The sequence below is a fragment of the Pseudodesulfovibrio sediminis genome, from assembly GCF_020886695.1.
Lineage (GTDB): Bacteria > Desulfobacterota > Desulfovibrionia > Desulfovibrionales > Desulfovibrionaceae > Pseudodesulfovibrio > Pseudodesulfovibrio sediminis.
Map to the genome: position 1 here is coordinate 3,255,544 of NZ_AP024485.1, position 57,671 is coordinate 3,313,214.

Consider the following 57,671-nt stretch of genomic DNA (forward strand, 5'->3'; position numbering starts at 1 on the left):
GCTGAGGATGGTATTCTTTCCCATGTTTTCCCCCGCCATCTGCAACTGGATGGTCAGCCATCCCATCTCCGTGATCAGGGCGGCCTGGCTGACGACCATTTCGTGGAGCCGTTTACTCTGTTCCCCGAGTGCGGTCTTGTACAGGAAATATGAACTGAATGCTGAAACCGCGCCCATCAGGAGGACCATCAGCGAAGCAAGTATGAGGAGGCGGCGTTTTCTTCCGAGCATTGTATTGTCACTTCATTAGGTTAGTACTGTTGTGGTTCTGATGGCAGGCTTCATATCTCATTCATTGTGGCCGGTGTACTGACGCCTGCGAGTTGAAAATGCGGTCAAGACACATGAATCGTATTGGGCCAGGCCTGCAAAACAGGCACATCCATATTGTACGGCTTGCTTTGCTTCCATGACGAATCATTGATGATGCGTATCCTGAAAGAATGTCTCCATGTGTGTTTTTGTGTCAGGAATAGAGGCCGATCCTGGCTGTTGTTTACCCAAAAGTGTCCTTGTTGCACGTTGTGAGCACCGGCGATTAGTACCAGTGAGCATACCTGAATGAGCGCAAAAAAAAAGTATTTTGTTACAGTCTGCACTGTGTCGTGCTTCACCGGGGTGGGGTGAGGGGCGTATCAAAGCCATGCGGCAGCCAGCCGATCATGAACTGAGGTGCGGGGCGATTGCAGAATGCGTCTTGATTACTGCTGGCCGCAGCCGATCAGTGCGGCACCCAGCGCGCCGGCCATGTCGGGAGTTGCGGGGATGAGCAGATCGGTTGGCTTCGTGATTTTGAGGGCGGATGCCAGCAGCTCGCGCACACAGGGATTGTTGGCGACGCCGCCGGTGAAGACGAGGGGGAAGGTGAGGCCTACCCGATTGAGCATGCTCACGGTCCGCTTGATGATGGTTTTATGCAGTCCCAGTGCAATGTTTTCCGGTCTCTCTCCCCGGGCCATGAGGGAGGTGGCTTCTGTTTCCGCAAAGACCGTGCAGATGGAGCTGATTTCCGGTGGGTTTTCGCCTTTGAGGGCGTAGTGACCGAATTCTTCGATGGGAATTTGAAAGACGCTTGCCGTGTATTCCAGAAACTTGCCTGTGCCCGCGGCGCAGCGATCGTTCATTTCGAATTTCATGACCTTGCCCTTGGCGAGAGCGATGGCTTTGGTGTCCTGGCCACCGATGTCGAGCACGGTTCTGGCCTCCGGGAACAGGTGCGCCGCTCCAAAGGCGTGTGCCTTGATTTCCGTGATGGTGGAGCATGGACAGCCGAGGTCCAGTTGCTGGATGAGGTTGCGCCCATAACCGGTCCCGACCAAGGAGGCGGGACGCAACCCATCCAACAATTCTGAACATTGAAATAATGGATCGAAAGTGGTGGGCACCTGCTTGGTGTGCACCACTTCCCTGTCAACGATCCCGACCAGTTCGATGGACCGGGACCCGATATCAAGGCCTATGATCACGCAAGGGTCTCCACAAAGGCTTCGACTCGTGTTTTGAGCTGCTCGACATCTTCCATGGAATAGTCGGTCTCGATGGAGAGCATGGGGATGCCTTCGCTCTGCAACGCCTTGTCCACCTTGAGGGTCTCGTGGGCATAGGGCTGACAGAAGAGCAGGCTGTAGTGGATGACGCCGTCTGCGTTCAGCTCCTTGGCAAGGGACGTGACATTGTCCAGCCGTTCGGTGTTCGGCGTGAAGCAGGCACAGTCGATCTTCATGTAGCGATCCACGAGCGCGTCGATCATGGCGTCCAGGGTGTCGCCGGATTCATCCACGAGATCCCGGGAGTTGCGGGTGCCGATGCAGGACTCTTCGCCCACGATGACCGCGCCGGAGCCTTCGACGATGTACGGCAGCTTCCAGTTGGGCACAGCCATGGGACAGCCGGACAGCAGCAGACGGGGTGTCGTGCCCGGGGTCACGCCTTCCTTCGCCTGAATGCGGCTTTCCAGTTCGTCGCAGAGTTCGTTGATCTTGGTGGTGAACCGGATCGGCTCATCATAAAAACTGATTTGGTTGACGAGCAGGGCATCCCGACCTGAAATGGGCGCGGGGTTAGCCGCACGCAGGGCGGTCAGGCGCTGAAGCGCCCGGCGTTTGTCATTGGCAACCTGTATGCCGCGCTTCAGTCGTTCGGGGGTGATGGTCACGCCTGTGAGCTGTTCCACTTCTGCCAGATAGCGGAGCACTTCGGTCTTCCAGAGCGCTTTGGCCGCGGCCGTCTTGGTCTGCGGCACTTCCATCACATAGGTGGGCGCGATCTCGTTGAATGCCTCATACGCCTTTTTCTTGCCATCGCAGGTGGTCTCTCCCACGATCATGTCGCTGGATTCAGTGAAAGGACAGATCTTCGCCATCTTGAAACCGATGAAGGATTTGATGAGCGCGCAGGTGTTGCGGGGGACCAGCTGTTCGGCCAGTTCTGTCCCGGCTTCGGCGCCGGCGCACAGTCCCACATGCACGGCATCGGCGGCCAGGGCTATTTCTTCGGGCACGAAGACACAGAATGAGCCGATGACCTTGCGCCCTTCCGCCTTGGCCTGCTCCAACTCCTTGATACGGAGTCCGTGGACCTCGGAGAGTACGAAATCAAGATACTCGGCCCCCTTGAGCCTGTTCTCCTGCGAGAGATATATGTCACCATAAAAGGTGCCCAGCACAGCCAAAAGCGCATCGTGCGCTTCCAGATCCATATCCAGTTTTTCCCACATTTCGCGGTGTGCCGAGTCTGACATCTGTCTCTCCGATGAGCTGAGGTGAATACGCGACTATTGAAGCCTTCTATTTGTAGCTGTGGTGAATGTCTATGAATAAGTGCGCATCCGGTAAACAAGCGTTCTCTTGTCCACGATTCGGCACTGGAAAATACACAAATATGTATTTTTATTCCATCTCCGCAGGATTGTTTGGAAATTATGCGATTCGCAATTCTTCGCTCTCTTTATGACGTTAAATAGTAGCCTCGGTGAATGCTGTAATAGACTGAAAAGAATGTGTATTTAGAACGCATGGTGTCAAACCTTGAGTAAGTCTGTATTGTGTTGTGTAACCGGGTGTCTCTTCTTAGGGGTTGTTATGCCCAAAAAGACATAATAACATTTGGTGGATTGACTATGCATTTACAGACACGCGATTGTCCCTCGGTTGCTCCCGCTCAAGAAGACGTTTTTTCCTTTGACGGTTTCGTGGATTTGGCCACCTGGTTTCACAACTATCCTGCGCCGGGGTTGTTGCTTGGTGGCTATATGGTGGAAGAGGCGAAGCGACACATCCCCGAAGGCGTGCTGTATGACGCGGTCTGTGAAACCAGCTGGTGTCTGCCTGATGCCGTTCAGCTGTTGACCCCCTGCACCATTGGCAACGGATGGCTGCGCGTCAGGAATACCGGCGTCTATGCCGTTTCCCTGTTCGATAAATTTTCCGGTGAAGGGGTCAGGGTTCGGCTCGACCCTGCCAAGCTGGGGCCGTATCCGCACACGCTGTGCTGGCTGATGAAGTCCAGGCCTAAAAAAGAGCAGGATTCCGCCGCCCTTCGCCAGGAGATTCGCGACCACGGTCTGGAAATGCTCACCGTGAAAGCGGTCATGGTCAAACCCGAAGTGGTCAGTAAACGGAGCAAGGGCACCATCGTGCTGTGTCCTATCTGCGGTGACGCCTATCCAGCCTTTCATGGTTCAATCTGTCGGGGGTGCAGCGGTGATTCGCCGTATATGGATAGAGCGATGGCCGAGATCGCCGTTCCCATCGAGACTGCCATCCGGTCCACTCCGATTGCAGAGACTGTAGGTAAGCCCATTCTCCACGACATGACCCGCATTGTTCCCGGTAAGTCAAAAGGGGTCGAGTTTTCCAGAGGGCATGTGGTCACGGCAGGCGATGTCTGCCGACTCCAGCAGATGGGCCGCTTCAATGTCTATGTCGACCAGCCCGCTCCTGAAGGATATATCCATGAGGATGACGCTGCCGCGGCCTTTGCCTCGGCCATGTGCGGCCCAGGGGTTGTTGTCGAGGGAGCGCCGCGTGAAGGCCGTGTGAACATGATTTCCAAAGAGAGCGGCATCATCGTGGTCAACGAGCCGGTATTGGAAGCGTTCAACTCCCTACCCAATGTCATGGCGACCTGCCGCCACAGCTACAGCCTGATCAGAAAGGACAGGCGCGTTGCCGCAACCAGGGCCATCCCGCTTTTCCTCGACAGGCCGACCTTTGATCGCGCCCTTTCCCTCCTGGAGCACAATCCGATCTTTACTGTGGCCCCGTTGCGCAAGGCCAAGGTCGGCCTGCTCATCACGGGCAATGAGGTGTTCAAGGGACTGATCGAAGACCGCTTTGCCGAGGTCATCGAAGCAAAGGTCGCCCATTTCGGCAGTACCATCGCTGAAACGCTCGTCAGGCCTGATGATGCCGGAAGGATTGCCGCCGCTGTTCGCATGCTGGAAAAGCTCGGATGCGACCTGATCATCACCACGGCCGGACTCTCGGTTGATCCCGACGACGTGACGCGTCATGGGTTGATCAAAGCCGGGTTGACCGATGCCCTGCACGGCATGCCTGTGCTGCCCGGAGCCATGACTCTGGTTGGCCGCATCAACAACACCCGGGTCCTCGGAGTTCCGGCGTGTGCATTGTTCCATAAAATTACCAGCCTTGACCTCATGTTGCCGAGGCTGTTGGCGGATCTGCCCATCACTCGTTCCGATCTTGCAAAGATGGGGAACGGCGGGATGTGTATGGAGTGTACCTCCTGCACGTTCCCCAAATGTCCCCTCGGGAGGTAATCCATGTACAAGGAAAACGGTGAGGCAAATGGTGTTTCGACAAAACAGGTGTCACCGATCATGCGGATGCATCTCTGGTTCGAAACCGAGGAAGGTGTGCTCTTTGGACTGGGGCGGTTGCAGTTGCTGATGCAGGTGGAGAGGTGCGGCTCCCTGAAGGCGGCTGCCGAGTCGCTTGGGATGTCATACCGGGGCGCGTGGGGAAAGATTAAAACCACCGAAGAGCTGATGGGCAAAAAACTCATCGAAAGAGCCAAATGTCGGCGCGCCGGATACCACCTTACTCCCTTTGGAAGCGGCATCGCGAAGAGCTATGATGAATGGTATCAGGAGGTGGAACTCTTTGCCTTGTCAAAGAGCCGGGAATTGCTGCCTTTTTATCTTGAAAAGTATGAATGAAACGTCGCTCGTGTCTGTTAATGCATTTATTGACCAATAGCGCTGCTCTGACATCCGGTTTGAAAAGTAACTACAGCCGGGTGTTGAGCAGTACGGCTCAGATCAAGAAGGCCTGGAGTATTGAATGACTACAGCATCTGTCCGCAAAGCGGTTGAGGCGACTCTTGAATCCATTTGTAACCGGACCCCCGCTTATGGTGAACTCACCAAGCGGTTCGGGCCTGTCTTTTTCTCCATCGCCCGGATGCGTGACGCGTTGCTTAAGCAGGGCGTGCGAGTTCCCGAGATTGAATCGGCGCGATTCGCTGCCGGGACTCCCGTTCTTGTGGGGCGTGATCTTTCTCCATGGGTCGAGGATTTCATTCTATCGGCCAAGACGCTTTTTCCGGTACTGAGTGAAGTACTTGATCTGGAGACTGACGTTTCGGATTGCCTGCTTGATCATTTCGAAAATCCGGATTCGGTTTTGGGGCTTGTCCAGGCTCGAATAGAAGGCGACTGGAAGCACTTTGAGAACACCTCCGTAAGACCAGATACAGTATTGCCGACAACGCTATTGTATATTTCAGAGATTGTTTCCGTTCCCGTTCTGAGTGCTATAGTCGAAACCCTGGGCAAGCCCCTTTCCTCGCTTACCTGGGAGCATGGACACTGTCCCGTGTGCGGTTCCTCTCCGACCATCTCCCTGCTGTCGCCCAAAGAGGTCACGGATCTTGACAGTCTGGTGGGTGGCGGCGGCAAGAAATTCCTTCACTGCTCCCAGTGTGGGCATGACTGGCGTTTCAAGCGCAACGTCTGTGCCGCCTGCGGAAATGACGACAGTGAGACGCGCGAAATACTCTACGACGAGGAGACCAGGTCTGAACGGGTGGAGGCATGCCATAAGTGTGGCAAGTACTGTCTGAATATCGATCTCAGGGAGTGTGATCCGCAGACACATCTGGATGCTGTGCAGATCGGCCTCATTCATCTTGATATCCATGCGCACGATAAGAAGTTGACGCCCATGGTCTCAACCCTGTGGAACAACTTTGAGTAAACCCATTGAGGTCGTGTTATGATTTCTTCCCGATTACAGGTCGTCAAGCCGGTCGCAAAGACGTACGTCCCGGATACCCCTGAGGCTGTCCGAGCGGTTCAGTTGGCCTGCCCAGTAACGGTGCAGCGGTACGACAAGGGGGCGTTCTTCTTGAAAAAGGGCATGATCGCGGTGGAATCCGATCTGCGGGTTCGGGTCAACGGTCGGGAGTTTTCGATCCTGACACGAACGCCGGGAGACGACCTGTCCCTGATCGTGGGGCATCTGTTCACGCGGTCGGCGATCTGCGAAAGCGGGGATATGGTCGATTGTTCCTTCAGTTATCACACTACCGCCCGCGCAGAGGTCACACTTCGGACGCAGAGCGGCATCCGGCGAATATACCCTTCCCCCAGACCTGTGCACGTGCCTGCGGAGCGGCTGTTTGCCTTCAAGGAAACCTTTGAGCGGAGACAGAACCTGTACAAGAACACGCGCTCCACACATGCCGCGGCCCTGTTTTCACTGGACGGCGAGATGCTCGCCTTTGGTGAGGATGTCGGGCGGCATAACGCGTTTGACAAGGCCATCGGCAGGGCGCTGCTGGAAAGCTCGCTGGATCGGGTTGCCATCGCCATGCTCTCCTCCCGGCTGGCCCTGGAGTTGACGGTCAAGGCGATCTCCGCGAATATTCCCATCCTGTGCGGGTTTTCCGCCGCGACAAGTTCCGGGGTAACCTACGCCGAAGAGAACAACCTGACCCTGGTGGGGAGCCTGCGCGAGGCTTCCTTCAACGTTTATTCCAATGGCTGGCGCATTCGTGCAGGCAGGCCCGCAGGGTAACGCTGCGCCGGATCAAACCTCGTAGTCCGGCATCATCCCTGTTTCATGAAATGGGGATGATGGTCCGTCATGCGGCTGTCCGCATCGGTTGCTTGCTGTTTTCGGGAACAGTGTCAGGCGCAAACAGAGTGTCGATCCTGTCTGCTATTCTGTGCAGCAGGTGCCGGTCATGGCTTATGGCGAGTATGCCCACGTTCCGGCTGCGCGCCCAGCCGAGTACGGTATCCCATATCAGGGCCTGCGTGTTCGGATCGAGCATGGCGGTCATTTCGTCGGCGATGAGATAGCAGGTGTCGGGCGTCATGGCTCTGGCAAGGGCGAGCCGCTGCAATTCCCCGCCGGAGAGTTCGTGGGGATATCTGGAGAGCCAGCGCTGGTCGATGTTGAGCGTGTCCAGTGTGTCCGCGTCCGGCGTGTGTCCTTCGGCAATGACCTGCCGCAGTTTCCATCGGGGGTTGATGGCCAGCTCCGGGTGCTGAAACAGGAGCTGCACCGGGTTGAATACATTGGTAGGCAGGGCGCGATGGTTATAGGTCACCTTTCCATTTTGCGGGTACAGGTATCCGGCGAGCAGTTTTGCCAGCGTGGATTTGCCCTGACCGCTCGGGCCGGGCAGGCCGACCACCTCTCCCGGATTGATGGTGAAGTTGATACCGTCCAGTATCAGCGGTCCGTTGTCATATCCAAAGGAAACATTCTCTGCCTTAAGCATGGCAGCACCTCACCTGGTTGGCGTTGATGGTCCTGAGTGGCTGTTTCGAGGCCCGGCAGGTTGCATCTCCGAGCGGACAGCGGGAATGGAAAACGCATCCCTCAATGGGTTCATCGTCCTTGGGCTGATTCCCTTTCAGGAAGCTGAATGACTGCTGCGGGAGCGCATTCCACAATGCCTGGGAATACGGGTGCATTGGGCCGGAGCCTTCCCTGAAGCTGGCAGCCGGAGCGAATTCGACCGTGGTGCCAGCATAGATGACGGCCACGTAGTCCGCGATGTCCACCGCGGCATCGAGGTCATGGGTGATGAGCATGACGGACTTCCCGGCGTCCGCCAGCTCCCTGAGATGGGCCAGGGATTTCTTTGCCACCAGCGGGTCAAGCCCGGACGTGGGTTCATCGGCGATGAACAGGCTGGCGTCACCGGCTGTGGCCGTGGCGGTCAGCACCCGCCGGGCCATGCCCCCGGAGACCTGAAAGGGGAAGAACGATTTGACGGTGTCGTGGAGTTTGTACCGGGAAAAGGCCGAGTCCGTGCTGCGGGCGGCGGTGGTGCAGCATTTCCCGCTTAATCTGGCTGCACGGAACACCTGATTACCGACCCGGGCCAGCGGGTTGAGCGAGGTCACTGATTGCGGGATGAGGGCTATCTCACGGCCCCGCAGTTGACGGATGCGCCGGGGATCAAGCTGTGTGTCCTTGAACAGGATGTCACCGGTTGCTTTCGCATTGTGCGGGAGCAGCCCGAGGATGGCGTGTGCCAGGAGGCTCTTGCCGGAACCGCTGGAGCCGACAACGGCGACGATGCTGCCGCCGGGGATGTTCAGGGACAGGTCGCGGACCGGGTGGACCGTTTTCTTCTGCCATCCCTTGGCATACCGGTTGAACTCTATGGACAGGTTGTTGACGGTCAGCATGGGTTACTCCTGACTGGTTCTAGGGTCGGTAATAATGCGCAGGTTGTTGCCGAGGATGTCGAACAGTTTCACCGTGACGACAAGGGACAGGCCGGGGAGAATGGCCAGCCACCAGTAGCCCGTGGACAGGTGACGCATGGATTCTGCCAGCAGGATGCCGATGGACGGATTATGCGGCGAGAGTCCGAAGCCGAGGAAGGTTAGCCCGGCGGCATGGAGGATGGCGTGGGGAAAGAGCAGGATCAGCCCGATGATGAACTGGGGCATGATGTGCGGGAGCATGTGTTTTCTGGCGATCCACCATGCGGAACACCCCATTTTGCGGGAGACATGAATGAATTCCGCGCTTCTCAGTTGCAGGACTTCGGCGCGGATGATGCGGGCGAGGCGGGGCCAATGGGATACGGCCACCGCGATGATAACGCCGGTCGCGCCTCCGCCGCAGGCGAATGAGACAAGGATGAGCAGGACCAGATGCGGCGTGCCCATGATCAGATCGACAAAGGTCGAGACCACGGCATCGGTTTTGGGCCCCAGTGTGGCTGCCGCGATACCGAGGGACACGGAAATGATGGAGCTGATGGTTGCCGCGAGCAGACCGATGGAGAGGCTTCTGCACAACCCCTTTATGGTCCGCACCAGCATGTCGCGGCCCAGCCAGTCTGTCCCGAAGGGGTACTCCAGACATGGCGCCAGCTTGCGGTGCAGGAAGTCGGTGCCAAGGCCGGAGTCATCCATCCAGAGCGCGGCGAAAATCAGTGCCGTGAAATAGGCGGTGCAGAAGCCGAGGGCCCAGAGTGCCCGCCCCCGTCCATCCCAGAGACGCAGCCTGCCGAGAAACAGGGGCATATTCATGGAAAGAGTCGTGTCGTGACTGTTCATCGGGCTTCCTCCGAACCGATACGGATTCTGGGGTCAAACACGCCATACAGGACATCCGCGATGAGGTTGCCGCAAAAGACGAACAGGGCGCTGAAGATGGCGATGCCGAGGAGGAGGGGGACATCCCCGCGAATTCCGGCTTCAACCGTGGCCTTGCCCAGTCCGGGATAGGAGAAGACCTGCTCCGCCAGTACGGAACCGCCGAACAGCTCGCCAAGGGAGGCAAATTGCAGGGTGACGGCAGGCAGGGCCACATTGCGCAGGGCATGCCGCCAGGCCACGCCTCTGCGGGTTTCGCCCTGGGCAAAGGCAAAGAGCGCGTAATCGCTGTTCATGGCGTCGATCATTTTTTCGCGGGTATGCAGGGCTATCTGTGCCACGCCGATGACCGAAAGGGTGGCGGCCGGGAGAATCAGGTGATGCAGTTTTTGCCAGAGGGTGGCGTCTGCCGGGGAAATGCCGGTGGGCGTGGCCCCGCAGATGGGGGTGATGCCCAGCGTCACGGAGAAGATCGAGAGAAGCACCAGTCCAAGCCAGAAAGAGGGCGTCGAGGCCAATGTGTAGGCGTAGAACCGGATGCTCCTGTCAAGGAGTGAGTTGCGGTTCGTGCCCGCCAGCACGCCGAAAATAAAGCCGAGTATGCCTGAGATGGTCCATGCGGACGCCATGAGCCACAGTGACGTGGTGAAGCGTTTGCCTATGACCTTGGTGACAGGCTCGTTAAAGATCATGGATTGGCCCAGATCGCCTGAAAGGGCGTGCTTCGCCCATTTGATGAAGCGTTCCGGGGCCGGTTTGTCCAGCCCCCACCGCTCGATGATTTTCTGTTCCTGTTCCGTGCTTATCTGCATCCTGTCCATGCCGATATACGCCGTGACAGGGTCAATGGGCGAGAGCGAGACAAGGGTGAAGGCAAGGACGGATACCATAGTCAGAATCAGGACCAGTTTGCCTGCTTTTCTGAGCCAGAAAGATGTTGTCGTGTTCATGAAGTAATCCTGAAGGGCGGCGTGACCGGAGCCACGCCGCCGTTACATGCGAAGGTTAGTCGATCCAGGTCCACTTCTCGATGTTGGCCGTGATGGGCCAGCCGTGTCCATGGGGCTCAACCTGGGACGTGCCCACATTGAGATGGTCGCTTATGAAGTAGGTGTGATCGAGGTTGACCAGCCACGCCCAGGGCGCATCGCCGAGAGCGCTGGTCCCTGTTTCGCCATCCCACTGTGATTTCATCCAGTATTCAAGAGAGGCCTCGTAGTTGGGGGCGGCCAGGGCCTTGTCGAGGTATTCGTCCACCTTGGGATTGGTGTATAAGCCGGGGTTGTTGTACCCGTCACCGGCATGGTGGCTGCTGTAGAGATGGTAGATCTCGATGGGGTCGTGGCTGCCCCAGCCAAAGACGATGACGTTGGAATGCATGAGCTGTTTGATTTCATCCCAGCTGCGCTTGCCTTCAACCTTGGCGTTGATGCCGATCTTCTTGATCATGTCAGCGGAGGCCAGAGCCAGGTACTGGCGGATGCTGCGTTCTGCCGGGTAGATGATGGTGAACTCGGCTTTCAGGCCGTTCTTTTCGACAATGCCGTCACCGTCACTGTCCTTCCAGCCTGCGTCGGCCAGAATCTTTCTGGCGGCGTCGGCATCGTTGTCGGCAAAGGTGTTGGCAGGGTTGAACCAGGGCAGGCCGTCGCACACGCTGTAGGCCGGGCTTCCGTATCCTTCCAATATGCCTGCGACCAGTGCCTTTCTGTCGATAACCTTGTTGATGGCTTGTCTGATCGCCTTGTCGGCGGTCACGTCGTTGCCGATGGGAGCGCCTTTGTCGGTGGTTTTGCCTGTGGCGGGTACTGTCGGGAACATGAGGCCGCGGTTGTCCACACTGTGCACGGCGTGCATCGTCATGCCGGGGATGGTTTGGACAGCCAGAGCCTGCGGAACGACGACGATATCAACCTGTCCGGCCTTGGCCGCGGCAAAGGACGTGTCCTCGTCCGTGAACAGGAATACCAGCCGTTTGAAATAGGGCGCGTCGCCGTAGTAATAGGGGTTGGCTTCGGCGATCATCTGCTGCCCTTCGTTCCACTCGACCATCCGGTAGGGGCCGGATCCGATGGGCATGCGCGCGTATCCCGGGCCATGGGAAGCCTTGGGGACAATACCCAGGCTGATGAAGCGGTTGACGAAAGTGGAGTCGGTTTTCTTGAGGGTGAAGAGGATGGTGGTCGCGTCTTTTGCCTCGGCCTTGTTCAGGCTCATGAGGTCGACCTTGCCCCCGGCCTGGGCTGCCGTGTTGAAGGTGTACTCGACATCTTTGGCGGTCAGGGGCGTTCCATCGGAAAATTTGGCGTCCTCACGTATGGTGACAGTCCACAGCAGCCCATCCTTGGACAGCGAATAGCTTGTCGCCAGGTCTGTGACTATTTTCATGTTCTCATTACGCTTGAGCAAAGTGCTTTGAAAAAGAGGACTGCCGTATCGGCCCCACCCCAGGGTGGGGTCATAGCCCTCGGCGGGTTCGCCCTTGATGGCCAGAGTCAACGTGTCCTTGGCCATCGCGATGGATGGACAAAGCATGAGAAGTCCGAGCAGAATCATGAATACGAGATTCATATGCCGACTGTTCGGGGAGGATTTAACATAATGCATACCGACTCCTTTGAATACGAATTTGATAAAAGACTGTTTTTGGTAACACCCATTGTAAAATCGTGTCAATAAATAGGTATCAATATTGAATACGTAAACTGGTGTAGTTGCGGGATATCTGGAGGCGCTTATGATCGAGTTCTGCTCATTTTGCCTAAAAAAAAGCCCTGCACTGATGTACGTCAGTGCAGGGCTGGTATCCTATGAGGAAGTCAGTGTGGGGACTGCTTATCCCCCGTGGGTATGCTTTGCTCCGGTCGCGATTCCGCAGATGTCATCAAGAGCCTTGCCTCTGGCCTGGGCCAGCTTCTTCCATTTCCGCTTTTCCTTTTTCAGGGTCTCGATGGTGTGCAGCAGATTCTGCACGGTCTGTGCGGGGTAACCGTGTGTCGCACGGCTGCCTCTGCGCAGTTCTTCATCGTTGTGCTGCCTGATGGAAGCGATCTGGTTGGCATCAAGGATCATGCGTCAGTGCTCCTGAACTAGGCGGTCTGGCAGAATGTCTGCTCAGTGTATTCGATGCGATCCTTGTATTCTTCCTGCTTGCCCTTGTTCCAGCGGCCCACGGGGCGGTAGTACCCGACCACGCGGGTGTAGACCTCGGTTTCCTTGTTGCAGGTCGGGCAGTCGAAGTGCTCGCCGTACAGGTAGCCGTGATCCTCGCATATGGAGAAGGTCGGAGTGACCGAGATATAGGGTATCTTGGTCTTGCTCATGGCCTTGAGCAGGTAGTTCTTCACGCTCTCTTCATTCGGGGCCGCTTCGCCCAGGAACGTATGGAAGACCGTGCCGCCGTTATAGAGGGTCTGCAGTTTGTCCTGATGCTCAAGGGCAAAGAAGACATCTGAGCTTGCGCCCACGGGCAGCAGGGTGGAATTGGTGTAATACGGGGTCTCGTCGCCGGACGTGTAGATATCCGAATAAAGCTCCTTGTCGATCTTTGCCAGACGGTAGCAGGTGCCTTCGCCCGGAGTGGCCTCAAGGTTGTACAGGTTGCCGGTCTCTTCCTGAAAACGGACGACCAGACGGCGGAGGTGATTGAGCACACGCTGCATGAGGCGGGAGCCGGACGCCGAGTCCACGCCCTTGCCGAGCAGGTTCACGCATGCCTCGTGTCCACCGATGAGGCCGATGGTCGAAAAGTGGCCTTTCAAACCGTTTTTGAGGTAGCGGCGGGAGAACGGGAACATGCCCGCTTCCAGATTCTTCTCAACGACCTTGCGCTTGAATTCCAGGGATTCGCTGGCAAGCTGTGCGTACTCGGAGACCAGATCGATGAAGTCGTCTTCATTGTGAGCCAGATAGGCCAGCTTGGGCAGGTTCAGGGTCACCACGCCGATGGAGCCGGTCAGGTCGCCCGCACCGAACAGGCCGCCGGTCTTCTTGCGGATTTCCCGCAGGTCCATCTGCAGACGGCAGCACATGGAACGCACATCTTCCGGGTTGAGGTCCGAGTTGATGAAGTTCTGGAAGTAGGGTGCGCCGTATTTGGCGGTCATCTGCAGGAGCATCTTGCCTTCCCTGGAATCCCAGGGGAAGTCCTTTGTCACGTTGTACGTGGGGATGGGGAAGGAGAAAATGCGTCCGTTGGCGTCGCCTTCAAGCATGACTTCGAGGAAGGCCCGGTTGATCATGGCCATTTCCTCAGCGAAATCGCCGTAGGTGTAATCCTGCAACTCGCCGCCGAGAATGACGGCTTCGTCCGCGATGTGCGACGGCGGGACAAAGTCGAAGGTGAAGTTGGTGAACGGGCTCTGGCCTCCCCAGCGGGAGGTGGCGTTCAGGTTGTGGAGCATCTTCTGGATCTGCTGCTTCACGGTGGCATAGTCCAGCCCGTCATTGCGGATGAAAGGAGCCAGGTAGGTGTCGATGTTGTTGAACGCCTGTGCCCCGGCCCACTCATTTTGCAGGGTGCCGAGGAAATTGACGATCTGACCGCAGGCCGCATCAAAGTGCTTGGCCGGAGTGGACGAGCAGCGGTCGCGCAGGTTGAACCCTTCCAGAAGCAGGTCGCGCAGGCTCCAGCCGGAGCAGTATCCGGCCAGGCCGAATGAAAGGTCATGGATATGGAAATATCCGTGGGTGTGGGCCATGCGCACTTCTTCGGGGTACTTTTCCAGCATGTAGCGTGCCTGGACAGAACCGGCCATGTGGAGAATCAACCCCTGAAAGGAGTGGACCATGTTCGAGTTTTCGTTGACCCGCCAGTCTACGTTGTCCAGATAGCTTTCGGTGACACCGGCGATATCCAGAAACGCGTCGTTCTGGGAGCGCAGCTCACGTCGTTTTTCACGATAGATGATGTATCGCTCGGCAACCTTGTACAGACGCGCTTCCATGAGCACCTGCTGCACGGTGTCCTGTACCTGTTCCTGTTCGGGAACGTCTATGTCGAGGAGCTTTTTTTCCACTTTTCCGGCCAGCCTGTCGGCAAGGAGCGGGTCTTTGATGCCGCTGCCCTTGAGGGCTTTGAAGATGGCGTTGCCGATCCTCTTGGTTGACCAGGTCTCAATGCATCCGTCGCGTTTTTGAATTTGAATAGGCATAATCGAATCTCGTAGTGCAGGCAGATGAATACGGATATCTCCAGACATCGGTTCGGCGTCGGGAGAAAGCTGCTTGCGCGGCTGTCATAGGCAAAACCAGAGGCAGAACCTGAGGCTCGCTGACAACAATTGGATGGTGAACGTGTTCATGTCCGTGTGCGGGCTCCGCGGACCGCATTCGGCAGAAACTCTTCAGGTAGGTCTTCTGGCTTTCCTCGTCCGCTCCGCCTTCCCGCCTTGCGACAGTGGCTGATGGATCGGACCGTTGCAGAGGATTACAGCGGCGGGACCACTCCGGATTTGCACCGGATTCCCTGTTATGGCCTTGCGGCCACCTGAAGGACATCGTGATACAAATTCGATTATCTTATGCACGGCGAGAGTGCAAGCACGTTGTCTGAAAAAGGCATCAGATTCTTCCAATACCCAGAGCTGGCATGGGCTACCCGTCCAACTCCGGGAGATCGGTGAGAATGTCCAGGCACAGGTCGGCATTGTTGAGCGTATAGAGGTGAATGCCCGGCGCGCCCATGGCAAGCAGTTCCCGAATCTGCCGTCGGGCGATCTCCACCCCTTTTTCTCTTACGGCCATGTCGCCTCCTTGCTCATGGGCTTTTTGCAGCTCAAGGTAGAGCTTCAGTGGGATATTGGCCCCGCAAAGAGCGAGGATGCGGTTGAGCGATTGCAGGCTGAGGACCGGAAGAACGCCCGGCACGATGGGCTTGGTGATACCCCTGTTGCGCAGGCGGGTCACGATGTCCTGATATCGGCGGACGTCAAAGAACAACTGGGTGATGGCAAAGTCTGAACCGGCTTCGAATTTGTGACAGGTCCACTTGAGGTCGTCCTCGATGGAGCCGGACTCCGGGTGTGCGTCAGGGTAGCACGCTGTCCCTGCGCAGATTTCGGGCCAGCCCTCCCTGACGAACTCCACCAGATCCGAGGCATAGGCAAAGTCCTTCCAGGCGTCTCCCGGATAATCGGTGGGCAGGTCGCCGCGCAAGGCAAGGACGTTGTTGATCCCGGCATCCAGCAGATGATCGAGATAGCGGGCAATGCTGTCTCTCTCGGCTCCCACGCAGGTCAGGTGCGACATGGTCGTGAGTCCGAAGCGTTCATTGACCGCCGAAGCGATTTCAAGGGTGTTGTCCTGAAGTTTGCCTCCGGCACCATAGGTGATGGAAACAAACAACGGGTCGAGACCGGCCAACTGATTGACCTGGTCGAAAAATTGCGGCCAGCCCTCCTGCCCCTTGGGCGGGAAAAATTCAAGGGACAGGAAGCGGTCGGAGCGGGGGATGAGATCGGAGATTTTCATGGTGTATCCTCATGTGGCCAGGGCAGGCAGCCAGGCTGCCCGCCCGTTTGGTTTACTCTGAACGTGTCGAGTGGTTATGCGTGTCCCTTGCGCAGTGTGGCCGCCGCTTGGACCATATTCTCCAATGAGGCCATGGTCTCGGGCCAGGCACGGGTCTTCAGTCCGCAATCGGGATTGACCCAGAGGCGCTGGGCCGGGATGACCTTGACCGCCTTGTGCAGGAGCGAGACAATCTCGTCTTTGCCGGGCACCCTTGGGCTGTGGATGTCATAGACTCCCGGGCCTATCTCCGCAGGATATTGGTAGGTGTTGAAGGCGTCGAGCAGCTCCATGCCGCTGCGGCTCGCTTCGATGCTGATGACGTCCGCGTCCATTTCGGCGATGGACTGCATGATGACGTTGAACTCGCTGTAGCACATATGGGAGTGAATCTGCGTGATATCCTTGACGCCTCCCGCTGTCAGGCGAAAGCAGTCAACGGCCCAGCGCAGGTATGCCTCCTGCTGGTCCTTGCGGATGGGCATGCCTTCACGCAGCGCCGCCTCGTCGATCTGAATGATGGAAATTCCGGCCTCTTCAAGATCAACGACCTCGTCGCGGATGGCCAGGGCGATCTGACGGCAGACTGCGTCTCGCGGGATATCGTTGCGGACAAAACTCCAGCACAGGATGGTGACCGGTCCGGTCAGCATGCCTTTCATGGGTTTGTCTGTCAGGCTCTGGGCATACAGCGCCCAGTCCACGGTCATCTTTTCCGGTCGTGAGACATCGCCATAAATAATGGGCGGCTTGACGCAGCGGCTGCCGTAGCTTTGTACCCAGCCGTTCGAGGTGAAGCAGAAGCCGTTGAGCTGCTGGCCGAAGTATTCGACCATGTCGTTGCGTTCGGGTTCTCCATGGACAAGGACATCCAACCCCAGCGCTTCCTGGCGATCAACCACGTCGGCGATGTGACCCTGCATCTTTTCGATGTATTCCGCTTCGGATATCTGGCCTTTCTTGAACTGGAGTCGGGCCTGCCGAATCTCTGCGGTCTGAGGAAACGAGCCGATGGTCGTGGTGGGAAAAAGCGGCAGGTTGAGCCGTTTCCGCTGCTGTCGGGCGCGTTCTTCAAACGGAGAAGTCCGGTCGTACATTTTCGGCGTGATGCTTTTGACTCTGCTTCGGGTTGTCTGGTCCACGACATCGGCGTGAGTGGCTCGGGCGAGCAGTGCGTCAGTATTTTCGTGGAACAGTGCAGGCGCCTTTCCGGTGAGGGCGGCCTGTTTCAGGGCGGCGATTTCATCGCATTTCTGCACGGCAAAGGCCATCCACTGCTTCAACTCGGGGGCGAGCTGCGTTTCGGAAGCGAGGTCCACCGGAGCGTGGAGGAGTGAACAACTGGAGGCGACCATGATCCGGTTTCTCTTGACCTGCTGGCGGGTGATATTCAGTTGCGTGAAGGCCGCGGCCAGGTCGGTCTTCCAGACATTCCTTCCGTCCACCAGTCCGAGGGACAGGGTGAAGTTTGACGGCAGGGCACCGACGACTTCACTGAGCTGGGCCTGTCCGCGCACCAGGTCTACATGGAGACCGTCCACCGGCAGGGACGTGGCAAGTTCAAGGTTGTCGCCCAGATCGCCGAAGTACGTGGTCAGGAGCAACCGCGCGCTGTTGGCAGCGGCTTTGAGCTTGGGGTAGGCGTACTGAAATGCCTGCTTCGCTTCTTCGGGCAGGTCTGTGCACAAGATCGGTTCGTCGATCTGAATCCAGGCGCTGTGCGGAGCGATTTCAGCGATGATTTCGCCATAGATTTCAGTCATGCGCTCAAGATGGTCCCACCTGTTGCATCCGCCGAATTCCTTGGCGAGCATGAGGAAGGTGACCGGTCCGACGATGACTGGCTTGGGGGAATAACCGAGTGCTTTGACTGCCAGCGCATCGTCCAGCAGGGCGGAGGTGTTTTTTTTGAAAGGCGTGTCCGGGGTCAGTTCCGGGACGATAAAGTGGTAATTGGAATCAAACCACTTGGTCATCTCCATGGCCGGGATGCCTTTCTCGGCATCGCCTCGGGCCAGATGAAAGTATGTCTCCAGGGGCACCTGGGCGTCGGTCCGTTCAAACCGATCAGGCACTGCGCCAAGCATGACAAGCGTGTCGAGAATGTGATCGTAGAGTGAGAAATCGCCAACCGGCAGCAGGTCCATTCCTGCCTTGGCCTGTATTTCCCACTGTTGTTTCTTCAGGGCTGCGGCTGTTGTCACGAGCTCTGTCTCGGTGATTTCACCGCGCCAGAACTGTTCAAGTGCCCACTTCAATTCACGGTTGGCCCCCATTCTGGGAAAACCCAATACGTGCGCGTTCATGTCTACTCCATAGTTATGGGTGAAAGACGAAGAGCGCTTTCCTCTCAACGCAGGCACAAGCAGCGATATGCCGGGGTAACGGCCCTGTATGCATACCATTTATCTGCACTGTCACCATGGTCGCGAGGCAGTGTGCTCTTTGGCAAGACGTCTTCTGGCTTCCGGCCCCATGGTGTTGAATCCCTTCCCGATTACGGTGGTCATCAACGGGTTTCACCGGTTACAGCGGCGCGTCCGCAGCGGTTTTTCACCGCTTTCCGTTTCTTGCCAAATTCCTATATCTGGATGTATTGATATAATGATTTGAAAAAAATGGCAAGCGGGGTTTTGCAATCGTTTTTTGAAGATGGAGACTTGTGGTGAATGTAGTGCGCTTCGCAATGAAGAAACAGACCTGTTGATTAAATCAGCAGGTCGGTTTCTTCATTTATGTCAGATGTCTTGATTCGTTTTCAAGATCTTGTTGATGTCTACTGTCTGCCTCTATCTAGCCGCCGATGGAAATCTGGTCGACAAACTGTTCCACTATTTCGGCACACTCCAGTACTGCTTCACGGTCGTGCGGGGAGACTCCTGACATGGTGTACTCCTTGCCGAGTTGGTGCCATTTCGGCTCGCCAAGGCGGTGGTAGGGGAGGATGTCCAAGCCGTGGGCCGTTGGCAGAGTCGCCACGAACCGGGCGGTTGCCTCAAGGTTGGCCGCGTCGTCATTAGAGCCGGGAATCAGGGGCAGGCGCACCTTGAGAGGGATGCCTGCCTGGCTCAACCGGGAGATGTTGTTCAGAATGGTTTCGTTGGGGAGACCGGTCAGCTCTTTGTGGCGGTCGGAATCCATGTGCTTGATATCGCAGAGTACGAGATCGAGATGATCCAGCAGCGACTCATAGGTCTTCCATGGTGCCTGACCACAGGTCTCGATGGCCGTGTGCAGCCCACGTTCCTTGGACGCTTTCAGACATTCCAGCAGGAACTCGCCCTGCATGGTCGGCTCTCCACCGGAGAATGTCACGCCGCCACCCGAAACGGAATAGAACTTCTGGTCCCGGTCCACTTCGGTCATCACTTCGTCCACGGTCAGATACCGACCGACGATGGTCATGGAACCGGCGTAGCAGATGTTCACGCATTCGCCGCACATGGTGCAGTTGTTCCTGTCCAGAACCACCTCACCTGTATCACCGAATTTGATGACGTTTTCCGGGCAGTTGGCCATGCATTTCACGCACGCAATGCAGGAATGCGGGATGCGCATGAGTTCCGGCTTCGGGTTCATGGATTCCGGATTCTGGCACCATTTGCAGCTCAGGGGGCAGCCCTTGAGAAAGACCAGGGTGCGGATGCCGCCACCGTCGTGGACGGCGAACCGTTGTATGTCGAAGACAAGGCCGACGGTTTCGTCGCGGTCCCTGTCAGAGAGATTGAATGAATGCTGTCGCTGTTTCCAATTCATTATATGACCTTGGCCGGAGGAGGGAGAAGGGACCCTCCTCCGGCTGATTATGGGGTTTAGGCAAGGGTATGTGTGTTAGAAGGTCTGTTCTGTACGGGCGATGATGTCGTCCTGCAGGGTCTTGTCCAGCGCGGTGAAGAAGGCGCTGTAACCGGCTACGCGGACTACCAGTCCTTTGTACTCGTCAGGATTGTTCTGCGCGTCTTCAAGGGTTTCGCGGCTGATGACATTGTACTGTACATGGGTGCCGCCGTTCTTGAAGTAGGTCTCGGTAACGGACTTGAGATTTTCCAGTCCCTGATCGCCGGCAATGGCGGTGGGGTGGAACTTCTGGTTGAGCAGGGTGCCGTTGGACGCGATATGGTGGTCCAGCTTGGCAACCGAGTTCACTGCGGCGGTGGGGCCGCTGTCGTCGAAACCGGAGATGGGGGACACGCCGTCAGCCAGGGGACTCCAGGCCTTGCGTCCGTCAGGTGTGGCGGACACGATGGACCCCAGGGGGACGTTGGCGGATGCCGGGTACAGGCCGGGCTGGAACTTGCCGCCGCGCGGGTTGGTGTACTTGTTGACTTCACGGCAGTAAATCAGTGCGGCTTCACGGGCGATGTCATCGGCAAAGGCGTCGTCATTGCCGTATTTGGGCGCGCGGTTGATCAGCATCTGGCGCAGGGATTCATTCTCTTCGAAGTCGGTGGCGAGGGCGTTCTTCAGTTCCTCAATGGTGAGCGCCTTGTCATCAAAGACGAGCTTCTTGACCGCAGCCAGGGAGTCTCCGGCGTTGGCAACACCGACGCCCTGAGGGCCGGTAAAGTTGTAATGGGCGCCACCTTCCTGCACGGATTTGCCTTTGGCGATGCAGTCATCGACCAGCGAGGACAGGAACGGCAGTGGGCAGCGTTCGGCGTGGGCCATGTCCACGGCGTTGTCGGCAGAGGCCATCAGCTTGACGAAGTGCGCGGTCTGCTCGGTGTAGGCTGCGAGCATCTCATCGAAGTTCTTGAAGGTGTCGAGGCCGCCGGACCTGGGACCGATCTGTTTGCCGGTGCGGGTGTCCACACCATTGTTCAGGGTCAGCTCGATGATTTTGCCCATGTTGAAGAAGGCCGCGTCGTGCCAGCCTTCGGTCTTGCCGCCCACCTGAGGCTCGACGCAGCCGATGATGCCGTAGTCGCGAGCGTCTTCGGTGGTCAGGCCTCGGTCAACGAGGGCCGGGATGATGGCGCGGTCGTTGTAGTAAGCGGGGTAGCCCATGCCCTGACGGCTGATCTCGGCAGCCTTGCGGTACAGGGAATCAGGGGTGCCGTCGTGGATGCGGATGGACAGGGACGGGGCGTAGAGTTTGGTGTTGGCGGTTGCCTGCAGGCACATGAAGGAGAGGTCGTTGGTGGCATCGGAACCGTCGCGATTCTGGCCGCCCACGATGAGGTTCATGAACATGGGGTATCCGGCAAAGGCCATGGTGGAGTTCTCGTCGCGGACCTTGTTCAGCTCGGCGAATTTGATCCACAGCAGGTCCAGCAGTTCCTGAGATTTCTCGGGCAGCATGGTTGCCTTGCTCATCTCGTAATAGGGGGCCATGTATTGGTCGAAGCGCATGGGAGAGATGGAGTGGCCGTTGGACTCAAGCTGGATGACCAGATGGGTGAACCAGAACGCCTGCACTGCCTCATGGAAGGATTCGGCGGGTTGGGCCGGAACCTTGCGGCAGATACGGGCGATCTCCAGCAGCTCGTCCTTGCGCAGTGCGTCGGTGCAGTCGGCGGCCATGGATTCGGCCCTGTCGGCAAAGCGTGCGGCAAAGGCTATGACAGCCTTGTTGGCGATGATGGTGGCGTCCAGGAAGTGGCGTTTCTTCAATTGGGTGGCATCTGCGTAGTCGAGCTTGGCCAGCTCTGCTTCGGCGCGTGCGATGACGGAGTTCAGGCCCTTGCCGATGACTTCGGCGTAATCGACGGAGATGTGACCGACACCATTATAGAAGTAGTTGCCCACGGTGTAGACGACGTCGTTGTGTGCTTCCAGAGCCTCGGGAGGCATGAGCGCGGCGGCGTATTCGTTGGTGGTCTTGCCGTCCCAGTAGGTGAAGGCCGAACGCAGTTTGTCTTTGGTGTCTTCGGTGATCATGAATTTGTCGGCCGTGCGCAGCTCCAGACGGTCCAGCTCTTCTTCCACCCACTGGCAGGAAAATTCCGGGAAGATGGGGGCGCTGCGGGGATTGCTGGCCTGGTTGCCGACAACGAGTTCGCCGTCAGCGATGAAGATGGACATGCCGTTCAAGATCTTTTCCAGAGCCTTGGCACGGCGAATGACCATGGGCAGCGCCTCGGTCTCTTTGTAGGATTTAGTGATCAATTCGGCGCGTTCCGGGCAGATGCCGGGGGCGGTGTTCACGAAACGGTCCAGAATCTTTTCGGTACGCTCGGTGGCGTCGTGTAGGCCGGGCAGTATTACGGGATTGTTGGTCATGAGTTCCTCCGAAATGGTTGTTGTGTTTGATCGTTGATCTTGTATTACAGGGCGTTGAGTCCTGCGGTGGCGCAGGCGACGTCTTCTTCCACGCTGCCGCCGCTGACCCCGATGCCGCCGATGATCGTGCCGTCTTCGGCGATGGGCAGGCCGCCGCCAAAGGTGATGATCCGGCCACCGTTTGCCCGCCCTAAACCGAAGAGCGGTGCTCCCGGCTGGGCGAGATCGCCGATGGTCGCGGTGTCGGCCTTGACGGCCACAGCGGAATACGCCTTGTCGCGGGACAGCTCGATGCTGACGATGAGCGCGTCATCCTGGCGCTCCTGAGCCATGAGGTTACCGCCGCCGTCAACCACGGCGATGACCATGGGGACGCCGAGTTCATCGGCTTTGACCTTGGCGGCTTCAATCATGCGTTTTGCGTCTTTAAGAGTGATGGGCATGGTGTTCTTCTCTATTTGAGGAAGTTGAGGACAAGGGTGCCAAAGGCAATGGTGCAGGCCGGAGGGTCAATGTGATTGGATCCGTGGGACCAGAAAATCTTGGCCATGAGATCCTGAAGCAGGGTGGCCACAACTGCGACGACAGCGGCCAGCGCGATGGAGCCGAAGAGCAGATATGCCATGGCTGCCAGGATAGCCTGTGCGTGCCAGACCGGGACCTGTTGAATGGTGTCATTGCCGAGTTGCAGGGCAATGAGACTGACTGCGGCCATGCCCCAACCAAGAATCAGGGGAACCACGAAAGCGCCTGTGGCTGAGACAACGCCTTTTTCAAGCAGGGGGGCCATCGCGGTGTGGGCCGCAGCGGCCATGGAGGCGGACAGCAGACCGGCGCCGAGGCCGAAGACGACCATCTTGGGCAGGGATTGTCCCCAGGGAATCCAGGCAAGAGAGGCGTCGTTGGTAAGGAAGCCGTTCTTTTTGATGGACTCGGCATTGCCCCAGGGCATTTCCCGCAGGAACAGGACGCGGGCAATGATCGCGGTGGTGACAACGCTCAGTGCCAGCACGTCGGTCTGGTTGATGACCGGGATCATGGCAAACAGCTGAACCAGCAGATGGCCGAACAGGGCAAAGACACCGCCCACCAGCAGGACGTCCCAGGATGTGTTCATGAGGGCGGACAGGATATCCTTGGCCGCGCCGCCCGGGTGATTCTTGCGGACTCCCGCTGCATAGGTGGAGGCAGCCACTCCGGCTGCAAACCCGCCCACATGCGGGCCGAAGATGGGACCGAGGCCCACCTGCATCAACAGAAATTCAGAGCCGCCCATCAGGACGACCAGACACCCGGAGAGTACCAGGAGTCCACAGATGACAAATGAAAACAGACCACCCATTGCTGCGCCGACAATGCCGCCGCCAAAGCAAATCAGGAGTGTGTCCAGGCTAAAAGGATCCATACTTTCTCCTCATAAAAAATTACTCCCCCAGGTCATTGGCACGACTTTCGTGTCAGCGGCCCCGCTGAGTGCGTTCCCCATAATCGCAAGGAGCGTTCCAAAGAGATGAAAGTCTGTGATTTTGGGCGATTGCCAGATTTTGTCGGCAATCGAGCCGTTACACGGGGCGTGCGGTGGCAACTTTGGTTGACGTGGAATTGAAGCGGGTATTGTTCGTAATTTGAAAATTCAATGAAACCAATATGTTGAAGATGTCAACTTTGGTTGTCAACCGGGTTGACATGGTGATTTCCAGTGAGAATACGTCGTGCAATATGATTTGTTAACTGTTTGGTATTAATGAGTTTGTTTTTTCTTGCAGAAACAATATCCAGATGGAATGATATTTGTATTAATGGGTTCAAATACCTATTACTGGAGCGATGATGCACAACACCGATACAGACCCATCACATCAGCCAGTCCTGCAACGGGAAGTGGAGGCGCTGCGCGAACGGGTGCGCGAGCTTGAATCGAACAACAAGCTGTGCGTGCGTCACACCTGTTCCCTTTCCGATACCCATTGGCCAGAGCTGTACAAGAACGACGACAACGCATTGGATTTCAAGGATGTCTTCAATGTCGACGCCTTGCAGTCCATTCAGGACGCCTTTGCCGCGGCCACCAATGTGGCCTCGATCATCACGGATGTGAAAGGGCGTCCCATCACGCGGCCCAGCGGGTTCTGTCGATTGTGCAGAGACGTGGTCCGGCGGTCGCCCAAGGGGTTGGCCAACTGCATTCGTTCCGACGCCTCGTTCGGGTCCGACAATCCGCTCACTCCGCTCATGCGTCCCTGTCTGAGCAGCGGCCTGTGGGACGGCGGGACGAGCATCTATGTGGGGGAACGGCATGTGGCCAACTGGGTTGTTGGGCAGGTCCGCATCGAGGACGACGACATCGAAACCCTGCGTGACTATGCCCGAGAGATAGATGTCGATGAAGCGCTGTATGCCGAGGCCCTGGCCGAGGTGCCCAGTATGCCGCGTGAACAGTTCATGAATGTGTGCAAGGCGCTCTGCCTTATCGCCAACCAGATTTCCACACTGGCCCAGCAGAACTATCTCCAGGCCCGGGCCATCGAGATGCGTCGTCAGGCAGAAACCGCACTCAGGGAGAGCGAAACCCGGTTCCGTCAGTTTTCCAAGGCAACGTTCGAGGGCATCTTTGTTCACAAGGGCGGGGTTATCCTTGATGTCAATAAGGCGGGGTGTGAGCTTGTCGGGCTGGAGCAGGAAACCCTTATCGGGCACAGCATGAACGCCCTGATGCCTTCGCTTGCCGGTCTCAACAAGGATGAGGGCGTGCAGGATGTCCGTGTGGCCGAGCTGGTTCGGCCCGATGGCGAGACCCGCATTTGCGAACTGCGTGAACGGGATACTTTTTTCAAGGGAGGGCAGGTGCAGGTGCTGGTCGTGCGCGACATCACCAAGCGGATTCAGTCGCAGCGTGAAGCCAAGGAAAAGCAGCAACAGCTCATTCAGGCTGACAAGATGGTTTCCCTTGGCATTCTGGTGGCGGGCATGGCACATGAGATCAATAATCCCAATAGTTTCATGACACTCAATCTGCCGCTTGTCCTTGACGTGTGGGAGGACATCACGCCGATTCTGGAAGAATATTACAGAGAGAACGGCGATTTCATTGCCGGAGGGCTGGAGTATACCGAACTGCGGGAGACCATCCCGGAGCTGCTCTCCCGAATGCATGAAGGCGCATCCCGCATTCGAGGCATTGTGGGGAGTCTCAAGGACTTTTCGCGGAACTCGCCTGATGAGTTCCGGTGGGATATCGACATCAACGAGGTTGTGCGCGGCTCTCTGGAGCTGGTGGGCAGTCTGGTGGTAAAAAGCACCAGCCGGTTTCAGGATATGCTGGCGCCGGAGTTGCCGGCCGTGACCGCCAATCCGCAAAAGATCTCACAGGTGTTGATCAATCTTCTGGTCAATGCCTGCGAGGCCCTGACCGGTCGGGAGCAGGCGATCACGCTGCATACCGCCTATGATGTGGGCAAGGACGAGGTTGTTATCCGGGTCCGGGATGAGGGCGCGGGGATTCCGGAGGAGCTGATGACAAAGATCATGGACCCGTTTTTCACCACCAAGCGGGAAGACGGCGGTACCGGTCTCGGGCTTTCCGTTTCTTCGGCCATTGTCGAGGAGCATGGCGGGGCGTTGATGTTTACCTCGAAACCGGGGCAGGGCACGACCGCCGAACTCCGGCTGCCCGCGTCGGACCAGATAAGTGACAAAGATGCATATACTACGAGGAATCGTCCGTCAGGTTCCTCCATAGGAGGCTCCAATGCCCGGTGAGAACGGTGCTGAACCAAAGCGGACATCCCCACGGTATCCGGTCCTGTTGGTCGATGACGAGGAGTCCTGGCTGAGGAGTTTCCAGAGCGCGTTGCGGGCTTCGGGTGTGAACAATGTCGTGACCCTGTCCGACAGCCGGCTGGTGCTCGAAACCCTGGAGCGGGAATCCTTTTGTGCTGTGGCCGTGGATCTGATGATGCCCCATATCAGCGGCGAGGAGCTTATACCGAAGATCCTGTCGGAATATCCAGAGCTGCCTCTGCTCGTCATATCGGGGCTGGACCAGGTGAAGACCGCGGTCAAGTGCATCCGCATGGGCGCGTTCGATTTCATCGTCAAGACCGAATCGAGAAACACGCTCATTGCCGGTATCAAGCACGCCATCGAAATTTTCGAGCTTCGTCAGGAGAACTCCAGCCTGCGTGAACGGTTGTTCAGCGATGATCTGCTTCACCCAGAGTACTTTGAGGAGATCATCACGACTGACAAGACCATGCGCACCATCTTTCAATATGTGGAGGCCATTGCCGAGTCCTCTCGGTCCGTGCTCGTGACCGGGGAGAGCGGCGTGGGCAAGGAAGTCATTGCCCGGGCCATCCACAGGGCCAGTGAACGGTCCGGGGAATTCGTGGCCGTGAATATGGCCGGGTTGGACGACAATATGGTCGCTGACACACTTTTCGGCCACAAGAAAGGCGCCTACACCGGGGCAACTCACGCCCGTGCCGGACTTGTTGAAACCGCCAGTGACGGCACGCTGTTTCTCGATGAAATCGGTGACCTCAGCCTTGAATCCCAGAAAAAACTCCTCCGGCTGCTTCAGGAGAACGAATACACCCCGCTTGGTTCGGATATCTCGCGCAAGTGTACCGCCCGTGTGGTGGCCGCCACCCACCGCGACCTGAATGCCTTGCAGGAGCAGGGGAAGTTTCGTCGTGATCTCTTTTATCGACTCCGTGGCCATATGCTGACGCTCCCACCCCTGCGGGAGCGGCTTGCCGACCTGCCGTTATTGATCAGATATTTTGCGCAGGAGGCGGCGGTTGAATTCGACAAACCGCTCAAAACCGATATCCCGGGCATAGTGCGCCTGCTCCACGGGTATGATTTTCCCGGCAATATTCGGGAGCTGCGGCTGTTCATTCACGATGCGGCCAGGATGGCCACAGGGGGGCGGTTGACCCCGGAGACATTTGAGAAACTCTTGCACTTCGATGCGCAGATACGTGTGGGAGTCGGCAGGGATGTGCCGCCGAGCGAGACGCTCACCTTTGGGGCGCAGCTTCCCTCTCTGAAAGACGCCCGCACCATGCTCATTCAGGAAGCCCTTAAACGGACAGCCAACAACCAGTCCATGGCCGCCCAGCTGTTGGGGGTTTCCAGGCAGGCCATTAACAAGTATCTTCAGTCCGCATCAGACAAGAACTCGTAATGGTACGGGCGCTCCTTTCTGCTGCGGCACAGGCTCGGTAGAGCGTGAAGCATTATGAGTACACGGAAAATCATCACCAGCTGCACCAGAGATTGTCCCAACTCCTGTGGTCTTGTGGCCACGGTCAGGGACGGTCGTCTGGTCAAGCTCCTGGGTGACCCGAACCACCCGTTGACACAAGGCGTGGCCTGCCACAAGGCTTCCAAATATATCAAGCGGGTCTACAGCCCGGAGCGTATCACGCACCCCATGATCCGCAAGGATGGACAATGGACGCGTGCATCGTGGGATGCAGTGCTTAATCTTATCGCCGAACGCATGCAGACCTTCAGCGCCGAGTCGGGCAACGAGTCCATACTGTATTATCAGGGCTATGGTGAGCGCACTGCCCTCAAGTTACTTAATAAATATTTTTTCAATCTGTTCGGCGGGGTCACCACCATGCGTGGCTCTTTGTGCGGGGGGGCCGGGCAGGGGGCCCAGAATCTTGATTTTGGCGAGCGCGTTTCCCACGATCCGCTGGATCATGTGAACAGCAATTCCATGATTCTCTGGGCCCGGAATCCGGTTTCGACCAACATTAGTCTGGTACCCCTCATCAAGGGCATCAGGGAGCGAGGCGGCACAATCGTGGTTGTCGATCCGGCCCGGAGCAAATCCGTGGCCCTGGCGGATCATCATATTTCCCCTCGACCGGGTGGCGATGGGTATCTTGCCATGGCGGTCGCAAAGCTGGTGCTCGCTGCCGGTGCGCAAGACCGGGAATTCCTTGAAAAGCATGCCGTTGGTTTCCGAGATTATAAGGATATTCTGGATCGTTACTCCGTGGAGGAGTTATGTGACCTTGCCGGTGTGCCGTCCACGGACGCCGAAACTCTGGCCGACATGCTCATGGACCAGAAGCCTACTTCCATTCTCCTGGGCTGGGGGCTGCATAGATACGAATACGCTCATCACATGATCCGGGCCATTGACGCACTGGGTGCCATCAGTGGCATTATCGGCATACCCGGTGGAGGTGTCAGCCAGGGGTTTGAGGAATATGGCCCTTATGATCAGCAGTACTGGGGCGATGATCTTAATCCACCGCGCAGGACGCTGCTTATCCCTCGCGTGGGAGAGGAAATCCTCAACGCGGTGGACCCGGAAATTCGCATGATTTATGTGACTGCGGGAAACCCCGTATGCATGGCTCCCAACTCGAACACGGTGGCAGAAGCGTTTGGGAAGGCCGAGTTCGTCGTGTATTCAGGGCATTTCATGGACGACACAGCGGAGTCTGCGGATGTCTTTCTTCCGGCCACTACTTTCTTGGAAGACGACGACATTATGGCGAGTTATGGGCATAATTATGTTGGCCCGGTGAACAAAGCCATCGAACCGGTGGGCGAATGCAAGTCGGAATTTCATATGTTTCATGAGTTGGCTGCACGCTTTCCCTTTGCCGATCAGTATCGGCGTACGGTGGATGAGTGGTTGCAGGATATCTGTGCTCCCATATGGGAGCAGGGCGGCACTCTGGAGATGTTGAAGGAGGGGGCGTTCAGATTGGATGCGCCCATGGTTCCTTACGCCGACAAAGTGTTTCCCACCGAGACAGGCAAGTTCCAGTTCATGACGGAATTCAACCCCCTGGAAGGCGCGTCCACTGATGAGCGATATCCCTATAGACTACTGACCGTAGCGCCGCATGGGTATATCTGTTCCGAGCGGACCATGGCAGAGCATGAACCGTTGCCTGTCATTCAGCTCAACGCACAGGAAGCCGAAGTCAGAGGGGTGCGCGACGGGGAGCCGGTTCTGGTTTCCAGCCCGGTGGGACAGGTCAGAGCCATGCTCAAGGTCGATACAGGTCTGCGTCGCGATGTCGCCCTTGCTGAACGGGGCGGGTGGATCAAGGCAGGGCATGGCCTCAATCAGTTGACCAGGGATGTGTCCAGCAAGATCGGGCAGGGGACGCCGTTCTACGAGACGCTGGTCACGGTCGAACCGTGTGCGTGATCTTCAGCGATCACGCCCCTCTCCGTACGTACAGCAACAATCGTACATTCTTATGATGACCTCGACAGGCCGGGTGTTGTTTCCGGCTTACTCCTCTGTTTTCAATCGCCCGGCTATCTGAGTGAGCTGGGCGGAGATCGCTGTCCGTTCCTGCGGGGTGAGCCGTTCAAGGTCAATGGACAATTCAAAGCCCTTTTCCTGATGGTGGATGATGCGCTTGCGTTCAGTACAGGTGGACGCGTCGTCACAGAGTGAAAGCACGGCATATGGCCGGATGCTTCTGCGGATGCCTTTGACGGACAGCGGCTCGCGTTCTTCGACATTCACGATGTCGTGGACGAGTGCGTACGTCTCCGAAGACATGAGTATGCCGCCGGGATCAGCCTGGCCCTCAAGGCGGGCGGCCAGATTCACTTCGCCGCCGATGATCGTGTAATCCATGCGGGATTCAGACCCGAAGTTGCCCACGTTGCAGTAGCCCGTGTTGATGCCGATGCGCATTTTGAAGGGCTTGTCATACCCCATTGACTTCCATTCACCGCTCAACTCCGCCATGCGTTTCTGCATGGCAAAGGCCATGCGGACACAGAGCTCGGCATCTTCCTTGACCCCTTTGGTCTCGGGATCGCCGAAGAACATGAGCATGGCGTCGCCGATGAACTTGTCAATGGTGGCTCCGTATTCCAGCGCGATGGCGGACATCTCCGTGAAGTAATAGTTGAGCAGCGCGGTCAGATCTTCCGGTTGCATATCGTCAGTGGTTTTCGTGAAATCCTTGATGTCCGAGAAGAACACAGTCAGCTTTTTGCGTTCCGTGGAGAGCGATACATCCCGACTGCCTGAGAAAATGGAATCATATACCTGCGGAGACAGGTATTTGGCGAGTTTGGAGGAAAGTCCCTCCAGCATCGTGTTCTTCTCGTCAAGGGAATTCAGGGTCTCTGCCAGGTGGGCCTGCGCCTTTTTTCTTTCGGCAATTTCACTGCCGAGTTTACGATTCCACAGGACGATCAGGCCGATGATGAGGAGGACGCCGCCCGATATGGGCAAGACCCACATGAAGACAGTCGCCATGTCCAGCCCGTGTTCGAACTTGAGCGTGAGCCATTTGCCTTTGAATTCGGCAGCCTGCTCTTCCGTGACTACTGCCAGCGCTTTGTTCAGTATGTCGACAAGTTCCGGATAGTCCTTGCGCACAGCCATGGCCAGCGCCATCGTGTATTCCGTGGAAGAAGCCACTTTGAGCGTGGTCAGCCCTTGCTGCTCGATGGCATAACTGCCGGTTGCCAGGTCATTGATGAACCAGTCCACTTCGCCGAGAGCCAGTGCCTTTATGGCGTCATTGACCGTGGGAAAGAGCGAGAGCTTCAATTCGGGATGTTCCGCAGTCAGGTAGTCGTATGCTGCATATCCTTCCACAACCGCGATTCGACCTTCGGTAATGTCGGCAAGCCCGTTTATCAGCGGTGCCTCCTTGGGGGAGAAGATGACAATGGGGAATTCTATGTACGGTTCCGTGAAGAGCAGCTCCTCTTCTCTGGAAGGGGTTTTTGCCATTGCGGTAATGACATCGAGTCGTCCCTGTTCCGCATAGTTCAGCACGTCATTCCAGCTCAACCCGCTGACAGGGTTCATTGCGACTTTGATTTTGCTTTGTATAAAAGAGATATATTCTGCTGAAATACCGAGGTACTGCCCATTTGTGTCAATGAATTCAAAGGGGGCACTCTGTGGATCAATGCCGAGTTTGATTTTTGGATGGGCCTTCAGCCAGTCCCATTCCTCCTGTGTGAGCGAGAAAACCTTTTGCTGAAAACCGGAAGTGTCCAGGTAGGTGGACAGGATGGCTTCGCGTTCAGCCTTTGTGATGGCGTCGAGTCCTTTTTGGAGTATGTCGCGCAGGATGGGACGGTCTTTGGCGACGGCGAAGCGCAGTTGGCCGGGAAGATCCGTGCGCCAGAGGCTGGCGAGTTTCAGATTGGGAAGGGTGAATTTCTTGATGAGATAGGATGCGACCACCTGGTTTCCGATATAAGCGTCAGCCTTGCCCGCTGAAACCGCTTCCAGAGCTGCCTGCGTCGAGTTGACGAGCATCATCTTGATGTCAGGGTGATCTGCCGGCAGATTCCTGGCAATGGCGTACCCATCTTCCAGAACCACTGTTTTGCCGGAAAGGTCGTCTGGAGTGTTGATGTCTTCTCGGTCGTTTTTTGTAAATATTGCAGAGTAATACTCAATATAGGGTTTGGTGAAAATAAAGTTTTTCAGGCGCTTTGTTGTTTTGTTCAATCCCGGAGCGACATCCAGCGTTCCTTTCTTGAGTTTGTCCATGTGCGCACCCCAATCGGTGTCGAACACGGGCTTGATATCAAGTCCGACCTTGCTGGCTGCTACGCGCATGAAATCTGCTGCAATACCGGCATACGATCCGTCTGCCTGTTCCATCTCAAAGGGCGGCCAGTTCGGAGTGGAGGTCAGCGAGATGGATTTCTTCCCGTGAAGGTACTGTCTTTCTTCGTCTGTCAGGTCAATTGTGAGCTTGGCGGTCTCATCGATATAAAAACGGTCTTCAGGCTTGATGATCCATTGTTTGTCGATGGCTGCCAGAAGTGCCGGGTTCAGGTTGTGCATTCCCTCATCAATGCGTTTGATGAGGGCTGTGCGTGATTTTACTACGGCACCATACACGATATTGGAGATCTCGCTGTTTTGACTGCGCGACACGAGCCCCTGCCAGCCCAACCGGGCCAGGCTACGGTCGATGGTGGGCACTTCGTCAAAAAGTGCATCGATTTCACCGGCGATAAGTCCGGTCAACGCTGCTTCGTGATCCTCATATTCGGCGATGGCGAGCTGGGGAAATTGCTCATGCAGATACTCGAACTGAAACGTGCCGCGCACTGCGCCTACTTTGACACCCTTGAGCGAGTTGAAAGAAAGAGGTTTGGAATGCGTGCGGTAATAGAGGGCGCTTTTCAAGGAGTGCAAGGGGGTAGAAAAAGCAAGCCATTCTGAGCGGTTGGCATTTTTGAATAACCCGGAGTGCACGTCGGCTTTGCCGGACTTCACCATTTCGATGGTCTCTTCCCATGTCCCTGAAGCGAACTCCACAGCGACGCCGGTCTGCTGGGACCAGAGCCGCCAGAGATCAACTATCAGTCCGGCGGGTTCCCCGGTCGGTGTGATGAGAGAGAGCGGTGCGTAGTCCTTGTCGATGGCCACTACGAGCCTGTCTTGGGCTTGGGGTGAATGGGCAAGCAACAGAATGAAAAGCAGACAGGGAATGATGGTTGAGCGGCACAGGCGAACTAGAGACACTGGATCCTCCTCATCAGGTAAAAGGCAATACTGAGAGTTTGTATCTGTGGCATTAGAGGCATGTAGCATGATTATCACATGAAAAGGAATACTTGTCTCACTATTCCCTGAGTAGCTTGATGCCTTTCATCAGTTCTGGTTTGTGCGTTGCCCGATTGTTGAAAGCGATACGGAAGTGGCCGTTATCTATCGGATGCGGTGTTTTGTCCTGTACGTCTATAAAATTCTCACACTTGCTCTTGTCCTTTACAGAATTATCATTCCGACGTAGAATTGAATGAGAATTTTAACTTGAGGTGCTTGTGAGAAAAAATACCCTGTTTACACCGCCATGGGCGCTTGGGTCAGAAGTCAGGAATGCCGGTGTCCTAGGGGTCATCGACGCCTGTCACAAGTTGCAACGCCTTGTGAGAATTTTATCCCGTCTGTCAGGTCTTGACCTGTATGTCATCAATACCGACTATCTTTGCGTGGCCGGGTCCGGTGCCTACGAGAGCGCCGTGGGCTGCGTGAGCCCGCGTGATACGGCCATTGGCTACAGTCTGGCCAGCGGGCGACCCACCATGGTCGCCGACCCCCGGGCAGACGACGCCTGCCGCAAATGTTCCCAACGTCTCACCTGTCGGGATCTGGCCAACTACACCGCGCCCATCTCTGTTCGGGACAAGGTCGTGGCCGCTGTGCAGGCGGTCGCCTTTGATTCCAGCCAGTGCATGCTCCTTGAGGAGTCCGCCGCCGATATCGCCGAGACCATCTCTCTGTTTTTGGCACAGAGCTGCGAGGCGGACACCCGTCTGCTCACGGCATTGGCCGGTGTCAGCGACGAGGTTGAAGGCGCCGGTCTTGAACGGCTCATCGGCGAAAGCCAGCGCATGCGGACGCTCAAGGACGACATCATCCGGTGCGCCCATCTGGATTCCACCGTGCTGATTCAGGGCGAGTCCGGCACAGGCAAGGAATTGGCGGCACAGGCCATTCATGATCTTTCGCCGCGAGCCGCGGCACCCTTTGTGCCCGTGAACTGCGGGGCCATCCCCGAGTCGATCATCGAGAGCGAGCTGTTCGGCTACACGTCCGGCACCTTTACGGGAGCCAAGCGCGGAGGCAAGTCCGGCCTGTTCGAGCACGCGGAAGGCGGCACCCTTTTTCTTGACGAGATCGCCGAGCTGCCGCTGGCGCTTCAGGTCAAGCTGTTGCGTGTGCTTCAGGAGCGCAAGGTCATGCGCCTGGGCGGACGCAAGGAGCACGCCTTTAATGTGCGCATCATTGCGGCGGCCAACGTGGATGTGGCGGAGCAGGCGCGGAACGGGCAGTTCCGTCAGGATTTGTACTACCGGTTGTCAGTCATTCCCCTTCGCGTCCCGGCCCTGCGTGAGCGCGGCTGTGATATCGAGTTGCTCGTGCACCATTTCGCCAGGCTCTATGCCCGTCGCCGGGGTGAGCCACCGCCGTCCGTGGAGCCGGAGCTCATGAAACGGTTCACCTCCTATCCCTGGCCGGGGAACGTGCGTGAGCTGAAGAATTTCGTGGAGTACGGCATCAACTTTCGCAAGGGCCACAGTCTGGACCTTGATACCCTGGCCGAACGATTCTCCGGTGCGGAGAAGGTGTCCGGGGGCGGAGTGTGCGAGCAGTGGCCCTTGGAAACCGGTTTGGCCTGCCCGGAGGGAATCGACGCCTCCACCTCCAATGGAGGGGGCAGATTGCATGCCGGTAACAGGTCAATGGGCAACGGACTGCCGCAGGCCGAGTCTGTCTATGGTCAGGATGTGTCCGAGCAGGAGGCACTGGGGCGGGCGCTTGCCCGGTACGGTGTGAGTCTGGAAGGCAAGCGGCGGGTCGCTCACGAGATGGGCATGAGCCTGGCAACGCTCTATCGCAAAATCAAACGCTACAATTTGTTGGAAGCGTACAGTTATGATGTCATGGGACAGGACGGCAGTTCAGGACGGTGATCTGTCTGCTCCTGCTCACAAGAGAACAAACCGCAGCGCCGGAAAAGTCATCTAGACTTTTCCGGCGCTTTGGTAAGAGGAGGTGTGTTGTAGGGTTGAGAGCGTGGTTAGACGTGTGCGTGACCGCCCAGATAGGCGGCTTCCAACCGGTTGTCCTTGGCCAGTTCGGCAGCGGGACCATCCATGATGATCGAGCCGCCCTCCATGATATATGCATGGTCGGCCACAGACAGCGCGGCCTTGGCGTTCTGTTCCACGATGAGTATGGCGGTGCCTGACTCACGAATTTTCACTATCAGATCAAAGATGCACTTGATGACGAGCGGGGCAAGGCCCAGAGAGGGTTCATCCATGAGCAGGAGCTTGGGGCGGCCCATCAACGCACGGCCGATACACAGCATCTGCTGTTCACCGCCGGACATGGCGCCAGCCTGCTGGCTGAGCCGTTCCTTGAGGATCGGGAAGAGCTCATAGACCCGTTCAAAGTCGTCTTTAAGGTGTTTTTTATCCTGATGGTATGCGCCCAGGATCAGGTTTTCCTCCACGCTCATGTTGGCGAAGATCTGCCGCCCTTCCGGGGCCTGGCAGAGGCCGCGTTTAACCACTTTGTCTGATCCGATATTGGCGATGTTCTCGCCCTGGAAGAGGATCTCTCCATTGGTCGCCTGATAGATGTTGGAGATGGCCCGCATGAGCGTGGTCTTGCCCACGCCGTTGGAACCCAGCACGGCGACAACGCCGTTTTCCTCAACTGTCAGGTCGACGCCGCGCAGGATCTGCTGGACGCCCATGCTTACTTCAAGATTATTGACTGCTAAAATTGGCATTCTTCGCCTCCAAGATAGGCCTCAAGGACCGCGGTGTCCTGTTGAACCGCCGTCGGTGTGTCGTCGGCAATTTTTTTGCCAAGGGCCAGGACCATGACGCGGTGGCAGATGCCCATGACCAGCCCCATGTCGTGTTCCACCAGCAAAATGGGGAGCCCTTCCTTGTTCAGTTCACTGATGAACTCGGCCAGTTGTCCTGTCTCCTGCTCGTTCAGTCCGGCTGCGGGCTCATCGAGGATCAGGAGTTTCGGGTCAGTGGCCAGAGCGCGGGCGATCTCAAGATATTTCCGCTTGCCGTATGACAGGTTGGCGGCCAGTTCTCCTGCCAGGGAATCAAGGCCCACTCGTGAGAGTATCTCCCAGGTCCGGGTGCTGATTTTCTGGTCCGTCTTGCAGCGGAACGGCCAGATGGCGCGCCGCATGGAGTGGCTCAGCGAGCCAATAGCGCCTATGGAGACGTTATCGAAAACCGTCATGTTGGGCATGATGCGCAGGTTCTGGAACGTGCGGCCGATGCCGAGCTTGGCGACCTGATAAGGCTTGATTCCCGTGATCGGTTTGCCCATGAATTTCACTTCGCCTTCACTGGGCGGATAGAATCCGGTCAGGCAGTTGAAGAAGGTGCTCTTGCCAGCGCCGTTGGGACCGATGAGGCCGACCAATTCGCCTTGCTTCATGACCATATCGACATTGTCTACGGCTGTGAGTCCGCCGAACCGGCGGGTCAGCCCCTTTGTTTCCATTATTACTTCGGACATTATTTCCACCCCACCGACTGACGGCCACCCCAGGCCGCGTTGAATTGCTTGCGTGCCATGTCGATGGCCGAGACTTCACCGAAGATGCCTTTGGGGAGCAGCAGGATGGACAGGAACATGACCACACCCACGGCAACCATGCGCAGGTCGCCCAGTCCGCGGGCAACCTCGGGCAGCAGGATGAGGAGCAGTGCCCCGAAGATGCCGCCGGGCAGGGAGCCCAGACCGCCGACAACGACCATGGCGAGGATCAGGATGGATTCGCTGAACTGGAAGCTGTCAGGGCTGATGTAGCCGATGCTGTGTGCCATGATGGCTCCGGCCAGTCCGGCAAAGAAGGTGCTGATTGCAAACGCCTGTATCTTGAGTTTGACCACGTTGATGCCCATGGCCTCGGCACATTGATCGTCCTCGCGCACGGAGCGAAGGGCGTTGCCGAAGTAGGAGTTGGTCAGACGCCAGATGATGTAAATTGAGATGCACGCCAGAACCGCAATTACGTAATATATGGAGAGCAGGCTGGTGAACTGATGACCGAAGATGGTGATCGGATCATATATCTGTACGCCCATGGGGCCGCGTGTGACCGGCACCCAGTTGAGCAGGGTGACATGGATGATCTCACCCACGCCGAGGGTGGCGACGGCAAAGTAGATGCTGATGAGTCGCATGGTGGGCAGGGCCACCAGTACGCCGCCGAGTCCGGCGACAATGCCGCCCAGAGGCAGCGTGACCACGAAAGGCAGGCCGAAGTTGGTAGCGAGCAGGGCGGCAGTGTACGCGCCGATGCCGAAGAACGCGGCGTGGCCGAGGCACAGGAGCCCTGCCGTGCCGGTAATCAGGTTCATGCTGGCGGCCAGGATGCAGTAAATGAGCGCGGAGTTGGCCACCTGGGTATAATAACTCTTGCCAAGGACAGAGAGCGTGCCCGGTATCACTGCAAGGACAATCAGGAGCAGCCCTGCTGTCAGCAGTTTCGAGCGCAAGGGACTAGTGACGGGTTTGGTGTCGGTCATGTCTGGAGCCTCAGGGTTATACACGTTCTCTCCGGGCACCGAAGATGCCTTGCGGGAAGAAAATCAGGGTTAAGATAAGAAAGGCGTATGCGACCATGTCGCTCCAGCCCTGGGCCATGAAGTCGGTCGCCAGTGCCTCGCATACTCCGAGGATCAGGGCGCAAACCACTGCTCCGGGTATGCTGGACAGGCCGCCCATGACCATGGCCACGAACGCCTTGATGGACGGAGCGAATCCCATGGAAGGGAAGATGGCGCCGTAGTAGAGGCCGACCAGGATACCGGCCGCGCCACCCATCATGCTGCCCACCGCAAAGGTGGCGATGATGGTTCTGTCTACGGACAAACCGACATACTTGGCACCCAGCGGGTTGTTGGAGATGGCCCGGATGGAGAGGCCGATGCGCGTGCGGTACAGCACGTACTGCAACCCGCCGAGCATGAGAATGGATGACCCGAGAATCAGGAACTGCCCGTTGGAGAAAGACAGGGGGCCGACAGGAATGGGATCGTTCAGGAGATACTGCGTGGGGATGGACTGCATCTCCGCGCCGAAAAAGTACTGGATGAGTTCCTTGACGATGATCGAGACTGCCAGGGAGGAGAGCAGGGTCGCTTCACGCATGGCTCTCGATTTGAGCGAGGCCTCATCCTGAAACCGTCTGAAAGGTTTGAAGGCCAGTCGTTCAAGAACAATACCAGCCAGACCGCCAGCGGCCAGGGCTGCAATGATTACTAATGCCAGAGGCCAGTTCAGCGCAGTAATACACACCAGGCCGCCGAAAGCACCGATGGTGTACATTTCGCCGTGTGCGAAGTTGACAACGTTAAGCACGCCGAAGATGAGCGTGAAGCCGATGGCTATGAGCGCGTAGATCATGCCTGCGCTCAGGCCATTGATGATTTGCATCAGATAATACGTGTCCATTGAAAGACTGTCCTATGTTTGTCGGCGGGGTCTTGCGACCCCGCCGGGAGTAGCGATGATTGCGTTTTCTTATTTTACGAGCTTGAAAGCGCCGTTTTCGACCGTCATCCGAGCCAGTCCCTTGACCGGTTCACGGGTTTCGGGATCGAAGGATGTGGCACCGGTCACACCGGGGTAGTCGGTGGTGGCGGCAAGGGCGTCACGCAGGGATTCACGGGTGACGTCCGTGCCGACCTTGGCGATGGCGTCCAGCATGATGCCTACGGCGTCGTATGCCTGTGCGGTGAACATGTTGGGATCAGCGTTGAACTGCTTCTTGTACTCGGTCACGAACTCTACAACATGGGGTTCCGGGCTGTCCGGCATGAAGGTGGTGGAGAGCATGAGGCCGTTGGCGGCTTCGCCGGCCAGTTCAACGAGCTTGGGAGAGTACAGGGAGGACGTTCCGAAGGTGGTGATGTCGATTCCGAGCTGCCTGCGCTGCTGGAGGATCATGGCGCCTTCTTCGTACATCATACAGAGGTAGATGGCTTCGGGCTTGTCACGGCTGACCTTGGTCAGGATGGAGCGGAAGTCACGGTTGCCGGGGTTGAAGTATTCGACGGCAGTGATTTCGCCGCCCAGATTCTTGATGGCGGTTTCGAAATTCTCGGCTGCGGAGATGCCCCAGTCGTTCTGGATGGCAACGATGGCGAACTTCTTGTAGCCCAGGCTTTCAGCCCATTTGGCGACAAAGGGACCCTCGAAGGCCTGGGTGGTGATGTTGCGGAACTGGTATTTACCGACTTTGGTGAAGTCGGGGTGAGAAGCCGTCTGCGAGAGCTGCGGCATACCTTCCATGGCGTAAACACGACCGGCGGCCATGGACACGGTGGAGGTGAAGTCGCCCAGAACACCGACAATCTGTTCATTATCGACAAATTTGCGAGCGATGTTGATGGCTTCTTTGGGATCGGACTTGGAGTCTTCAAAAAGGATATCTACAGTCGCACCCTTGAGCTTGCCGGACTTGTTGAAGCGTTCAAGCTGCAGGGTTGCTGCGTTGCGGAAACCTTCGCCGTACTGGGCGTGGCTTCCGGTCAGGGGCAGTGAGTAGCCCAGCATAATGGTTTTTTCGGCCTGAGCGGGCGCAGCTACAAGCATGACGGCCATGGCAACGAGCGCTAAAAGCATGTTCTTTACGTTCACTTGTTCCTCCAGTGGTTTGAGGTTTCAGATGGAGAGTTTTCCGGGTAGCCCCAGAACAGTCTAGAGGGGCTCCCCCGCAACTGGTGTGCTCTTCCATGGTTCCTGAGGTGGGGTTTAGCAATCCGCATGCCACAATAGGCAGTCAGAGTGAGTGACATCAATAATGGTAATTGTGAGAATGGTAAAGATCGAAGAGGGTGGGGGGATGCGAGGATTGTGGATAGTTGTGCGAAAATGTATATTTCGGCGGTAAGACGACAGGGCGGCGAGCAGTTGTTTTACAATTCTGTGAATTTATCAACTTCTCTTAGGAATTCTCGTTTTTCGGTGCGAATTTCGCAGTTTTTGTGAGAATTGTTGAAAAATGTGCGTGGGAGTCGCACCGAAGAGAACGGTGTGACTCCCACGCAGAGATACAGAGATTATTTTGTGCGGACTTTCAGGTAGCATTTATCTTTGCTGCCTTCAGGGAGTGCAGTCATCTCAAAGTGGAAGCCAGCACCCTGGAAAGTTCCATAGTCAATGATTCCAGCCACTTCACACATGTCTGCACACTCTTCGTCAGACAGGCCCATCTTGATCCAGGAGTTTTTCAGGGGGCAGTTTTCGAATTCGATGTCGAGGCCGCCTTCGTCACAGCGGGTGACAGTGGGGGCGAACATTTTGCTTTCGTCGGGAATACCGCCAAGAAATGCGTCACGCAGGCCCTTGAAGTCGCCGGGGGCGAACTGCTTGAAGGCTTCACCGATCTGCTCTCCACGCTTGTAAATACCGCGTTTCATGACTTCTTTGGCTTTTTCCTTGCCAAATTCATCGACCATTGCATCGAAGATCAGCTTGTAGATAATGCCCCGGTTTTCATTGGCGGAATAGAGTTCTTCGCGCAATTTTGCTTCATTCATTGTGTAATACTCCTTGAGTTGCCGACGTTTTTTGAGTCGGTCGTGGTTTTATAGTGTGTATTCCCTTGCATGAGATGTACCGGCGGGAATCTGTGCCGCCTTGGCATCATACTTGATAGTGGGGGGGCAGACAAGATGAGTAGTCAAACCTATTCCGCGGATCAAAGACCGGTCCGCGCATACGAAAAGGATACACATGGACCTGCATGCTTTCTTTGATAATGAAGTAAAGCCCGCTCTGGGCTGTACCGAACCCGGAGCCGTCGCTTATGCCGCCAGTGCCGGCGCGAGCTATCTTGCCGGACCGCCGAGGCATATACATTTACGCCTGTCCGCCAATATCTATAAGAATGGTCAATCAGTCGGTATTCCCGGCGCGCCCGGCCTCAAGGGAAATTTGTTGGCCGCAGCCCTCGGTGCTCTGGGGGGCAACCCGGACAAAGGGCTTCAGTCCCTTGAGAATATTGACGAGGACTGCATCGCCAAGGCGATTGAAATGCTTGAGAACGGGAGCCTGACACAGGAAGTGGTGCACGATGCCCCCAACGTCTATGCCGAGGTGGAAATGCTTCGGCAGGGCGAGAGCGTCACTGCCGTGGTCGCGTATGCTCACGACCAGTTGGTGGAAGTCAGCCACAACAAGAAGACTGTTTTCGAAGGCAAGGAAAGCGAGGGCGGCTCCGGTCGTCTGCCTGCCTATCTTGCAGAGCTGTTGCGAACGGACTTTGCAGGCTTGTGGGACCTTGCCGGAGAAATTGACGATGAGAATGAGAAATTTCTCCTGAAAGGTGCAGAAATGAACCTTCAGGTGGCGAAAGAGGGGTTGGATCGGCCCTGGGGGCTGGGTTCCGGCTTTGTTACGGCTGAAAAGGCGAGCGCAGACGATCTGGCCAGCATGATCCGTGCTTGGTCCGCTGCCGCAGCCGATGTTCGCATGGACGGTGGCCGCTGGCCTGTCATGAGCAGCGCAGGCAGTGGCAACCACGGCCTTACCGCGATCATTCCTCCTGCAATGGCGGCGCGATTCTGGAAGCGCACAGACCGCGAGCTGGCCGAAGCGCTGGCATTGTCGCATCTGGTCACCGGAGCCATCAAGGCCAAGACAGGCCGCCTGACCCCGGTTTGCGGGTGTTCCGTTGCTGCCGGAGCCGGAGCCGCTGCCGCGTTGACGCGACTGGCAAAGGGGACCGCTGTGCAGGCCGAACAGGCCGCTGCCTATGTTTTGTCCTCGGTTCTGGGCATGATCTGCGATGGTGCCAAATCAACCTGCGCCCTGAAGGTCGGCACCGCTGCAAGCGAAGCCTATCAGGGCATGCTGCTGGCCACCAGCGGTGTGCTGATGAATTCACCGCAGGGTGTGATCGGCCCCGACTTCATGGCCAACACCGTTGCCGTGGGCGAATTGTCCGGTGTGGGTTTTGCCGCCGTGGACGCCGTTATCTTGCGCCTGCTGGATCATCAGTCCTGCTGTGCTCCACAGAATTCCAAGATTCCCAGTGAACTGGGTGAAGAGAAATAACAACATCGTAATCGCATCGAAGGAGATACGAACATGAGTGAATTGACGTTTATTGCTACTGATAAAGCCCCGGCTGCAGTCGGTCCCTACTCCCAGGCAGTCGCTGCCGGCGGTATGCTGTACGTCAGCGGTCAGCTCGGGCTGGACCCCGCGACCATGACCCTGGCCGAAGGATTCACCGCACAGGCCGAGCAGGCCATGCGCAACCTGGGTGCCATCCTTGATGAGGCCGGGTGCGCTGTCACGGATATCGTCAGCGTTGATGTCTTTCTGGTGGATATGGACGAATTCAAGACCCTCAATGGCATTTACGCGGAGTTCATGGGTGAGCACAAACCTGCGCGTGCGGCTATTCAGGTTGCGGCCCTGCCTCTGGGTGGTCTCGTCGAGATCAAGTGCGTGGTTCGCTGCTCCTGATCCGTTTTCGGCCATTGTGATGTGTCCTTGCTCACAACGGCCTTAGCTCCCTTATGTTGAGAGAAACAAGCAGGCCTGTCGGATGTCGGCGGGCCTGCTTTCTTTGGTTTGTAGGGGGAGGGTATGGGGTCGCAGTTCATTGTCGAGAACGCAGTCAGCTGCGATCGGCAGTGTCGGAAATTAAATTTTATATTGCTTGACTTCTCTCCCGAGAGGCCTATTGTCCACGAATAACACCAGCTGCTCCCGTGAAGGCGCGGTCAAACTGTGACTCATGCTGGTTGTGATTACTACAAGTTTATTCAGGAGCCGTGTACGCATCTTGTACACGGCTCCTTTTTATTTGGTGCACGGGCACCATATCATTATCACTTTTTAGGAGAATTTGAATGTCTAAGAATCTTTATGTTGGCAATTTGTCATGGAGCACTACTGAAGACGAAGTACGTGACGCTTTTGGCTCGTACGGCGAAGTCGTTTCCGTTAAACTTATCGAAGATCGTGAGACTGGTCGTCCGCGTGGTTTCGGTTTTGTTGAGATGGACGATGCCGGTGCTCGTGAAGCGATTGCCAACCTGGACGGCAAAGACTTCGGTGGCCGTAATATCAAGGTCAACGAAGCCAAAGCTCGTGAAGAACGCCCCCGCTGGTAGTTTTTACGGCTAAGCCTTAATACGGCATTACGCGCCTGTCTCTTCGGAGGCAGGCGCTTTTTTTTTATCGAAAAGATGGGTGGAGATCAGATGAAAAAAGGGCTTCCGATACTGATATCGGAAGCCCTTGCAGGTCTGTATGGCGATGTACTTCTAGAGAAGGTAGTACACAGCGGCCAGTCCGCTCAGGGACATGGTGATGGTGTAGGGCAGTGCCAGCATGACCATTCTGCCGTAGGACAGGCGAATGACCGGAGCCAGTGTGCTTGTCAGCAGGAAGAGGAAGGCGGCCTGACCGTTAGGAGTGGCAACGGACGGAATGTTGGTGCCGGTATTGATGGCAACGGCCAGCTTGTCGAAGTGATCCATGGTCTCCTTGACGTGCATGGCGACATCCTGAGGAAGGGTTGCAAGCACATCGGCACGGGCCACATGCGCGTCCGTGAGTTTGGCCATCAGCTCTTGTCCGGTCATGCCGATGCCGGGAATGGCATTCAGCATGTGAACGAAGTGCATCTTGGTTTCCGAGATGTAGACTGTGGCCACAAAGACGTTGTCCGAGATCGAGGAGAGGATGCCGTTGGCCGCATAGTATGCGACGAGCTGGTTCTGACCGTGCAGGCTCAGGACGAAGTCGATGATGGGCTTGAAGAGCTCCTGGGAGTGAATGACCGCGACGATGGAGAAGAAGACGACCAGCAGTGCGGTGAAGGGCAGGGCCTCTTCAAAGGCGTGACCAAGCTGGTGTTCCTCGACAATGCCGGTGAACGCTGTGAGCAGGACAATGACCGAAAGGCCGATCAGACCGACAGCAGCGAGGTGGAGCGCCAGGGCCGCTACGAGCCAGATGCCGGCAAGCGCCTGAATGACCAGTTTGAGCTTGCCTTTTGCTCCGGCTTTTTTCTCCATATCCATTGCTGTTTCGAGGAGAAAGGAGCGGATGTTGCCGGGCAGCTGGTATCCGTACCCGCAAACGTGGAACTGTTCGACGGCCAGGCAGGTCAGGAGACCGATGACCAGGACGGGCATGGTGACCGGCATGGCCTGGAGAAAGAACGGAATGAAGTGCCAGCCCATTTCGTGGCCCACCAGCAGGTTCTGCGGTTCACCAACGAGCGTGCACACGCCGCCGAGAGCGGTACCGACTGCGCCATGCATCATGAGATTGCGCAGGAACCCGCGGAACTGGCGCAGCTCCTGATGGTTCATCTTTTTGACAGTTGAGTCCGAGCTGAGATCATGGGAGTCTTCATGCCCTTTGCCAGACACGAACCGGTGGTAAACGTTATAGAACCCATAGGCAACAGCCATGATGACCGCGGTGACAGTCAAGGCGTCAAGGAAGGCGGACAGGATCGCGCCGGCAAGACAGAACAGCAGGGAAATCACTTTCTTGGACTGAATCTTTACCAGGATGCGCGTAAAGGTGAACTGCAGAAAGTCCTTCATGAAGTAGATACCGGCAACCATGAAGATAAGCAGCAGAATGACTTCAAAGTTTTTCAGGGCTTCGTGGTAGACGGTCTCGGCAGAGGTCATGCCCATGACGACGGCTTCAAACGCCAGCAGGCCACCGGCAGGAAGCGGGTAGCATTTCAGCGCCATTGCCAGTGTGAAGATGAATTCGGCGATCAATGCCCAACCGGCCACAAACGTACCTGCAGTCAGCATGAGAATCGGATTCAGTATGAGAAAGCCTATGATGACCAGCTTGTACCAGCTGGGAGCGTTCCCGAGAAATGTTTGGACAAAGACTTTTGACAATGGTGTTTTCATTTTGAAATTCTCCTTCAAATGGTGAAACGTCTCATGGCTGTTGTTCCTGCATACAGGAAAAGACGGTGCCTGGAGACGTTACGTCAGCGGAATAGTTCGTTGTGGTATTTACGTTTTTTTGTGGGTTATCCTACGACCGCAAATGGGCCCCGGTGAGAGTTCACCGGGGCCCCGTTGTTTTTTAGTAGAATAGCATTAGTGCGGCTATCATTACAACCATATAAATGACGGTCATGCCTGCACCGCTGCGGACGTAATCAATGGTGCGGTATCCTCCCGGACGCATGATCAGGGCGTTGACCTGGTGGGTGGGCAGAACGAACGTATTCGATGCCGCCACAGCCACGGTGAGTGCTGCGACTCGTGGGTCGACCCCGGCGTTGAGCGCCATATTCATGGATAATGGGACCAGCAGTACGGTCGCGCCGACGTTGGAGGCCACCAGTGTGAAGAAGGATGTCAGGATGCCGATGACTGTCAGGAGTACCAATGGCGTAGGTGTGCCGAGCGCACCCATGATGGTGTCAGCGATATATTTCGCTGCTCCTGTGTTTTCAAAGGCCATGCCCAGCGGGATGAGTCCGCCGAGCAGGAAGACTGTCATCCAGTCGACCGATTGATATGCTTCGTCGATAGTCAGGACCTTTGTGAGGACCATGCCGAGGGCACCGGTCAGCAGTGCAATTGACAGCTGGATGTGGAACCCGAGAATCAGGACGAGGGAGACGGCGAGCCAGAAGAGCGCGACTTTGGCTTTTTCGGTGCGCAGGATCTCACCCTTCACGTCTTCCGTGAAGACAAGATCGGGCAGGCCGTTGAGCATATGGAAGACTTCCCAGCGGCCGTGGACCAGCAGGGCGTCACCAGACTCGATGACAATGTCGCTCAAGCCGCTGACAAACAGTTTGTCGCCACGGAATATGGCCAGAGTGGAAACCTTGAACCGTTCGCGCAGGCGGAATTCGGCAATGGTCTTGCCCATGAATTCGGAGCGCGGCGTGACGATACCTTCCATGATGCCGGCGTTGTTCGGCGACAGTTCTTCGGCAAAGGTGGACAGTTCGGCCTGCAAGGCCCAGCCCATATCCTCGGCCATGTGTTCGATGAACTCCTGAGGACCGACAAAAACGAGGTGGTCGCCAGCCTGGATGGTTTCACTCGGCAGCGGGGCAAAGATGTGATCCTTGCCGTTGTCGCGTGCGATGGCGACCAGGGTTGCGAAGTACACCGGCCTGAGATCGAGTGATTTCAGCGTGGAATCATTCTTCCAGTCCATGGGCACATGCAATTCAAAAAGGGAACCGACGTTATTGTATGTGCCGGTCAGAACAGAGGACATGGGGCCGGAGCTTTCGTCTTCGGACCGGGTGGGGAGAACGAACCGGCCAAAGATGATGAAGTAGATCAGCGCCGCTGCAATCAACAGCAAGCCAACGGGGGTGACGCTGAAAAGGCCGAATGATTCGTATTTGGTTCCACCCACGACCATGAGGTCGTTGAGCAGGATGAGCGGGCTGGAGCCGACAAGGGTCAGACAGCCGCCAATGATCGCGCAGAATCCCATGGGCATGAGCAGGCGACCGATGGGAACACCAGTCTGATTACCGATGCGTTTGGCTGCCGGCAGGAACAGTGCGGCGGCGCCGATGTTCTGCATGAAGCCAGAGATGAAAGCGACCGTTGTTGAAATAAGGGTCATTATCCGTGATTCGCTTTTACCGGCAAATCGGAGAATGACCCTGGCCATTGAGTTCATGATGCCGGTCTTGTCCAGACCGGCACCGATAATGATGACAGCGATAATGGAGACAACCGCGTTACTACTCAACCCGCTGATGGCCTGCTGTGGAGTGACCAATCCCAGAAGGGGCAGCAGGACCATCATGATGAGACCGACGACATCGACCCTGACCCATTCGAAGATGAAAAGAAGGACAGCGAGTACGAGTACGGCCATAACCGTAATAATTTCAGGAGTCATTTAAAGTCCTTAAGAATATATGAAAATAGAACGTTGCGGCGAATTATTTCGCGTGCAGTGTCGCTCGAGTGTACACTGGAATGGTGCCTCTCTTGCAGATGTCCGGGGCATCATCCATAATGTATCTGAACTGGGGATCTTGCGAATACAGTTCGGAAACAACAGCTTCTTCATTTCCCTGCCGCACTTCGTGGGCAAAACCCAGTCCGGCTTCCATGGCCTTGCAGGAGAATTCCTGAATGCTCTGCTTTGCCTTGGAGCAGAAATCGTCAAACTGCTTCCCTGACTCGTCAAGATTGAGTGCCACAAGAGAGCTGCGAGTTTTCTGGGCCATGTCTATGGCGTAGTCGGCAATACTGTCTGAAAAGGCAGCGCCCTTGCAGACGATGAGTATCTTGCATTCCTGCCGTTCACAGTCGCATTGGGCTACTTCTGGGATCGGGGTATCGGTGACCATTTCAGTGGGATTCTTTGAAAATCGCTTGAAAAAACCTATCATCGGAAAACCTCCAGTGTTTTGCAAAAGATGGCTTTCTTGGCAGAAAGCCCAGGCTCCTACATGACATGTGTTGCTGTTGGCAGCTGCCATTTGCGTGTAGTGCCTATCCACCATTCGTTTCATCGACTTAAAGAAGGGCATGAACTTCTCCTATGGTTAAAGTGTGGAGATCGTCTTCTTGCTTCTCAGGCCTTGTATAATCAAAACACATGCCAAAAAGCTGGTTGGTCACAACCTCCTGTAAATGCAGGGTAAATGAAAAAAAACACAGTCTGGAAGAATGCTCTATGATGCTTTTTGCAACAGCATTATCCCGTGAAACAGTGTGTCGTCTCACATGTGGGGGTATTTCTGGATATTGTATGATGCAATATGCAACAGCCTTGAGTTGGAAAATCGGCTTTTTTGGGTGTTTTGTGGGCTTCATACTTATCTGTGCTTTTTTTCACTATTATTTCTCAATAAATTAAAGCTGTGTAATCAGGAAGTTAGAGATTTATTGATCGGCGTATCGGTGGGTGCTCGAAGAGGATCGGGGCTGAACTCTGTTCTTTTTTGAACAGCGTTGCTAACTGCAACCTTAACAAGCCCCGATCTGCATGATATATAGTAATAATAGGGAGGTATGACTTCCGGCCGCCGTATCATGCGCAGCCTCCCGCACACGGATTTATTGCAGGAGGCGACAAATATGGGATGGTTCGGCATTCGAGGCTCCTCTTCTCCCAAAGAGGTGAAAACGACAGACGAGGACGTTCCCGCAAAAAAAGAACATGCGCCGGTTTCCCTGCCGCATGACTCCCTGCGAGAAAAGATCGAATCTGCCGGTCTTTCCCCTGAGATCCTGGAAACAGCCCGAGCGGAATGTGACCGTTTGAAGAGCGTTGATCCGTCTTCGCCCGAATATGCGATCAGCCTGAATTTTCTGGAAGTTATTCTTTCCCTTCCCTGGAATACCACCACCAAGGATGATCTGGATATTGTCCGTGCCGAGGAAGTGCTCAATGCACGACATTACGGGCTGGGGCGGGTGAAGGACCGCATCCTTGAATTTCTCGCGGTCAAGAATCTCTGCGCCCAAAGTTTGCCCCGCATTCTGCTGGTGGATGATGAACTTATTGCCCGCGAAAACCTCTCCATCGTGTTCGAAGCCGATGGATTTGAGGTGGAGGCAGTCGCCAACGGCCTTGAAGCGGTGGCCGCCATGGAAAAGAAGCCTGCTCACATCGTCGTTTCCGATCTCAAGATGGATGGCATGGACGGCATGGAGTTGTTGCAGGTGCTGCGCAAGAAGTGGCCGGACACCAAAGTGATCATGATCACAGGGTATGCTACCGTTAAGACGGCTGTGGCAGCCATGCGACAGGGGGCCGATCAATATCTCGGCAAACCCGTCAATCTGACCAAATTGCGTGCATATGTTAATGAATTATACGAGAAAAGCATTCGATCCCGTCACCTTCACGGATTCGTTTTGTGCTTTAACGGCCCGCCCGGCATGGGCAAGACGTCCATTGGCAAGGCCATTGCCGAGGCCATGGGCAGGAAGTTCTTCCGCCTTTCCCTGGCAGGTCTCCGTGACGAAGCCGAGCTGCGCGGACACAGGCGCACCTATGTCGGCGCCATGCCCGGCCGCATCATTCAAGGCATACAAAAAGCCAGAGCCAAAAACCCTGTCATCATGCTGGACGAAGTGGACAAGGCTGTGCAGGATTTTCAGGGTGACGCCACATCGGTCCTGCTTGAAATGCTCGATTCGGAGCAGAACCACGCCTTTGTGGATCACTATCTCGGCCTACCGTTCGATCTCTCCAGCGTGTTGTTTATCTGCACCTCCAATGCCGTGGAGCGGCTTCCGGCTCCGCTGCGGGACCGTCTCGAAATCATCGATTTTCCGAGCTACACTCTGGATGAAAAGCTGCAGATCGCATCACGGTATATCTTTCCCGATCAACTGCAGTTGCACGGCCTGAACGAAAAGCTCGTGAATCTGCCCATTGAATCGGTTCGGGCCATCATTTTCGGGTATACTCGTGAGGCGGGGTTGCGTGGGGTGCGCAAGCAGTTGGCTTCCCTGTGTCGCAAGCTTGCCAAGCAGGTGCTTACGGAAGGGAATACCGCCGTTGAGATAGATAAAAATATGGTCCTCGAATTGTTGGGAGCACCGCCGTTTGCCATGGCGTCCGCGCAGTCCCAGCCCAAGGTCGGGTTGTCAACGAGTCTGGTCTGGACTCAGAATGGAGGTGAAATCATCTTTGTGGAAGTCGCACGGATGAAGGGCAACAAGCAGCTCATATTGACCGGGTCATTGGGCGAAGTCTTGCGTGAGTCTGCGCAGACGGCTCTGAGTTATTGCCGCAGTCATGCCGAAGAGTTCGGCATAGATCCTGATTTTTATGCGACATCGGACATCCACATCCACATTCCGGCAGGCGCTGTTTCCAAGGAAGGGCCCTCCGCCGGCGTGGCCATTACGCTGGCGCTCCTGTCTCTGCTGACCGGGCGCCCCATACGGCAGGACATGGCCTCCACAGGAGAGTTGTCCCTGCTTGGCGAGGTGTTGCCGGTGGGCGGTGTCAGGGAAAAACTCATGGCGGCACAGTCTGCCGGGATTGCCACGGTCATCTTGCCGCAGGGGTGTGCCTCAAGAGTGCAATCGATTGAGGATACCGTGCTTGAGGATCTGGATATCCGCTTTGTTTCGACCATGGATGAAGCGGCCAGGGAAGCCCTGTGCGCGTCACCTACTCCAGATGATACCGTTTGATTTTCCGCCACAGGGAGACCCGGTCTATACCGAGGATGCGGGCTGCCTGCGTCTTGTTTGAGGCCGAGGCCGCAAGCACTTTGCGGATATGCGCCTTTTCCAGATCTTCAAGAGTCGGAAGCGGGGCTTCGGGTTCGACGTTGCTGATGCCGGCCGGCAGCAGGTCGGGCGTGAAGGATGTTCCCTGGCCGAGGGCCAGGGCTCGCTGCACGATGTTCTCCAGCTCCCGCACGTTGCCCGGAAACGGGTAGTTCATGAGAATGTCCAGCGCATCCTGGGAAATGGAGTTGATCGTTTGCCCTGTCTGGTGGTGCTTTTCCAGAAAGTGACCGATAAGGATCGGGATGTCTTCACGGTGTTCCCGCAGTGGCGGAGCCTGGAGGGTGACCACGTTGAGGCGGTAGTAGAGATCCTGACGAAATTCACCTTTTTCAACCAGTTCGCGCAGGTCGCAATTGGTCGCGGCAACGACCCGGATGTCCACCGGGATTTCCTTGGTCCCGCCCACGCGCAGGAAGGTGCGCTCCTGAAGGACCCGGAGCAGCTTGACCTGCATGTTCAACGGCAGTTCGCCGATTTCATCGAAAAAGACCGTCCCGCCATCAGCGACTTCGAGAATGCCTTTCTGTCCTCTGTTGGCGCCGGTGAATGCTTCCTTTTCATGGCCGAACAGTTCCTTGTCCATCAGTTCTGCCGTGAACGTACCGCAGTTGATGGCCATGAAACGCTCTTCGGATCGCTGGCTGAGCTGATGGATGCCCTGTGCCACAAGCTCCTTGCCTGTGCCGGTCTCGCCCTGAATGAGGACGTTGCATTTCATCTGGGCCAGTTGCCTGACGGTTTTCTTCAGTTGAACAAAGACATCGCTCTCGCCGACGAGCGGAAAATCGCTTTTACCCTGTGCCACGATTTTGCGCAGACGCTGGACTTCCACTGAAAGGGCGTGCTGTTCCAACGCCCGTTCCACCTGGAGCCGCAGCTCATCCAGCTTGACCGGCTTGGCAATGTAGGAGTGTGCGCCTTTCTGCATCGCCTTGACGGCGTTGGAGACAGTGGCGTGTCCGGTGACCACGATGACGATGACCATCGGGTGCTGGGCCCGGATGCGTTCCATCATCTGGATGCCGTCAATTCCCGGAAGCATCAGGTCCGTGATGACCAGATCATACTCGTTCTTGGCCAACTCGCGGAGCCCTTCTTCGGCAGAGGCAAGGGCAGTGACATTGTAGCCGGAGGAGGTCAGCACATGCGTCAGGTTTTCCCGGGCAATTCGCTCGTCTTCGACTACCATGATGGATGCGACGGTCATGCCAGCTCCTCCTGGTTGAGCGGAAGGCGGATGAAAAACGTGGTTTTCTGGCCGGGGACGCTTTCGACGCGGATCGACCCTCGGTGTTCCTTGATGATGCCATAGACGATGTAAAGGCCGAGACCGGTTCCCTGCCCAACGTCCTTTGTGGAGAAGAAGGGATCGAAAATGCGCTGGAGCGTGTCCGGGGGCATGCCTTCGCCGGTGTCTGAAATGGTGATGACCTGATGGTCTGCGTCCTGCATCGTCGCGATTTCAATACGCCCTTCGTTGTCGCCGATGGCCTGTATGGAGTTGATCATGAGGTTGATCAAGGCTTCCTGAAAACGTTGCCTGTCAAGGAACAGGCTGATCTCGTCGGCTACCTGCACGTCTACTGAAATGCGGGGGCCGAGCTGGCTGGAGACCAGTTGTATGGCACCATCAAGAACCGTTTTGAGGTTCCACTGTTGCGGTACGAAATCCTTATGTCTGGAGAATTCGAGCAGCCCCTTGACGATGTCGCGGGCGCGGATGGTTTCCTGCTCGATGTTGTGCATCATTTTATCTGCGAATGCACTGTTCCCGGCGGTTTCTTCGGAAAGGATCTGGGCTGACGTCGATATGTTGTTGAGGGGATTGTTCAACTGATGGGCAATGCCTGACGCCAGTGTGCCGATGGAGGAAAGTTTTTGTGCCTGTACGAGCTGCGTCTGTCGTTTATTGAGCTGTTCGACCATGGAGTTGAGGGCAACGAATACCTGTTGGATTTCATCCCCGGCATTCTTGACTTCAAGGGGGATGAACGTTCCCTGGGCTATCTGGCGCGTGGCTTCCTGCACCTGCCGTAACGGGCCGAGGATGCTCCGGGAGACAAAGAACACCAGCGCGAGCACCACGACCGCGACAACGGCCATGGAGATAATCAGCGTCATCCGCAGTTCTTGGTTGATGAGCAGGATGTTCTCCCGTTCGAACTCGGCAATGGCCCGTGAATCTTCCACAAGGGATTGGCCTGTCTCGCGGAGCGCGTGGGCAGCCGGGCTGTTCTCTCTGATATTGCTGGATGTGGAGCTGAATTGTTTCAGGAGGCCGGCGTATTTCTCGATACCTTGTGTCAGTTCGGTGCCGTAGTGTTTGCTGTGCGGTCTGGTGACTTCTTCTGACAGGATGTTGAGGATATCCATGGCGTGTTTCAGGTTTTCCTCGCCGATGGAGAATAATGCCGTGTCCTGATAGAGAAAGAAGTTCTTTTCTTCGCGTCGAATCTCAAGAATGAGGTTGCGCAGGTCGTCTGCGCGCTCCACCAGCAGCACTTCCTGCTGCAATTGATTGATATTGGAAAGCGACAGCAGGGCGATGCTGCCGAAAGCAAACGTAAAAATTGCAATTCCAATGACAATGGTCTGTCTGAGATTCGGTCTGACCATGAATACTATACTCTCCACATAATTAGCAGAAGTTAGAACTCTATGCCCGGCTATGATAAAACGCAAGTTTTACTCCCATAATTGAAGGGATGGCATGATTTTCAATCTCAGAAATGTATTTGTTGTTTATGTTATTTCTTTTTGAAAAAAGTTGTTTCTATATTGTATTATTCGTATTGGTGCTGTATATGTTCTAGAACTGTATCTCGCGGGTACTTATCGAAAATTGTGGACAAGGAGGAGACATGCAGAAAAACGAAAAATCGTCCTTTTGGTTGGTAGGAATGTTGCTACCCTTGTTAGTGTTTGTGTTCTTAGTGTCTGGCTGTGCTAAAAACTCAGTACCTATAGAATCATCTGAGCCGATTGTAGCGGCAGCTGAACCCACAATGACTGAGAACGCATCTTCTTCATGGCATAGTGTATCTGAGGATAAGATAGGTTTCCCCTGTAATCCGCCAGAACCATCAACGGAAGCCGATCTTACCCCGTATCTGCGACCATCAGATTATGCGGGGTCGTTGAGAGGGGTCGCGGGATTTTTCAGTCGGGCCATGGATGCGGCAGGGTATATCGATAGGAGATTTTTGCCTCTCGAGTGTGATTCGAGTGGGTTTGCCATTGTTGCTCGTTTAGAACGATTTAAAGCTGATGGGACGCCTTTTGAGGGTGATGTGAGATGGGCGCAAGAATGGGACCCATTTAATGGGGGAGAATATACGCTTGAGAATTTTTTGCGAGGATTGTTTACCGAAGCACCTGGATATTACAGAGTACTTGCTTTTGTCGTTTCCACCGAAGATATTTTCACTGAACAAGATATTGAGCCTGCTGAAACTCAATGTAGTCAGTGGTTTAAAGATGGAACTGTCTTTCTTCCAAGGGAAATTGCAGATCAATCTATGACGCCAAAACATAGAGCTCAGGTTCTTGTCTATCAGTTTACCAAAACGAGCAATAAAGTTTTTTTTGAAACAAATAGTCTTCCTGCCAAAACCCATCTTGAGCGTAGTGGCTTGGCTCAAGCTTTTAAGGAGAAATAGTATGGATACAATGCCAATGAGGAAATGCCAGCGTAGATTGGCCTTGTTATGGCTTGGGCTTGGTGGGGCAAGCATTCTTATTGTTATTATCCAACTTGCGGGCAATCATTTCGGTGAGGATAGCAATGGTTATGCACAAAAGGCCTTTCAATGGTTGTTGCCCGCAATTGTTCCTACGCTCAGCCTTATCTTGGGGTCGCTTGCAACGCCGATGGATAAAGAAAGGCAGGCTGATAGTTTCTTTTTTTGGGTTACAATGGCCATTTCTGGGGGGTATTTGCTGATCATTCTTGGATTCCTTGTGACCCGGTTCAGTGTGGCCTCAATGGTACAGATGGTAGATAGTTCGGTTTTGTGGATAGGACCTTTGCAGGGGCTGGTAGGAGGAACTATGGGCTTTTTCTTCTTTAGGGAGGCAAAGAACGAATAAATATCTAGGTTTTGTTGCTTAGAAAATGGATCAAATGCGTTATTCCTTTCAGCGTAGCAAAATCTACCAGTAATTGATGTCCTTGACGAGATGCTTCACCAGTCGTTCTGGATTCAGGACGACGAGCAACCCTTTCTCCGGGCATCCCTGCTCCGGCTTTACCATGCATTCGGTGTAGTCGTAGCCTTCGAGGTTGGAGCGGCAGGAGTCTATGCAGTCTTGCGATACGGCTGGAATCTCGGCCAGCGAATCGACGATCAGCCCAAGCAGGCCGATTTCGCTGAACTCGCTGTCACACTGGACAAAGACGATGTTCAGTGAGGATTCATCTCTGGGGTATTCTGCGCCCATCAGGGTGTGGATGGCGATGACAGGGACGACCTTGTCGTCATACAGGACCTTTCCTCGCAGGGTCGGTGCGGCACCCGGGATCGGGGTGATGTTGTTGAAACGCGTGGCCTCGACAACGATATCAGCCTTGAAGCCCAGCCATGAGTTGCCGATGTGGAATGAGGCAATCTCGGTGCAATCCTCACCGTTGGGACGGGTATTCTTGACATCGATAGCCATCTCCCGTCGCTGGGCTTCGACGTGTTTCAGAGAGGATATCTCGGCCAGGGGTGAGAATATCAACGCGATGACATCATTGGAATAGTTGTCATTCCGTTTGTATTCCCGATATCCCGAACTCGCACTCGCGCCAACGGCATAGTACTGGTCCCTGAACTCGATGATTCTGGAGGTCTTTGAACCATTTTTCAGCGTGAAGAGGTCGTGGTCGATGTCAATGGATGCTCCGGGGGCGAACTCGGCGTCGGTTGAGCTGATGATACGCCCTTTGCGGTCAGTGAAAAGGCCGAATCCTTGTTGACCGGTTCCCTCATCCTTTTTCACGATTTCTTCCAGCATCGCCTTGAACTGCGGCTCGCTGTCAAAGATGATGCCAATGCCGCCATGCACCACTGACGGATTTTTGCTGTCAGTGATCGAGGCTCCGTAAATATAGGTGTGTTTGTCCTCATAGAGGTTCGAGGTCTCAAAGGGCGACACGCTGTACTGCTGGCTGTCCTGTATCTCCAGTGTCTCGGTGATCCAGTCCTTGGACACGGGGCGACCGATGAAATAGTTCTTTTCAGGGTCTGAAATGGCGAGAATGGTGCCCTTGCTGTCATAGATGAACAGGGCTGTATACACCGTATACAGGTCGTTGATGTAGATGAGTATGTCCGTAATGGCCTGTACATCCTGATCCGATATCGCGGATTTGGCCAGAATGCGTCTGAAGGCCGAGGTCAAAGCCCACCACCGGCAGTCGTTGGCTCGCTCATACAGGTTGCGATCCATGATATCCACGGCAAGGGCGGCCTGAAATTCCACGTCGTCAAGAATGGCGGACACCACTGTCTCGTGCAGATTGTCGATGGCTTTTTCGAACACCAGTTTGGTCCGGGCACCGGCATCGGATATATTCCAGAGCAGCACCTTGGACTGGGAATCGCTTTCCTTGACATTGCCGTTCCAGACAGTGCGCTCAAGTTCGGACTGAACAAGGTCCGCCTGGATGGGGATGTTGCGCAGTTCTTCGGAAAACAGTCGGGGATCATTCATCACGGCTGCAAGCACCTTCTCGTCCGCGCGATCGGTCAGCGTGTTGCCGTGTGCATTGAAGGCGTGCTCCAGGGGGAGCATGGCGTGTCCGTACCAGCCCAGCCCGAAGAAGCTCTCATAGCCATTGGTCGCACAGGTCTTGGCCAGATATTCCCGCCCGGCAAATCGAACCACGCGCGAGTCCTGTTGCAGCGCCAGTTCCATGGTTGAGCCGATGCGGACGTGATCCTGGTCCGAACTGGCGATGACGCGCCCGTCTTTGTCCAGCAGGGTGAGGACAACCCAGTCCGTGGGCGCGATCAGGTTTTTAAAAATGCCGTCCATTTCATTCTGAAACCGGAAGCACAGGGCCAGGACTCCCAGCGGCGTCGAATCCGAGGCATCCGTCTCCGTGACTCTGTATGCATAAATCAGCGAGTCGCCGTGGTCGGAGAGAATCTCTGTTTTTCCAAAGTATTCGACGTATTCATCGGATGTTGTCAGGGCCTCGGATATGAAGGCGTCGTCTGAATGTGTGGTGGTGTACTGCGGGTCGAGCCGGGCCGCGATATTGCCCTGGGTATCAAAAAGCACGATGTCAAAGTAGACGGAATACTTCTCAACATATTCACGGAATCGCTCGACAATGGCCTCGTGCATGTCGAGTTGTGACCGCTTGCCGCTACGGGGCAGGTCGACATTGCCGAGAAAGTCGCGGATATCGCTGTCCGTGGCCAGAAATCCTATGTCAGCCGTTCGTTCAAAGAGATTGCGGATGACGATATCCACCACGACCTGCGCCTTGGCGTCGATATCCTTGGACACCTTCTTCAGCGTTTCCAGTCCCAGTTGGCCCAGCAGTTCCGAGGCCAGCTTCTGAAACCCTTCGCGCGTTCCTGTCATATCCGTTCCTGTTCCGCTCATTTGTCCGAGTATGGTGAGCAGATCCCATTGACTGCCAAGAGTGGAAAGCTCTTCACGACAGCCTTCAACGCTTTCCATGTAGGGCACAACGTTCAGGAGCTCTTGGGGGATGGAAAAGTCGTGATATGATGATGCGGACATAAGCGTGTCTCCAGGATAGTCTGGTTAGAGCAAACGGCAGGGATTTGGAATCAGAAGCAGGGGGGATATGGGTACGATTGTCATATTGTGGCAGGCAGACGTGTTTGCGTATTTTGTCGTTTTTTGTAAAATATGATATGTTGTTTTGATCTGTTAATTTCAACAAATTCTTTTCTTGTCAAATTAATGCCATCCTTTTTTGGTGTGATTCCATTATATTTTTCTAAATTGTATTTTTTTTACCTTTGTATAGCGACGATTCGAGACGGCGGATGACGGTGTTCCGCTTCTTTTTGTTGTACGCAGAGGACTCCGGCCAGACGCTTGTTTCTGAGCATGGATAATGCATTTTATTAGTAATATAAGTTTGTTATAGGATGTTTTCGATGTCGGCGTGATGTGGGAATGGAATCAGTGCGGACAAGGACAGGCAGATCTGGAAAGGGCGCTCTCTCTTGAGACAGGCCATGGAGAAGCGCTGAGGATGGTGTCTGGAGGGTTGCTGTGTTGCAGAAGGAAAAGGAGCGCCTCCGAAGGGCATTCCCCTCGGAGGCATTGGTGGCAACGAAGTGGATCAGACGAATCTGCGGCGCAATATGCCGCACATATAGTCGATCAGGGTGACGGAAAGGATGACCATGATCATCATGGTGCAGACTTCGCGATAGAGATAACCGTTGATCTTGTCGAACATGAGGAACCCGATGCCGCCTGCGCCCACGAATCCGAGGATGGTGGCTGAACGGACATTGGATTCGAAGCGGAGCAGTGTGTAGCTGACGATGAGGGGCATGACCTGCGGGAT

General features: G+C 55.9%; 44 protein-coding genes and 2 riboswitches (2 of these 46 only partly in view). Of the genes, 14 read left to right on the forward strand and 30 right to left on the reverse strand.

All coding sequences use genetic code 11. The annotated features are described in order from the left end of the window. The 3 genes from SRBAKS_RS15385 to SRBAKS_RS15395 form a co-directional block, all read right to left on the reverse strand. Window positions 1-231 carry the 5' portion of a PAS domain-containing sensor histidine kinase gene (locus SRBAKS_RS15385; RefSeq protein ID WP_229591776.1) on the reverse strand. Its footprint begins 2,364 nt before the window's first position, so only the first 231 of its 2,595 coding nucleotides appear in the window; it begins with the start codon at window positions 229-231; its stop codon lies beyond the left edge, outside the window. Window positions 232-701: 470 nt separating this feature from the next. Further along, on the reverse strand, window positions 702-1,466 hold the full coding sequence (locus SRBAKS_RS15390; protein WP_229591777.1) for an acyl-CoA dehydratase activase: 765 nt from the start codon (window positions 1,464-1,466) through the stop codon (window positions 702-704). Further along, entirely contained in the window at window positions 1,463-2,740 is a 1,278-nt protein-coding gene (locus SRBAKS_RS15395; protein ID WP_229591778.1) for a double-cubane-cluster-containing anaerobic reductase, read from the reverse strand. Before SRBAKS_RS15395 ends, SRBAKS_RS15390 begins: the two co-directional genes overlap by 4 nt. Window positions 2,741-3,118: 378 nt before the next feature. On the opposite strand from SRBAKS_RS15395, the gene SRBAKS_RS15400 reads away from it, so the two are divergent. From SRBAKS_RS15400 to SRBAKS_RS15415, 4 genes are all read left to right on the forward strand, one after another. Next, window positions 3,119-4,783 carry an FmdE family protein gene (locus SRBAKS_RS15400; protein WP_229591779.1) on the forward strand — a complete coding sequence of 555 codons (1,665 nt, stop codon included), beginning with the start codon at window positions 3,119-3,121 and terminating at the stop codon, window positions 4,781-4,783. A 3-nt stretch (window positions 4,784-4,786) separates the two neighbouring features. Then, window positions 4,787-5,182, forward strand: a complete 396-nt coding sequence (locus SRBAKS_RS15405) for a winged helix-turn-helix domain-containing protein (RefSeq protein ID WP_229591780.1) — start codon at window positions 4,787-4,789, stop codon at window positions 5,180-5,182. A 124-nt stretch (window positions 5,183-5,306) separates the two neighbouring features. Then, window positions 5,307-6,221: a formate dehydrogenase accessory protein FdhE gene (locus SRBAKS_RS15410; RefSeq protein WP_229591781.1), complete on the forward strand. Its 915-nt coding sequence runs from the start codon at window positions 5,307-5,309 to the stop codon at window positions 6,219-6,221. 18 nt (window positions 6,222-6,239) lie between these two features. After that, on the forward strand, window positions 6,240-7,043 hold the full coding sequence (locus SRBAKS_RS15415) for a formate dehydrogenase accessory sulfurtransferase FdhD (protein ID WP_229591782.1): 804 nt from the start codon (window positions 6,240-6,242) through the stop codon (window positions 7,041-7,043). A gap of 67 nt (window positions 7,044-7,110) precedes the next feature. On the opposite strand, the gene SRBAKS_RS15420 is transcribed toward SRBAKS_RS15415, so the two are convergent. The 13 genes from SRBAKS_RS15420 to SRBAKS_RS15480 all read right to left on the reverse strand — a co-directional run bounded on the left by SRBAKS_RS15420 (window position 7,111) and on the right by SRBAKS_RS15480 (window position 23,732). Next, entirely contained in the window at window positions 7,111-7,755 is a 645-nt protein-coding gene (locus tag SRBAKS_RS15420) for an ABC transporter ATP-binding protein (RefSeq protein ID WP_229591783.1), read from the reverse strand. After that, the gene (locus SRBAKS_RS15425) at window positions 7,748-8,674 is read right to left on the reverse strand and encodes an ABC transporter ATP-binding protein (protein WP_229591784.1); all 927 of its coding nucleotides are present in this window, start codon (window positions 8,672-8,674) and stop codon (window positions 7,748-7,750) included. Before SRBAKS_RS15425 ends, SRBAKS_RS15420 begins: the two co-directional genes overlap by 8 nt. Before the next feature lie 3 nt (window positions 8,675-8,677). After that, window positions 8,678-9,556 (reverse strand): ABC transporter permease, encoded by an 879-nt coding sequence (locus SRBAKS_RS15430; RefSeq protein WP_229591785.1) that lies wholly within the window; start codon window positions 9,554-9,556, stop codon window positions 8,678-8,680. Continuing rightward, window positions 9,553-10,545 carry an ABC transporter permease gene (locus SRBAKS_RS15435; RefSeq protein ID WP_229591786.1) on the reverse strand — a complete coding sequence of 331 codons (993 nt, stop codon included), beginning with the start codon at window positions 10,543-10,545 and terminating at the stop codon, window positions 9,553-9,555. Before SRBAKS_RS15435 ends, SRBAKS_RS15430 begins: the two co-directional genes overlap by 4 nt. 55 nt (window positions 10,546-10,600) lie before the next feature. Beyond that, window positions 10,601-12,202 (reverse strand): ABC transporter substrate-binding protein, encoded by a 1,602-nt coding sequence (locus SRBAKS_RS15440; protein WP_229591787.1) that lies wholly within the window; start codon window positions 12,200-12,202, stop codon window positions 10,601-10,603. A gap of 228 nt (window positions 12,203-12,430) precedes the next feature. Continuing rightward, window positions 12,431-12,667, reverse strand: coding sequence for a hypothetical protein (locus SRBAKS_RS15445; protein ID WP_229591788.1), 237 nt, complete (start codon window positions 12,665-12,667; stop codon window positions 12,431-12,433). A gap of 17 nt (window positions 12,668-12,684) precedes the next feature. Continuing rightward, window positions 12,685-14,748 carry a ribonucleoside triphosphate reductase gene (locus SRBAKS_RS15450; RefSeq protein ID WP_229591789.1) on the reverse strand — a complete coding sequence of 688 codons (2,064 nt, stop codon included), beginning with the start codon at window positions 14,746-14,748 and terminating at the stop codon, window positions 12,685-12,687. 178 nt (window positions 14,749-14,926) lie between these two features. Continuing rightward, window positions 14,927-15,102, reverse strand: a riboswitch (cobalamin riboswitch). Window positions 15,103-15,190: 88 nt separating this feature from the next. After that, the gene (locus tag SRBAKS_RS15455) at window positions 15,191-16,066 is read right to left on the reverse strand and encodes a methylenetetrahydrofolate reductase (protein ID WP_229591790.1); all 876 of its coding nucleotides are present in this window, start codon (window positions 16,064-16,066) and stop codon (window positions 15,191-15,193) included. A gap of 74 nt (window positions 16,067-16,140) precedes the next feature. Continuing rightward, window positions 16,141-18,411, reverse strand: a complete 2,271-nt coding sequence (gene metE, locus SRBAKS_RS15460; RefSeq protein WP_229591791.1) for a 5-methyltetrahydropteroyltriglutamate--homocysteine S-methyltransferase — start codon at window positions 18,409-18,411, stop codon at window positions 16,141-16,143. A 130-nt stretch (window positions 18,412-18,541) separates the two neighbouring features. Further along, a riboswitch (cobalamin riboswitch) is annotated at window positions 18,542-18,718 on the reverse strand. Between the two features lie 180 nt (window positions 18,719-18,898). Next, a complete protein-coding gene (locus SRBAKS_RS15465) occupies window positions 18,899-19,861 on the reverse strand; it encodes a glycyl-radical enzyme activating protein (RefSeq protein ID WP_229591792.1) in 963 nt (320 codons plus the stop codon). 75 nt (window positions 19,862-19,936) lie between these two features. Beyond that, window positions 19,937-22,327, reverse strand: a complete 2,391-nt coding sequence (locus SRBAKS_RS15470; RefSeq protein WP_229591793.1) for a glycyl radical protein — start codon at window positions 22,325-22,327, stop codon at window positions 19,937-19,939. 44 nt (window positions 22,328-22,371) lie between these two features. Continuing rightward, window positions 22,372-22,770 carry a GlcG/HbpS family heme-binding protein gene (locus SRBAKS_RS15475; protein ID WP_229591794.1) on the reverse strand — a complete coding sequence of 133 codons (399 nt, stop codon included), beginning with the start codon at window positions 22,768-22,770 and terminating at the stop codon, window positions 22,372-22,374. Window positions 22,771-22,781: 11 nt separating this feature from the next. Beyond that, window positions 22,782-23,732 carry a DUF7973 family transport facilitator gene (locus tag SRBAKS_RS15480; RefSeq protein WP_229591795.1) on the reverse strand — a complete coding sequence of 317 codons (951 nt, stop codon included), beginning with the start codon at window positions 23,730-23,732 and terminating at the stop codon, window positions 22,782-22,784. A 425-nt stretch (window positions 23,733-24,157) separates the two neighbouring features. On the opposite strand from SRBAKS_RS15480, the gene SRBAKS_RS15485 reads away from it, so the two are divergent. From SRBAKS_RS15485 to SRBAKS_RS15495, 3 genes are read left to right on the forward strand one after another with little or no spacing between them, the layout of a single operon-like run. After that, window positions 24,158-26,086 (forward strand): PocR ligand-binding domain-containing protein, encoded by a 1,929-nt coding sequence (locus SRBAKS_RS15485; RefSeq protein WP_229591796.1) that lies wholly within the window; start codon window positions 24,158-24,160, stop codon window positions 26,084-26,086. After that, window positions 26,076-27,518: a sigma-54-dependent transcriptional regulator gene (locus SRBAKS_RS15490; RefSeq protein WP_229591797.1), complete on the forward strand. Its 1,443-nt coding sequence runs from the start codon at window positions 26,076-26,078 to the stop codon at window positions 27,516-27,518. The genes SRBAKS_RS15485 and SRBAKS_RS15490 overlap by 11 nt, the downstream gene beginning before the upstream one ends. A 54-nt stretch (window positions 27,519-27,572) precedes the next feature. Continuing rightward, window positions 27,573-29,519: a molybdopterin-containing oxidoreductase family protein gene (locus SRBAKS_RS15495; RefSeq protein ID WP_229591798.1), complete on the forward strand. Its 1,947-nt coding sequence runs from the start codon at window positions 27,573-27,575 to the stop codon at window positions 29,517-29,519. 87 nt (window positions 29,520-29,606) lie between these two features. On the opposite strand, the gene SRBAKS_RS15500 is transcribed toward SRBAKS_RS15495, so the two are convergent. Then, window positions 29,607-32,837 carry a transporter substrate-binding domain-containing protein gene (locus SRBAKS_RS15500; protein WP_229591799.1) on the reverse strand — a complete coding sequence of 1,077 codons (3,231 nt, stop codon included), beginning with the start codon at window positions 32,835-32,837 and terminating at the stop codon, window positions 29,607-29,609. Between the two features lie 302 nt (window positions 32,838-33,139). Between SRBAKS_RS15500 and SRBAKS_RS15505 the strand changes: the two genes are divergently transcribed. Beyond that, window positions 33,140-34,792, forward strand: coding sequence for a sigma-54 interaction domain-containing protein (locus tag SRBAKS_RS15505; protein ID WP_229591800.1), 1,653 nt, complete (start codon window positions 33,140-33,142; stop codon window positions 34,790-34,792). 107 nt (window positions 34,793-34,899) lie between these two features. On the opposite strand, the gene SRBAKS_RS15510 is transcribed toward SRBAKS_RS15505, so the two are convergent. The 6 genes from SRBAKS_RS15510 to SRBAKS_RS15535 all read right to left on the reverse strand — a co-directional run bounded on the left by SRBAKS_RS15510 (window position 34,900) and on the right by SRBAKS_RS15535 (window position 40,411). Further along, on the reverse strand, window positions 34,900-35,619 hold the full coding sequence (locus SRBAKS_RS15510) for an ABC transporter ATP-binding protein (protein ID WP_229591801.1): 720 nt from the start codon (window positions 35,617-35,619) through the stop codon (window positions 34,900-34,902). After that, window positions 35,607-36,377, reverse strand: coding sequence for an ABC transporter ATP-binding protein (locus tag SRBAKS_RS15515; protein ID WP_229591802.1), 771 nt, complete (start codon window positions 36,375-36,377; stop codon window positions 35,607-35,609). Before SRBAKS_RS15515 ends, SRBAKS_RS15510 begins: the two co-directional genes overlap by 13 nt. Continuing rightward, window positions 36,377-37,417 (reverse strand): branched-chain amino acid ABC transporter permease, encoded by a 1,041-nt coding sequence (locus tag SRBAKS_RS15520; protein ID WP_229591803.1) that lies wholly within the window; start codon window positions 37,415-37,417, stop codon window positions 36,377-36,379. Before SRBAKS_RS15520 ends, SRBAKS_RS15515 begins: the two co-directional genes overlap by 1 nt. Continuing rightward, entirely contained in the window at window positions 37,410-38,321 is a 912-nt protein-coding gene (locus SRBAKS_RS15525; protein ID WP_229591804.1) for a branched-chain amino acid ABC transporter permease, read from the reverse strand. Before SRBAKS_RS15525 ends, SRBAKS_RS15520 begins: the two co-directional genes overlap by 8 nt. Before the next feature lie 69 nt (window positions 38,322-38,390). Then, complete coding sequence (locus SRBAKS_RS15530; protein ID WP_229591805.1) at window positions 38,391-39,509, reverse strand: ABC transporter substrate-binding protein; 1,119 nt, start codon at window positions 39,507-39,509, stop codon at window positions 38,391-38,393. Window positions 39,510-39,931: 422 nt separating this feature from the next. Further along, entirely contained in the window at window positions 39,932-40,411 is a 480-nt protein-coding gene (locus tag SRBAKS_RS15535) for an L-2-amino-thiazoline-4-carboxylic acid hydrolase (RefSeq protein ID WP_229591806.1), read from the reverse strand. Between the two features lie 196 nt (window positions 40,412-40,607). Between SRBAKS_RS15535 and SRBAKS_RS15540 the strand changes: the two genes are divergently transcribed. The 3 genes from SRBAKS_RS15540 to rbp all read left to right on the forward strand — a co-directional run bounded on the left by SRBAKS_RS15540 (window position 40,608) and on the right by rbp (window position 43,000). Then, a complete protein-coding gene (locus tag SRBAKS_RS15540) occupies window positions 40,608-41,930 on the forward strand; it encodes an L-cysteine desulfidase family protein (protein ID WP_229591807.1) in 1,323 nt (440 codons plus the stop codon). 33 nt (window positions 41,931-41,963) lie between these two features. Next, window positions 41,964-42,347, forward strand: coding sequence for a RidA family protein (locus SRBAKS_RS15545; RefSeq protein WP_229591808.1), 384 nt, complete (start codon window positions 41,964-41,966; stop codon window positions 42,345-42,347). A gap of 389 nt (window positions 42,348-42,736) precedes the next feature. Next, a complete protein-coding gene (rbp, locus tag SRBAKS_RS15550; protein WP_229591809.1) occupies window positions 42,737-43,000 on the forward strand; it encodes an RNA-binding regulator in 264 nt (87 codons plus the stop codon). Between the two features lie 153 nt (window positions 43,001-43,153). On the opposite strand, the gene nhaB is transcribed toward rbp, so the two are convergent. The 3 genes from nhaB to SRBAKS_RS15565 form a co-directional block, all read right to left on the reverse strand. Continuing rightward, a complete protein-coding gene (gene nhaB / locus SRBAKS_RS15555; RefSeq protein ID WP_229591810.1) occupies window positions 43,154-44,776 on the reverse strand; it encodes a sodium/proton antiporter NhaB in 1,623 nt (540 codons plus the stop codon). Window positions 44,777-44,957: 181 nt separating this feature from the next. Next, window positions 44,958-46,757: an SLC13 family permease gene (locus tag SRBAKS_RS15560; protein WP_229591811.1), complete on the reverse strand. Its 1,800-nt coding sequence runs from the start codon at window positions 46,755-46,757 to the stop codon at window positions 44,958-44,960. A 43-nt stretch (window positions 46,758-46,800) separates the two neighbouring features. Further along, window positions 46,801-47,256: a universal stress protein gene (locus tag SRBAKS_RS15565; protein WP_229591812.1), complete on the reverse strand. Its 456-nt coding sequence runs from the start codon at window positions 47,254-47,256 to the stop codon at window positions 46,801-46,803. Window positions 47,257-47,947: 691 nt separating this feature from the next. On the opposite strand from SRBAKS_RS15565, the gene SRBAKS_RS15570 reads away from it, so the two are divergent. Next, window positions 47,948-50,023 (forward strand): S16 family serine protease, encoded by a 2,076-nt coding sequence (locus SRBAKS_RS15570; protein ID WP_229591813.1) that lies wholly within the window; start codon window positions 47,948-47,950, stop codon window positions 50,021-50,023. Here SRBAKS_RS15570 and SRBAKS_RS15575 read toward each other — a convergent pair. Both SRBAKS_RS15575 and SRBAKS_RS15580 read right to left on the reverse strand, forming a co-directional pair. Next, window positions 50,001-51,332, reverse strand: a complete 1,332-nt coding sequence (locus SRBAKS_RS15575; protein ID WP_229591814.1) for a sigma-54-dependent transcriptional regulator — start codon at window positions 51,330-51,332, stop codon at window positions 50,001-50,003. The two genes, SRBAKS_RS15570 and SRBAKS_RS15575, sit on opposite strands and share 23 nt — an antisense overlap. Continuing rightward, a complete protein-coding gene (locus SRBAKS_RS15580) occupies window positions 51,329-52,741 on the reverse strand; it encodes a sensor histidine kinase (protein ID WP_229591815.1) in 1,413 nt (470 codons plus the stop codon). Before SRBAKS_RS15580 ends, SRBAKS_RS15575 begins: the two co-directional genes overlap by 4 nt. Before the next feature lie 245 nt (window positions 52,742-52,986). Between SRBAKS_RS15580 and SRBAKS_RS15585 the strand changes: the two genes are divergently transcribed. Together SRBAKS_RS15585 and SRBAKS_RS15590 are read left to right on the forward strand one after the other, a co-directional pair. Then, window positions 52,987-53,784, forward strand: coding sequence for a hypothetical protein (locus SRBAKS_RS15585; protein WP_229591816.1), 798 nt, complete (start codon window positions 52,987-52,989; stop codon window positions 53,782-53,784). Window position 53,785: 1 nt separating this feature from the next. Then, window positions 53,786-54,214: a TMEM43 family protein gene (locus SRBAKS_RS15590; RefSeq protein WP_229591817.1), complete on the forward strand. Its 429-nt coding sequence runs from the start codon at window positions 53,786-53,788 to the stop codon at window positions 54,212-54,214. Window positions 54,215-54,277: 63 nt separating this feature from the next. Here SRBAKS_RS15590 and SRBAKS_RS15595 read toward each other — a convergent pair whose 3' ends face one another. Further along, entirely contained in the window at window positions 54,278-56,866 is a 2,589-nt protein-coding gene (locus SRBAKS_RS15595; protein WP_229591818.1) for a chemotaxis protein CheW, read from the reverse strand. A 574-nt stretch (window positions 56,867-57,440) separates the two neighbouring features. After that, window positions 57,441-57,671, reverse strand: the end of a protein-coding gene (gene phnE, locus SRBAKS_RS15600) for a phosphonate ABC transporter, permease protein PhnE (protein WP_229591819.1). The gene runs 873 nt beyond the window's last position; 231 of the gene's 1,104 nt are visible here — the last part of the coding sequence; the start codon falls outside the window, past its right edge — the gene reads right to left on this strand; the stop codon is at window positions 57,441-57,443.

Coding starts and splice junctions, on each gene's coding strand:
- SRBAKS_RS15445 (WP_229591788.1), bottom strand. CDS start 12,667: ATGATCCTTGATGCCAACCAGATCGCTTCCATCAGGCAGCACAACGAT.
- SRBAKS_RS15585 (WP_229591816.1), top strand. CDS start 52,987: ATGCAGAAAAACGAAAAATCGTCCTTTTGGTTGGTAGGAATGTTGCTA.
- SRBAKS_RS15465 (WP_229591792.1), bottom strand. CDS start 19,861: ATGAATTGGAAACAGCGACAGCATTCATTCAATCTCTCTGACAGGGAC.
- SRBAKS_RS15470 (WP_229591793.1), bottom strand. CDS start 22,327: ATGACCAACAATCCCGTAATACTGCCCGGCCTACACGACGCCACCGAG.
- SRBAKS_RS15545 (WP_229591808.1), top strand. CDS start 41,964: ATGAGTGAATTGACGTTTATTGCTACTGATAAAGCCCCGGCTGCAGTC.
- SRBAKS_RS15415 (WP_229591782.1), top strand. CDS start 6,240: ATGATTTCTTCCCGATTACAGGTCGTCAAGCCGGTCGCAAAGACGTAC.
- SRBAKS_RS15420 (WP_229591783.1), bottom strand. CDS start 7,755: ATGCTTAAGGCAGAGAATGTTTCCTTTGGATATGACAACGGACCGCTG.
- SRBAKS_RS15535 (WP_229591806.1), bottom strand. CDS start 40,411: ATGAATGAAGCAAAATTGCGCGAAGAACTCTATTCCGCCAATGAAAAC.
- SRBAKS_RS15425 (WP_229591784.1), bottom strand. CDS start 8,674: ATGCTGACCGTCAACAACCTGTCCATAGAGTTCAACCGGTATGCCAAG.
- SRBAKS_RS15395 (WP_229591778.1), bottom strand. CDS start 2,740: ATGTCAGACTCGGCACACCGCGAAATGTGGGAAAAACTGGATATGGAT.
- SRBAKS_RS15575 (WP_229591814.1), bottom strand. CDS start 51,332: ATGACCGTCGCATCCATCATGGTAGTCGAAGACGAGCGAATTGCCCGG.
- SRBAKS_RS15525 (WP_229591804.1), bottom strand. CDS start 38,321: ATGGACACGTATTATCTGATGCAAATCATCAATGGCCTGAGCGCAGGC.
- SRBAKS_RS15495 (WP_229591798.1), top strand. CDS start 27,573: ATGAGTACACGGAAAATCATCACCAGCTGCACCAGAGATTGTCCCAAC.
- SRBAKS_RS15570 (WP_229591813.1), top strand. CDS start 47,948: ATGGGATGGTTCGGCATTCGAGGCTCCTCTTCTCCCAAAGAGGTGAAA.
- SRBAKS_RS15510 (WP_229591801.1), bottom strand. CDS start 35,619: ATGCCAATTTTAGCAGTCAATAATCTTGAAGTAAGCATGGGCGTCCAG.
- SRBAKS_RS15515 (WP_229591802.1), bottom strand. CDS start 36,377: ATGTCCGAAGTAATAATGGAAACAAAGGGGCTGACCCGCCGGTTCGGC.
- rbp (WP_229591809.1), top strand. CDS start 42,737: ATGTCTAAGAATCTTTATGTTGGCAATTTGTCATGGAGCACTACTGAA.
- metE (WP_229591791.1), bottom strand. CDS start 18,411: ATGAACGCGCACGTATTGGGTTTTCCCAGAATGGGGGCCAACCGTGAA.
- SRBAKS_RS15435 (WP_229591786.1), bottom strand. CDS start 10,545: ATGAACACGACAACATCTTTCTGGCTCAGAAAAGCAGGCAAACTGGTC.
- SRBAKS_RS15565 (WP_229591812.1), bottom strand. CDS start 47,256: ATGATAGGTTTTTTCAAGCGATTTTCAAAGAATCCCACTGAAATGGTC.
- SRBAKS_RS15475 (WP_229591794.1), bottom strand. CDS start 22,770: ATGCCCATCACTCTTAAAGACGCAAAACGCATGATTGAAGCCGCCAAG.
- nhaB (WP_229591810.1), bottom strand. CDS start 44,776: ATGAAAACACCATTGTCAAAAGTCTTTGTCCAAACATTTCTCGGGAAC.
- SRBAKS_RS15580 (WP_229591815.1), bottom strand. CDS start 52,741: ATGGTCAGACCGAATCTCAGACAGACCATTGTCATTGGAATTGCAATT.
- SRBAKS_RS15590 (WP_229591817.1), top strand. CDS start 53,786: ATGGATACAATGCCAATGAGGAAATGCCAGCGTAGATTGGCCTTGTTA.
- SRBAKS_RS15410 (WP_229591781.1), top strand. CDS start 5,307: ATGACTACAGCATCTGTCCGCAAAGCGGTTGAGGCGACTCTTGAATCC.
- SRBAKS_RS15490 (WP_229591797.1), top strand. CDS start 26,076: ATGCCCGGTGAGAACGGTGCTGAACCAAAGCGGACATCCCCACGGTAT.
- SRBAKS_RS15430 (WP_229591785.1), bottom strand. CDS start 9,556: ATGAACAGTCACGACACGACTCTTTCCATGAATATGCCCCTGTTTCTC.
- SRBAKS_RS15485 (WP_229591796.1), top strand. CDS start 24,158: ATGCACAACACCGATACAGACCCATCACATCAGCCAGTCCTGCAACGG.
- SRBAKS_RS15540 (WP_229591807.1), top strand. CDS start 40,608: ATGGACCTGCATGCTTTCTTTGATAATGAAGTAAAGCCCGCTCTGGGC.
- SRBAKS_RS15595 (WP_229591818.1), bottom strand. CDS start 56,866: ATGTCCGCATCATCATATCACGACTTTTCCATCCCCCAAGAGCTCCTG.
- SRBAKS_RS15480 (WP_229591795.1), bottom strand. CDS start 23,732: ATGGATCCTTTTAGCCTGGACACACTCCTGATTTGCTTTGGCGGCGGC.
- SRBAKS_RS15560 (WP_229591811.1), bottom strand. CDS start 46,757: ATGACTCCTGAAATTATTACGGTTATGGCCGTACTCGTACTCGCTGTC.
- SRBAKS_RS15455 (WP_229591790.1), bottom strand. CDS start 16,066: ATGAAAATCTCCGATCTCATCCCCCGCTCCGACCGCTTCCTGTCCCTT.
- SRBAKS_RS15400 (WP_229591779.1), top strand. CDS start 3,119: ATGCATTTACAGACACGCGATTGTCCCTCGGTTGCTCCCGCTCAAGAA.
- SRBAKS_RS15405 (WP_229591780.1), top strand. CDS start 4,787: ATGTACAAGGAAAACGGTGAGGCAAATGGTGTTTCGACAAAACAGGTG.
- SRBAKS_RS15440 (WP_229591787.1), bottom strand. CDS start 12,202: ATGCATTATGTTAAATCCTCCCCGAACAGTCGGCATATGAATCTCGTA.
- SRBAKS_RS15450 (WP_229591789.1), bottom strand. CDS start 14,748: ATGCCTATTCAAATTCAAAAACGCGACGGATGCATTGAGACCTGGTCA.